62 protein-coding genes, 1 tRNA gene and 1 riboswitch (2 of these 64 cut by a window edge) are annotated in these 53,898 nt (G+C 66.4%); of the genes, 25 read left to right on the top strand and 38 right to left on the bottom strand.

Annotation, left to right across the window (positions count from 1 at the left end; translation table 11 throughout):
* Positions 1-443 carry the beginning of a DUF6456 domain-containing protein gene (locus OB2597_RS07080; protein WP_009804857.1) on the bottom strand. The gene continues 646 nt to the left of window position 1, outside the view, so 443 of the gene's 1,089 nt are visible here — the first part of the coding sequence; its start codon is at positions 441-443; its stop codon lies off the left edge, out of view.
* A gap of 240 nt (positions 444-683) precedes the next feature.
* Between OB2597_RS07080 and OB2597_RS07075 the strand changes: the two genes are divergently transcribed.
* On the top strand, positions 684-971 hold the full coding sequence (locus tag OB2597_RS07075; RefSeq protein ID WP_009804856.1) for a DUF6477 family protein: 288 nt from the start codon (positions 684-686) through the stop codon (positions 969-971).
* On the opposite strand, the gene OB2597_RS07070 is transcribed toward OB2597_RS07075, so the two are convergent.
* The gene (locus OB2597_RS07070) at positions 964-2,511 is read right to left on the bottom strand and encodes a trimethylamine methyltransferase family protein (RefSeq protein ID WP_009804855.1); all 1,548 of its coding nucleotides are present in this window, start codon (positions 2,509-2,511) and stop codon (positions 964-966) included. The genes OB2597_RS07075 and OB2597_RS07070 overlap by 8 nt on opposite strands.
* A gap of 470 nt (positions 2,512-2,981) precedes the next feature.
* Here OB2597_RS07070 and guaA point away from each other — a divergent pair, with 470 nt between their 5' ends.
* Both guaA and OB2597_RS07060 read left to right on the top strand, forming a co-directional pair.
* Complete coding sequence (guaA, locus tag OB2597_RS07065) at positions 2,982-4,553, top strand: glutamine-hydrolyzing GMP synthase (protein ID WP_009804854.1); 1,572 nt, start codon at positions 2,982-2,984, stop codon at positions 4,551-4,553.
* A gap of 135 nt (positions 4,554-4,688) precedes the next feature.
* Complete coding sequence (locus OB2597_RS07060) at positions 4,689-5,123, top strand: Fur family transcriptional regulator (RefSeq protein WP_009804853.1); 435 nt, start codon at positions 4,689-4,691, stop codon at positions 5,121-5,123.
* 24 nt (positions 5,124-5,147) lie between these two features.
* Here the strand turns inward: OB2597_RS07060 and OB2597_RS07055 are convergent, their stop codons facing one another.
* Positions 5,148-5,453 (bottom strand): ATP-dependent Clp protease adaptor ClpS, encoded by a 306-nt coding sequence (locus OB2597_RS07055; protein ID WP_009804852.1) that lies wholly within the window; start codon positions 5,451-5,453, stop codon positions 5,148-5,150.
* Positions 5,454-5,722: 269 nt separating this feature from the next.
* On the opposite strand from OB2597_RS07055, the gene eno reads away from it, so the two are divergent.
* Both eno and OB2597_RS07045 read left to right on the top strand, forming a co-directional pair.
* Positions 5,723-6,997 (top strand): phosphopyruvate hydratase, encoded by a 1,275-nt coding sequence (gene eno, locus OB2597_RS07050; RefSeq protein WP_009804850.1) that lies wholly within the window; start codon positions 5,723-5,725, stop codon positions 6,995-6,997.
* Entirely contained in the window at positions 6,994-7,350 is a 357-nt protein-coding gene (locus tag OB2597_RS07045; protein WP_009804849.1) for a DUF2568 domain-containing protein, read from the top strand. Before eno ends, OB2597_RS07045 begins: the two co-directional genes overlap by 4 nt.
* A gap of 60 nt (positions 7,351-7,410) precedes the next feature.
* Here OB2597_RS07045 and OB2597_RS07040 read toward each other — a convergent pair whose 3' ends face one another.
* Together OB2597_RS07040 and OB2597_RS07035 are read right to left on the bottom strand one after the other, a co-directional pair.
* Entirely contained in the window at positions 7,411-7,917 is a 507-nt protein-coding gene (locus OB2597_RS07040; protein ID WP_009804848.1) for a PRC-barrel domain-containing protein, read from the bottom strand.
* 100 nt (positions 7,918-8,017) lie between these two features.
* Positions 8,018-8,512, bottom strand: coding sequence for a PRC-barrel domain-containing protein (locus OB2597_RS07035; RefSeq protein ID WP_009804847.1), 495 nt, complete (start codon positions 8,510-8,512; stop codon positions 8,018-8,020).
* Here OB2597_RS07035 and OB2597_RS07030 point away from each other — a divergent pair.
* Positions 8,493-9,158 carry a GNAT family N-acetyltransferase gene (locus tag OB2597_RS07030; RefSeq protein WP_009804846.1) on the top strand — a complete coding sequence of 222 codons (666 nt, stop codon included), beginning with the start codon at positions 8,493-8,495 and terminating at the stop codon, positions 9,156-9,158. The two genes, OB2597_RS07035 and OB2597_RS07030, sit on opposite strands and share 20 nt — an antisense overlap.
* Positions 9,155-9,580: a cupin domain-containing protein gene (locus OB2597_RS07025; protein ID WP_009804845.1), complete on the top strand. Its 426-nt coding sequence runs from the start codon at positions 9,155-9,157 to the stop codon at positions 9,578-9,580. Before OB2597_RS07030 ends, OB2597_RS07025 begins: the two co-directional genes overlap by 4 nt.
* Before the next feature lie 250 nt (positions 9,581-9,830).
* On the opposite strand, the gene pgi is transcribed toward OB2597_RS07025, so the two are convergent.
* Genes pgi through zwf form a run of 3 tightly spaced genes read right to left on the bottom strand, consistent with a single transcriptional unit; the run spans position 9,831 to position 13,579 of the window.
* Complete coding sequence (pgi, locus tag OB2597_RS07020) at positions 9,831-11,432, bottom strand: glucose-6-phosphate isomerase (protein WP_009804844.1); 1,602 nt, start codon at positions 11,430-11,432, stop codon at positions 9,831-9,833.
* A gap of 21 nt (positions 11,433-11,453) precedes the next feature.
* Positions 11,454-12,125, bottom strand: coding sequence for a 6-phosphogluconolactonase (gene pgl, locus OB2597_RS07015; protein WP_009804843.1), 672 nt, complete (start codon positions 12,123-12,125; stop codon positions 11,454-11,456).
* Positions 12,122-13,579 (bottom strand): glucose-6-phosphate dehydrogenase, encoded by a 1,458-nt coding sequence (zwf, locus tag OB2597_RS07010; protein WP_009804842.1) that lies wholly within the window; start codon positions 13,577-13,579, stop codon positions 12,122-12,124. The genes pgl and zwf overlap by 4 nt, the downstream gene beginning before the upstream one ends.
* 156 nt (positions 13,580-13,735) lie before the next feature.
* Between zwf and OB2597_RS07005 the strand changes: the two genes are divergently transcribed.
* Positions 13,736-14,680, top strand: coding sequence for a radical SAM protein (locus tag OB2597_RS07005; RefSeq protein ID WP_009804841.1), 945 nt, complete (start codon positions 13,736-13,738; stop codon positions 14,678-14,680).
* Here the strand turns inward: OB2597_RS07005 and OB2597_RS07000 are convergent.
* On the bottom strand, positions 14,677-14,946 hold the full coding sequence (locus OB2597_RS07000; protein ID WP_009804840.1) for an usg protein: 270 nt from the start codon (positions 14,944-14,946) through the stop codon (positions 14,677-14,679). The two genes, OB2597_RS07005 and OB2597_RS07000, sit on opposite strands and share 4 nt — an antisense overlap.
* Before the next feature lie 193 nt (positions 14,947-15,139).
* Between OB2597_RS07000 and gyrA the strand changes: the two genes are divergently transcribed.
* The 3 genes from gyrA (at position 15,140) to OB2597_RS06985 (ending at position 19,947) form a co-directional block, all read left to right on the top strand.
* Positions 15,140-17,878 (top strand): DNA gyrase subunit A, encoded by a 2,739-nt coding sequence (gene gyrA / locus OB2597_RS06995; RefSeq protein WP_084658651.1) that lies wholly within the window; start codon positions 15,140-15,142, stop codon positions 17,876-17,878.
* Positions 17,878-18,741, top strand: a complete 864-nt coding sequence (locus OB2597_RS06990; RefSeq protein ID WP_009804838.1) for a LysR family transcriptional regulator — start codon at positions 17,878-17,880, stop codon at positions 18,739-18,741. Before gyrA ends, OB2597_RS06990 begins: the two co-directional genes overlap by 1 nt.
* Before the next feature lie 489 nt (positions 18,742-19,230).
* Complete coding sequence (locus OB2597_RS06985) at positions 19,231-19,947, top strand: porin (RefSeq protein WP_084658648.1); 717 nt, start codon at positions 19,231-19,233, stop codon at positions 19,945-19,947.
* On the opposite strand, the gene OB2597_RS06980 is transcribed toward OB2597_RS06985, so the two are convergent.
* From OB2597_RS06980 to OB2597_RS06970, 3 genes are read right to left on the bottom strand one after another with little or no spacing between them, the layout of a single operon-like run.
* Positions 19,948-21,432, bottom strand: coding sequence for a carboxypeptidase M32 (locus OB2597_RS06980; protein ID WP_009804836.1), 1,485 nt, complete (start codon positions 21,430-21,432; stop codon positions 19,948-19,950).
* Positions 21,429-22,568 carry a heme A synthase gene (gene ctaA, locus OB2597_RS06975; RefSeq protein WP_009804835.1) on the bottom strand — a complete coding sequence of 380 codons (1,140 nt, stop codon included), beginning with the start codon at positions 22,566-22,568 and terminating at the stop codon, positions 21,429-21,431. The genes OB2597_RS06980 and ctaA overlap by 4 nt, the downstream gene beginning before the upstream one ends.
* Before the next feature lie 55 nt (positions 22,569-22,623).
* Complete coding sequence (locus tag OB2597_RS06970) at positions 22,624-23,358, bottom strand: RNA methyltransferase (RefSeq protein ID WP_009804834.1); 735 nt, start codon at positions 23,356-23,358, stop codon at positions 22,624-22,626.
* Between the two features lie 109 nt (positions 23,359-23,467).
* Between OB2597_RS06970 and OB2597_RS06965 the strand changes: the two genes are divergently transcribed.
* Entirely contained in the window at positions 23,468-24,082 is a 615-nt protein-coding gene (locus OB2597_RS06965; RefSeq protein WP_009804833.1) for a thiamine phosphate synthase, read from the top strand.
* Here OB2597_RS06965 and OB2597_RS06960 read toward each other — a convergent pair.
* The 3 genes from OB2597_RS06960 to OB2597_RS06950 form a co-directional block, all read right to left on the bottom strand.
* On the bottom strand, positions 24,074-24,907 hold the full coding sequence (locus OB2597_RS06960; RefSeq protein ID WP_009804832.1) for a lysophospholipid acyltransferase family protein: 834 nt from the start codon (positions 24,905-24,907) through the stop codon (positions 24,074-24,076). The two genes, OB2597_RS06965 and OB2597_RS06960, sit on opposite strands and share 9 nt — an antisense overlap.
* Positions 24,904-25,698: a GNAT family N-acetyltransferase gene (locus tag OB2597_RS06955; RefSeq protein WP_009804831.1), complete on the bottom strand. Its 795-nt coding sequence runs from the start codon at positions 25,696-25,698 to the stop codon at positions 24,904-24,906. The genes OB2597_RS06960 and OB2597_RS06955 overlap by 4 nt, the downstream gene beginning before the upstream one ends.
* Before the next feature lie 119 nt (positions 25,699-25,817).
* Positions 25,818-25,997 carry a DUF3553 domain-containing protein gene (locus OB2597_RS06950; RefSeq protein WP_009804830.1) on the bottom strand — a complete coding sequence of 60 codons (180 nt, stop codon included), beginning with the start codon at positions 25,995-25,997 and terminating at the stop codon, positions 25,818-25,820.
* Between the two features lie 35 nt (positions 25,998-26,032).
* Here OB2597_RS06950 and OB2597_RS06945 point away from each other — a divergent pair, with 35 nt between their 5' ends.
* Positions 26,033-26,638 (top strand): histidine phosphotransferase family protein, encoded by a 606-nt coding sequence (locus tag OB2597_RS06945; protein WP_009804829.1) that lies wholly within the window; start codon positions 26,033-26,035, stop codon positions 26,636-26,638.
* 2 nt (positions 26,639-26,640) lie between these two features.
* On the opposite strand, the gene OB2597_RS06940 is transcribed toward OB2597_RS06945, so the two are convergent.
* From OB2597_RS06940 to OB2597_RS06905, 8 genes are all read right to left on the bottom strand, one after another.
* Complete coding sequence (locus OB2597_RS06940; protein WP_009804828.1) at positions 26,641-27,906, bottom strand: glutamate-5-semialdehyde dehydrogenase; 1,266 nt, start codon at positions 27,904-27,906, stop codon at positions 26,641-26,643.
* Positions 27,907-27,917: 11 nt separating this feature from the next.
* Complete coding sequence (gene proB / locus OB2597_RS06935; RefSeq protein ID WP_009804827.1) at positions 27,918-29,054, bottom strand: glutamate 5-kinase; 1,137 nt, start codon at positions 29,052-29,054, stop codon at positions 27,918-27,920.
* Positions 29,042-30,082, bottom strand: coding sequence for a GTPase ObgE (gene obgE, locus OB2597_RS06930; RefSeq protein ID WP_009804826.1), 1,041 nt, complete (start codon positions 30,080-30,082; stop codon positions 29,042-29,044). The genes proB and obgE overlap by 13 nt, the downstream gene beginning before the upstream one ends.
* 47 nt (positions 30,083-30,129) lie before the next feature.
* Positions 30,130-30,681 (bottom strand): GNAT family N-acetyltransferase, encoded by a 552-nt coding sequence (locus OB2597_RS06925; protein WP_009804825.1) that lies wholly within the window; start codon positions 30,679-30,681, stop codon positions 30,130-30,132.
* A gap of 90 nt (positions 30,682-30,771) precedes the next feature.
* Positions 30,772-31,041, bottom strand: coding sequence for a 50S ribosomal protein L27 (gene rpmA, locus OB2597_RS06920; protein ID WP_009804824.1), 270 nt, complete (start codon positions 31,039-31,041; stop codon positions 30,772-30,774).
* Between the two features lie 14 nt (positions 31,042-31,055).
* A complete protein-coding gene (locus tag OB2597_RS06915) occupies positions 31,056-31,766 on the bottom strand; it encodes a 50S ribosomal protein L21 (RefSeq protein WP_009804823.1) in 711 nt (236 codons plus the stop codon).
* A gap of 176 nt (positions 31,767-31,942) precedes the next feature.
* Complete coding sequence (locus OB2597_RS06910; RefSeq protein ID WP_009804822.1) at positions 31,943-32,782, bottom strand: DUF2059 domain-containing protein; 840 nt, start codon at positions 32,780-32,782, stop codon at positions 31,943-31,945.
* Between the two features lie 2 nt (positions 32,783-32,784).
* Positions 32,785-33,618: a DUF2059 domain-containing protein gene (locus OB2597_RS06905; protein WP_084658912.1), complete on the bottom strand. Its 834-nt coding sequence runs from the start codon at positions 33,616-33,618 to the stop codon at positions 32,785-32,787.
* A 144-nt stretch (positions 33,619-33,762) separates the two neighbouring features.
* On the opposite strand from OB2597_RS06905, the gene OB2597_RS06900 reads away from it, so the two are divergent.
* A tRNA-Ser gene (locus tag OB2597_RS06900) sits at positions 33,763-33,852 on the top strand.
* Between the two features lie 102 nt (positions 33,853-33,954).
* On the opposite strand, the gene OB2597_RS06895 is transcribed toward OB2597_RS06900, so the two are convergent.
* From OB2597_RS06895 to OB2597_RS06855, 13 genes are all read right to left on the bottom strand, one after another.
* Entirely contained in the window at positions 33,955-34,995 is a 1,041-nt protein-coding gene (locus OB2597_RS06895) for a tyrosine-type recombinase/integrase (RefSeq protein WP_009804820.1), read from the bottom strand.
* A gap of 92 nt (positions 34,996-35,087) precedes the next feature.
* A complete protein-coding gene (locus OB2597_RS06890; RefSeq protein ID WP_040609181.1) occupies positions 35,088-35,333 on the bottom strand; it encodes a hypothetical protein in 246 nt (81 codons plus the stop codon).
* Positions 35,334-35,485: 152 nt separating this feature from the next.
* Complete coding sequence (locus tag OB2597_RS21810) at positions 35,486-35,818, bottom strand: hypothetical protein (protein ID WP_148234690.1); 333 nt, start codon at positions 35,816-35,818, stop codon at positions 35,486-35,488.
* A 77-nt stretch (positions 35,819-35,895) separates the two neighbouring features.
* A complete protein-coding gene (locus tag OB2597_RS21805) occupies positions 35,896-36,249 on the bottom strand; it encodes a hypothetical protein (protein WP_148234689.1) in 354 nt (117 codons plus the stop codon).
* A 145-nt stretch (positions 36,250-36,394) separates the two neighbouring features.
* On the bottom strand, positions 36,395-37,243 hold the full coding sequence (locus OB2597_RS21800; RefSeq protein ID WP_148234688.1) for a hypothetical protein: 849 nt from the start codon (positions 37,241-37,243) through the stop codon (positions 36,395-36,397).
* 257 nt (positions 37,244-37,500) lie between these two features.
* Positions 37,501-37,860, bottom strand: coding sequence for a toxin-activating lysine-acyltransferase (locus OB2597_RS06885; RefSeq protein WP_148234687.1), 360 nt, complete (start codon positions 37,858-37,860; stop codon positions 37,501-37,503).
* Positions 37,861-38,524: 664 nt separating this feature from the next.
* On the bottom strand, positions 38,525-39,241 hold the full coding sequence (locus OB2597_RS22395; protein WP_009804816.1) for a tyrosine-type recombinase/integrase: 717 nt from the start codon (positions 39,239-39,241) through the stop codon (positions 38,525-38,527).
* Positions 39,242-39,253: 12 nt separating this feature from the next.
* Complete coding sequence (locus OB2597_RS22390) at positions 39,254-39,589, bottom strand: Arm DNA-binding domain-containing protein (RefSeq protein WP_202944576.1); 336 nt, start codon at positions 39,587-39,589, stop codon at positions 39,254-39,256.
* Positions 39,590-40,249: 660 nt separating this feature from the next.
* Positions 40,250-41,182: a fumarylacetoacetate hydrolase family protein gene (locus OB2597_RS06875; protein ID WP_009804813.1), complete on the bottom strand. Its 933-nt coding sequence runs from the start codon at positions 41,180-41,182 to the stop codon at positions 40,250-40,252.
* Positions 41,183-41,192: 10 nt separating this feature from the next.
* Positions 41,193-41,963, bottom strand: coding sequence for a cyclase family protein (locus OB2597_RS06870; protein ID WP_009804812.1), 771 nt, complete (start codon positions 41,961-41,963; stop codon positions 41,193-41,195).
* Positions 41,964-41,974: 11 nt separating this feature from the next.
* Entirely contained in the window at positions 41,975-43,279 is a 1,305-nt protein-coding gene (locus OB2597_RS06865) for a TRAP transporter large permease (RefSeq protein ID WP_009804811.1), read from the bottom strand.
* Positions 43,279-43,818: a TRAP transporter small permease subunit gene (locus OB2597_RS06860; RefSeq protein ID WP_009804810.1), complete on the bottom strand. Its 540-nt coding sequence runs from the start codon at positions 43,816-43,818 to the stop codon at positions 43,279-43,281. The genes OB2597_RS06865 and OB2597_RS06860 overlap by 1 nt, the downstream gene beginning before the upstream one ends.
* Before the next feature lie 3 nt (positions 43,819-43,821).
* Positions 43,822-44,892, bottom strand: coding sequence for a C4-dicarboxylate TRAP transporter substrate-binding protein (locus tag OB2597_RS06855; RefSeq protein WP_009804809.1), 1,071 nt, complete (start codon positions 44,890-44,892; stop codon positions 43,822-43,824).
* 87 nt (positions 44,893-44,979) lie between these two features.
* On the opposite strand from OB2597_RS06855, the gene OB2597_RS06850 reads away from it, so the two are divergent.
* From OB2597_RS06850 to OB2597_RS06800, 11 genes are all read left to right on the top strand, one after another.
* Positions 44,980-45,636 carry a TetR/AcrR family transcriptional regulator gene (locus OB2597_RS06850; protein ID WP_009804808.1) on the top strand — a complete coding sequence of 219 codons (657 nt, stop codon included), beginning with the start codon at positions 44,980-44,982 and terminating at the stop codon, positions 45,634-45,636.
* A 174-nt stretch (positions 45,637-45,810) separates the two neighbouring features.
* A riboswitch (TPP riboswitch) is annotated at positions 45,811-45,909 on the top strand.
* A 51-nt stretch (positions 45,910-45,960) separates the two neighbouring features.
* Positions 45,961-46,764: a bifunctional hydroxymethylpyrimidine kinase/phosphomethylpyrimidine kinase gene (gene thiD, locus OB2597_RS06845; protein ID WP_040609180.1), complete on the top strand. Its 804-nt coding sequence runs from the start codon at positions 45,961-45,963 to the stop codon at positions 46,762-46,764.
* Positions 46,761-47,738 carry an FAD-dependent oxidoreductase gene (locus tag OB2597_RS06840; RefSeq protein ID WP_009804806.1) on the top strand — a complete coding sequence of 326 codons (978 nt, stop codon included), beginning with the start codon at positions 46,761-46,763 and terminating at the stop codon, positions 47,736-47,738. Before thiD ends, OB2597_RS06840 begins: the two co-directional genes overlap by 4 nt.
* On the top strand, positions 47,722-47,919 hold the full coding sequence (thiS, locus tag OB2597_RS06835; protein ID WP_009804805.1) for a sulfur carrier protein ThiS: 198 nt from the start codon (positions 47,722-47,724) through the stop codon (positions 47,917-47,919). Before OB2597_RS06840 ends, thiS begins: the two co-directional genes overlap by 17 nt.
* A gap of 1 nt (position 47,920) precedes the next feature.
* Positions 47,921-48,691, top strand: a complete 771-nt coding sequence (locus tag OB2597_RS06830; RefSeq protein WP_009804804.1) for a thiazole synthase — start codon at positions 47,921-47,923, stop codon at positions 48,689-48,691.
* Positions 48,688-49,284 (top strand): thiamine phosphate synthase, encoded by a 597-nt coding sequence (locus tag OB2597_RS06825; protein WP_009804803.1) that lies wholly within the window; start codon positions 48,688-48,690, stop codon positions 49,282-49,284. Before OB2597_RS06830 ends, OB2597_RS06825 begins: the two co-directional genes overlap by 4 nt.
* Positions 49,281-50,261, top strand: coding sequence for a ThiF family adenylyltransferase (locus OB2597_RS06820; protein ID WP_009804802.1), 981 nt, complete (start codon positions 49,281-49,283; stop codon positions 50,259-50,261). The genes OB2597_RS06825 and OB2597_RS06820 overlap by 4 nt, the downstream gene beginning before the upstream one ends.
* Positions 50,261-51,196 carry an ABC transporter substrate-binding protein gene (locus OB2597_RS06815; RefSeq protein WP_009804801.1) on the top strand — a complete coding sequence of 312 codons (936 nt, stop codon included), beginning with the start codon at positions 50,261-50,263 and terminating at the stop codon, positions 51,194-51,196. Before OB2597_RS06820 ends, OB2597_RS06815 begins: the two co-directional genes overlap by 1 nt.
* Complete coding sequence (locus tag OB2597_RS06810; protein WP_009804800.1) at positions 51,193-51,864, top strand: TenA family protein; 672 nt, start codon at positions 51,193-51,195, stop codon at positions 51,862-51,864. The genes OB2597_RS06815 and OB2597_RS06810 overlap by 4 nt, the downstream gene beginning before the upstream one ends.
* Complete coding sequence (locus tag OB2597_RS06805) at positions 51,861-52,586, top strand: ABC transporter ATP-binding protein (RefSeq protein WP_009804799.1); 726 nt, start codon at positions 51,861-51,863, stop codon at positions 52,584-52,586. The genes OB2597_RS06810 and OB2597_RS06805 overlap by 4 nt, the downstream gene beginning before the upstream one ends.
* On the top strand, positions 52,583-53,314 hold the full coding sequence (locus tag OB2597_RS06800) for an ABC transporter permease (RefSeq protein ID WP_009804798.1): 732 nt from the start codon (positions 52,583-52,585) through the stop codon (positions 53,312-53,314). Before OB2597_RS06805 ends, OB2597_RS06800 begins: the two co-directional genes overlap by 4 nt.
* Before the next feature lie 97 nt (positions 53,315-53,411).
* Here the strand turns inward: OB2597_RS06800 and OB2597_RS06795 are convergent, their stop codons facing one another.
* Positions 53,412-53,645 carry a hypothetical protein gene (locus OB2597_RS06795; RefSeq protein WP_009804797.1) on the bottom strand — a complete coding sequence of 78 codons (234 nt, stop codon included), beginning with the start codon at positions 53,643-53,645 and terminating at the stop codon, positions 53,412-53,414.
* Positions 53,646-53,727: 82 nt separating this feature from the next.
* Positions 53,728-53,898: the 3' portion of an META domain-containing protein gene (locus tag OB2597_RS20890; RefSeq protein WP_050759215.1), read on the bottom strand. 741 nt of this gene lie beyond the right edge of the window; only the last 171 of its 912 coding nucleotides appear in the window; the start codon falls outside the window, past its right edge; it ends in the stop codon at positions 53,728-53,730.

Here is a 53,898-nt window from a genome sequence, read left to right as displayed (position 1 = left end):
ACCACGCCCAGCCTGTGCGCCTCGCCGGCCGGGGTGTTGCGCACAATCACAGCGCGATCCATCTCGGCCGAAACGGCCAGCACCGCACCCGGGTTGGACAATCCGCGCAGGGCGGGAATGGCCCGCTCTTCCAGCTCGGGTCGTGCCATGGCATCCTCTCCGGGCTTGAAGCCGGGCAGCCCGCTCCCGAGCCTTTCTGAGGGGGCGCACACAACCGGAACGGTCTGCGCGCCAAGCCATCGGATCGCCTCGTCTATCAACAGGTCGTCGCGGGCGCTCTCGACCTGCCTGATCTGGCGCAGGACGGTCGAGGCATGGCACCCCTCGGCCCTCGCCAGCGAACGTATGGTGGATTTTCCGTCCTTGTGCGCGACATAGCGACGGATCGGCTCCGGCACCCAGTCGGGCCAGGTCTCGATCCATTGTTGGACATGTTGGGTCATGGCAGCACTCCCTGTTTCCTTTGTTCACCCGTCTCTCCTCATGCGAGAAGATTTATCCCCAGACCGGTCCACAGTCTGAAGGGTTAATGGTTTCCGATCCATTAACAATTAACCTTTCGTGGCAATCATGTTGCCAAATCGTAAACGAATTCTGGGGGCAGAGATCTCTCGACTTCCAATTCCGCAACACAACCCACGGATGTGTCACGGGACCGTTGATGCAGAAGAAGGAGTTCGACGATGCAGGATGCAGCAACCCGGTTGGCCGCGCTGCGGCGCCCCAGGATCATGATCGAGGCCGCCCGCCGGGGCGCCGCCCGCTACGATAGGGACCGTCACCTCGTGCGCATACTGGGCCGCGTGCCGCGCCGGGGGGCGGCGATGGTGCAACTGCTGGAGCTCGAGGCCGGGATGGAGGCCGCACGCCGGTCCGATCCCGGCGTCTACCGCCCCGCGCCGCACCTGGCCGCGCTGATCGCCCTGCTGGGCGAGGCGCGACTGCCGCGCGAGGGCGCGGAGGTCACATGAAGGCGTCTTCCATCGACGCCTTGCGCCGCGCCACATAGTCCGCTAGCGCCTCGGCGATGCCCGGATCCAGCGGCGGCGCCTCGTGGCGCGCCAGGAGGGTCGCCACGCGCTCCGAGGCGAGGGTCTGGGTGTCGCGCGCGCCCTCTTCGTCCCAGGTCTCGAACGGCTTGTAATCGAGCAGTTCGGTCCTCCAGAAGGCGCTCTTGTAATTGGCCTGGGTATGGGCGCAGCCGAGGTAATGCCCGCCCGGCCCGACCTCGCGGATGGCATCCATCGCCTGGGCGTTCTCGTCCGCCGCCACGCCGGCCGCCATCTTGTGCAACGCACCCAGCTGATCGGCATCCATGACGAACTTCTCGAACGAGGAGACGAGCCCCCCTTCGAGCCAGCCGCAGGAATGCAGCATGAAGTTGACGCCTCCGAGCAGGGCGGCGTTCAGCGTGTTCGCGGTCTCGTAGGCGGCCTGCGCATCCGGCAGCTTCGAGCCGCAGAGCGACCCGCCCGAGCGGAACGGCAGGTTCATCCGGCGCGCCAGCTGGCCCGCGCCGTAGAGGATCTGCGAGGCTTCGGGCGTGCCGAAGGTGGGCGCGCCCGAATTCATGTCGATCGAGGTGACGAAGGCGCCGAAGATCACCGGGGCGCCGGGACGCACGAGCTGGGCATAGGCGATGCCGGCCATCACCTCGGTCAGGACCTGCGTGAGGGTGCCCACGACCGACACGGGCGCCATGGCGCCGCCGACGATGAAGGGCGAGACGATGCAGGCCTGGTTGTTCGCGGCATAGACCTCGAGCGCGCCCATCATCGTGTCGTCGAAGGTCAGCGGCGAGTTGATGTTGATGAGCGAGGTCATCACCGTGTTCTGCTGCACGAACTCCTCGCCAAAGAGGATGCCGCACATGTCGACGCTGTCCTGTGCGCGCGAGGGTTCGGTGACCGACCCCATGAAAGGCCGGTCGGTCAGCGTCATATGCGCCATCAGCATGTCGAAGTGGCGCTTGTTGACCGGCAGGTCGGTGGGTTCGCAGACCGTGCCCCCGGAATGCTGCAGCCAGCGCGACATGTGGCCGAGCTTCACGAAGGCACGGAAATCCTCCATCGTGGCATAGCGGCGGCCGCCGGCGGCGTCGCGGACGAAGGGCGGGCCGTAGACGGGTGCGAGGACGAGGCCCTTGCCGCCGATCTCGACGTTGCGGGCGGGATTGCGCGCGTGCTGGGTGAACCGGGCGGGCGCGGTGGCGCAGAGCTGCCGCGCGAGGCCGCGGGGGATGTGGACCCGTTCGCCCTGCACGTCCGCGCCGGCCTCGCGCCAGCGGTCGAGCGCGGCGGGATTGTTGACGAAGTTGACGCCGATCTCCTCGAGCACCGTCTCGGCGTTGGCCTCGATGATCTCGAGCGTCTCGTCGCTCAACAGGTCGAAATCGGGAATATTGCGCTGGATCGTCGGCGCGGTCTCGAAATTGCCCGCCGTCCGCTCGGCCCGGCGCGCGGCCCCGCCGCCGGACCGCCCCCGCCTGCTCCGCACCGCACCTTCGCCCATGTCTCGACCTCGTTCTCACCGCCCGGATCGGCCCGGGATTTTCCCTGTCTTAACGCCGGCGCCGGGACGGGTAGGCGCGGATTGCGTCGTGTCGGGTGAAAAAGCGACATCCCGTGTGCCGGGCTGACCGGTGGAGGGGGGCCGTCTGCCCCCCGCCGCCTGCGGCGGCCCCCCCGAGGATACTTTCCGGACCAAAGAAGTAAGGGCGCGTTAACCTTGCCGTGCCATGAAGGGCGGGCGGTACAGGCGGGGACGCCGATGACCGCGACCGAAGAAGCCCCCGCCTCGTCATCCGGGGCGGGGGTGAGGATCGTCTGCTTCTTTGGTCCGGACAATATCCTCGGGGGTCGCCGCGGATGCCCCGGCATGCGCGGCGGAAGGGGGCAGACAGCCCCCTTTCGGCAGGTGCGATCCGGCTGCGCGCCGCAATGGATCTTGCGCCCGCGGGACGCGCCGACTAGAGCATCCGCATGACCGAGACCGCCCACGACCGCCTTCTGATCATCGACTTCGGCAGCCAGGTGACGCAGCTGATCGCCCGCCGCCTGCGCGAGTTGAACGTCTATTGCGAAATCCATCCCTTCCAGAACGTGAGCGCCGCCTTCCTGGAAGAGTTCGCGCCCCGGGCGGTGATCTTCTCCGGCGGCCCGGATTCGGTGATGCGCGAAGGCTCGCCCCGCCCGCCGAAGGAAGTCTACGATCTCGGCGTTCCGATCCTGGGCATCTGCTACGGCCAGCAGGTGATGATGCACGACCTCGGCGGCCGCGTGGAGGCGGGCGAACACGCCACCGCCGAGTTCGGCCGCGCCTGGGTCACTCCGACCGACACCAAGGACGGGTTCCTCACCGGCTGGTTCCTCGACGGCACGGGGCGCGAGCAGGCCTGGATGAGCCATGGCGACCATGTCTCGGAACTCGCGCCCGGCTTTCAGGTCCTGGGCACCTCGCCCGGAGCGCCGTTCGCGATCACTGCCGATACCGACCGCCGCTTCTACGCCGTGCAGTTCCACCCCGAGGTGCATCACACGCCCAACGGGCGCACGCTCTACGAGAATTTCGTGCGCATGGCCGGGTTCACCGGCGACTGGACCATGGCCGCCTATCGCGAGGAGATGGTGCAGATCATCCGCGACCAGGTGGGCGACGCCAAGGTGATCTGCGCGCTTTCAGGCGGTGTGGACAGTTCCGTCGCCGCCGCCCTGCTCCACGAGGCGATCGGCGAGAACCTGACCTGCGTCTTCGTCGATCACGGCCTCCTGCGGCTCAACGAGGCCGAAGAGGTCGTGGGGATGTTCCGCGACCACATGAACCTCTCGGTCATCCATGCGCAGGAACAGGAGCTGTTCCTGGGTGCGCTCGAGGGGGTCTCGGACCCCGAGACCAAACGCAAGACCATCGGCCGGCTCTTCATCGACGTGTTCCAGAAATACGCCGACCAGATCGAGGGGGCGCGGTTCCTGGCGCAGGGGACGCTCTACCCGGATGTCATCGAATCGGTGAGCTTTTCCGGCGGCCCCTCGGTCACGATCAAGTCGCATCACAACGTGGGCGGGCTGCCCGAGAAGATGGGGCTGAAGCTGGTCGAGCCGCTGCGCGAGCTTTTCAAGGACGAGGTCCGCACGCTCGGGCGCGAACTGGGCCTGCCCGACAGTTTCATCGGCCGCCATCCCTTTCCCGGCCCCGGCCTCGCCATACGCTGCCCCGGCGAGATCACGCGCGACAAGCTGGAGATCCTGCGCAAGGCGGATGCGGTCTATATCGACCAGATCCGCAAGCACGGGCTCTATGACGAGATCTGGCAGGCCTTCGTCGCGATCCTGCCCGTCCGGACAGTCGGCGTGATGGGCGACGGGCGGACCTACGACTATGCCTGCGCCCTGCGTGCCGTGACGAGCGTGGACGGGATGACCGCGGACTACTATCCCTTCAGCCACGACTTCCTGGGCGAGACCGCGACCCGTATCATCAACGAGGTCAAGGGCATCAACCGGGTGACCTACGACGTCACCTCGAAGCCGCCGGGCACCATCGAATGGGAGTGACCGCGCCCCGCGCGGACACGATGGCCGGGCCGCAACGATGTCCGGGGGATCGGGCCGCCAAGGGTTGAGAGACCTGGGCCGGCTGGCATAGATCTGGCCGCGCCGTTCAAGCGAATTCACCGGGGGCCGCGACGCATGGCCAAGACCAACACGATCGTCCATCGCTGCGAGACCAGCGGCCTGCGGCTGACGAGCCAGCGGCGCATCATCGCCTCGGTTCTCGACATGTCCCGCGACCACCCCGATGTCGAGGAACTGCACGCCCGGGCCGCGGCGCGCGACCCCGGCATCTCGCTGGCGACGGTCTATCGCACGGTGAAGACGCTGGAAGAGGCCGGGATCCTGGAAAAGGTCGATTTCGGCGACGGGCGCGCGCGCTACGAGGACGCGGAGCGCGATCACCACGATCACCTCATCGACATGGAAACCGGCAAGGTGATCGAGTTCGTCGACCCCGAGATCGAGGCATTGCAGGAACGGATCGCGGCCAAGCTGGGATACAGGCTGCTGGGCCACCGGCTCGAACTCTACGGCACGCGCAAGCCCGAAGACGGCGGCCAGCAGGGATAGGACAGCAGGGCCCCAGCGGCCCGCCTAGTCCTCGCGCTCGGTGGTGAAGGTCAGCGGAAAGCCCGCGTGCCGGCCCAGTTCCGTCGCCTCCCTCGCCTTTTGCTCGGCGATCTCGCGGGTGAAGACCGCCACCACGCAGGCGCCGCGCCGGTGGGCCGTCATCATCACCGCCTCGGCCTCGCCCTCGGTCATGCGGAACACCCCCTGCAACACCTTCACCACGAAGCGGCGCGGGGTGAAGTCGTCGTTGAGCAGAATGACCTTGTAGAGCTTCGGACGCTCGCTCCGCGTCGCCGTCTCGACCGTGCCTTCGGGCGCCCTGTCCAGCATCGCGGGCCTCGCGCTCTCACCGTTCCTGGCCCGAGCATCGCCGGTCCGCTCCGCCCGGTCCAGTCTTTCCGCGCGCCCCCGCCCCCCGGCGCCGCGCCCCTGCTTCATCTTGCCGGAAGTACTCCGGGGTGAATTTCGCCGCAGGCGAAAGAGGGGCAGCGCCCCTCCCCCGATCTGTTTGCGCAAACGCCCTGCCCGGCCCTTTCCAACCCTCCTCCGGGCGCCTACAAGCCCGATGAACCTGTTTGCGACACGAGGGACACGACCCCATGAGCACGATCATCGACATCCATGCCCGCGAAATCCTGGACAGCCGGGGCAACCCCACCGTCGAGGTCGACGTGACCCTCGAAGACGGCTCCATGGGCCGGGCGGCGGTGCCCTCGGGCGCCTCGACGGGGGCCTACGAGGCCGTCGAGAAGCGCGACGGGGACAAGGCGCGGTATTCGGGCAAGGGCGTGCTCGAGGCGGTGGCGGCGGTGAACGGCGAGATCGCCGAGGACCTGCTGGGGCTGGATGCGACGGACCAGATCGGGCTCGACATGGCGATGATCGAACTGGACGGGACCGACAACAAGGGCCGGCTCGGCGCGAACGCCATCCTGGGCGTGTCGCTGGCGGCGGCCAAGGCGGCGGCCGAGTTCACCATGCAACCGCTCTTTCGCTATGTCGGCGGCACCTCGGCGCGGGTCTTGCCGGTGCCGATGATGAACATCATCAACGGCGGCGAACACGCCGACAATCCCATCGACATCCAGGAATTCATGATCATGCCGGTCAGCGCGGGCAACATCCGCGAGGCCGTGCGCATGGGCTCCGAGGTCTTTCACGTCCTGAAAAAGGAGCTTTCGGCTGCGGGCATGTCCACGGGGCTCGGGGACGAGGGCGGTTTCGCACCGGAACTCAAGGGCACCCGCGACGCGCTCGACTTCGTGCTCAAGGCCATCGAGAAGGCCGGGTACAGGCCGGGCGAGGATATCCACCTCGCGCTCGACTGTGCCGCGACCGAGTATTTCGAGGGCGACAGATACGAGATGAAGGGCGAAGGCAAGTCCCTGACCGCTCGGGAAAATGTCGACTATCTCGCCGCGCTCTGCGCCGACTATCCCATCATCTCGATCGAGGACGGGTGTTCCGAGGACGACTGGGACGGCTGGAAGATGCTGACCGAGACGCTGGGCGACAAGGTGCAGCTTGTGGGTGACGACCTCTTCGTGACCAACCCCGCGCGCCTGTCGGAGGGGATCGCCAAGGGCGTGGCGAATTCCATGCTCGTGAAGGTCAACCAGATCGGGTCGCTGACCGAGACGCTCCGGGCCGTGGATATGGCGCACAGGGCGCGCTATACCAACGTCATGTCGCACCGTTCGGGCGAGACCGAGGACAGCACCATCGCGGATCTCGCCGTCGCCACGAACTGCGGTCAGATCAAGACCGGCTCGCTGGCGCGGTCGGACCGGCTGGCCAAGTACAACCAGCTGATCCGGATCGAGGAGATGCTGGGCGAGGCTGCCGAGTACGCTGGAACGTCCATTCTGAAATGAGCGCGATCCCGCCCGGACCGGCCGGCGCGCTGCACGCGGTGCTCGCGCTCGGCGTCGAGATCGCGGCGCTGGTCGCCGCGGTGCGGGCGGGGCTCGCGCTGCAGGGGGGCGGTTGGGCCGGCTGGGCGACCGGCCTGGTGCTGATGGCGGCGGTGATCGGAGCGTGGGCGCTCTGGGGCGCGCCGACGTCCGCCACGCGGCTGACCGGCACGGCCCTGCTGGGGTTCAAGGGGGCGGTGTTCCTCTTCGCGGCCGGGGGCTTCCTGATCGCCGACGGCTGGGGCGTTGCAGTCATCTTTGCGGCGGTGGCGATCCTGCATGTGACGTTGGCGCTCGCGCTCGATGCCTTGTGAGCGCAGGGAAAAGGCCCCGGCGCGATGCCGGGGCCTCTCTGATGGGATGCGGGGCGGACCTCAGTTCCAGAAGCCTTCGTCGACCGCTTCCAGGCTTTCCAGTTCTTCCTCGGTCATGTCGGTGACGATCGCGTAGCTGCGGTCATCGACGGGAACGAGGCGCATGCGTTCGATATTCAGGATCACATGCTTGTCCGCGATGTCGAGAAATCCGCCCACTTCGGCCACGACGCCGGTGAGCCTGCCGTCGCGGTTCAGCACGATGTCCTCGATCTCGCCGACATCCGTCCATTGCGTGTCGACCCTGTCAAACCGGGTGTCGGCCGACCATTCGCCACCCATTCCTGCAGTGGAATAGATCTCGCCGCCGGTGATGTCGCGCGTCCGGATCGCGCCGGCGTAATCCATGGAGCCCGCGGCATCGCTTTCGTAGGTGCCGACGTTGGTATCGGTATGCATTTCCTCTGCCGTGGTCTCCTGCGTGTCGTCCCCGGTGACCTGGGTCTGGGCCATGAGGGGGGCGGCTGTCAGCATGAGGGCGGCAAAACCCGTGAGAATCGGTTTCATCTCGGTTTTCCTTTCATTCGTTGTCTGGGTGGCCAACGCCTGAACACGGCGCAACGTTCCGGTTTGTCTCGTTTTTTTTACCGGTGACCCCTCCTGCCCCTCAGTCGTCGCCGATCAGGGGGCCGACGGCTTCGGCCTCTTCCAGCTGCGCCTGGGACATCCGTGTCACGATCATGAAGTCATCGACCTGCGGCGTCTGGACTAGGCGGATGTCGGCCAGCGGGATCAGCACGCGGCGTTCGCCGATGCCGATGAAACCGCCCACGTCCACGGTGACACCGACCACCTTGGCGTCATTGTCGAGGACGAGATCCTCGACCTCGCCGATCTCGAGCCAGCTGGCCGCCACGTCACCGAAGGGCTCGCCGCTGTTCCAGAAGGTTTCGTTGTAGTTTTCATCGAGCGAGTAGACGGCGCTCTCTTCGACCGCCTCGGCGCGGATCAGCGGGCCGTCCGCGGGAAAGGCCGAGGGTTGCCTCGCGTCGTTGGCGGCGGCCTCCTGCCCCGGGGCCGGGTCCTGGGCGGCGGTCTCGTCCTGCGCAAGGGCGGCGGTGGAGCCGAGGCAAAGCGATAGGATGGCGAATGTTCTGATCATGGCGTCCTCGTTTCTGCGTGTCGGCAGGCCAACGCCGATGCGCTATGACATGTTCCGGCCGGTGTTGGGCGGTCCGGGCGGCGATGCCGCTTGCAATCGCGGCGGCGCGTGGCACTTTGCCTGCATGCCCCGGCTCGACGTGCAGATGATCGACACACCCGACGACCTGGAAGCGGTCCGCGACCTCTGCCGCGGCTACCGCGCGCTCCTGGCCGAGCGCACGCCGGACCGGCCGGAGCTGCTCCACACCTATTACCGCGAGGCGGAGTACGAGGCCCTGCTGGAGCGGCTGCCGCAGTTGCATGCCCGGCCCGACGGGTCGATATTCCTCGCCCGACTGGAGGGCTTGCCGGTCGGCTGCGGCATGGTGCACCGGATCGGCCCGCAGACCTGCGAGATCAAGCGCGTCTTCGCCACCGAGGCGGCGCGCGGGCACGGGGTCGGCAAGGCGATCTTCGGGGCGGCGATGAGACAGGCCCGGGCGGACGGATACCGCGACATGAAGCTGGACACGATCGCGCCGCTGACCGAGGCGATCGGGCTGTACGAACGGCTTGGGTTCGTTCCCTGTGCGCCCTTCTACGATCTGCCCGAGGTGTTCGAGGGCTACGTCCGCTTCTACGGCCGCGATCTGGCGGCGGCATGACGGCCGCCGAGATCATCGCCCTGCTCGGGCTCGCGCCGCATCCCGAAGGCGGGCATTTCCGCCAGACCTGGATCGAGGACCGGCCGGAGGGACGGCCGGCGGGCACCTGCATCTATTTCCTGCTCGCCGCCGGAGAGCGCAGCCACTGGCATCGCGTCGACGCCACCGAGATCTGGCATGTCTATGCCGGCGCGCCGCTTCTGCTCCACCTCTCCGAGAGCGAGGCCGGCCCGGCGCGGACCCTTCGCCTGGGCCCCGACCTCGCGGCCGGAGAGCGGCCACAGGGCATCGTGCCCCAGCACTGGTGGCAGGCGGCCGAGACCACTGGCGACTGGACGCTCGTCGGCTGCACCGTGTCCCCCGGGTTCCGGTTCGACGGCTTCGACCTGGCGCCGCCGGGATTCGACATCCCGCACGGCTGATTCACCGGCGGCGCGGCACGTGCCGGGCGCTGCTCGCCCTTCTCGGACCTGATCCGAGGATCTCACGGGGTGCCCGGCCCCGCCTCGGGGGTCCTGGGGTCTGACCCGAGAGTGACGAGGTACGGTGCGAAAGCGCCCCCTCGCCTTCCCACGGGCCGTCATCCTCGGACCTGATCCGAGGATTTTCCTGAGGTTCCAGGCCCCGCTCGGATTCCTCGCGCCGAGCCCGAGGAGGATCTCCCCCTCCGGCTCAGCGGTGCCGTTGGACGTAGTCCACCAGTGCGCGGGTCGAGGCGTCCTTGTCGGACGCGTCGGCCTCGCCGCTCAGGACCGGTTCCAGCGACTGGGCCAGCTCCTTGCCCAGTTCCACGCCCCACTGGTCGAACGAGTTGATCCCGAGGATCACGCCCTCGACAAAGACGCGGTGTTCGTAGAGCGCCACGATCTGACCCAGCACATGGGGCGTCAGCTGCGGCACCATCAGCGTGGTCGAGGGGCGGTTGCCCGGAAAGACCCGGTGGCGGGCCTGGCGTTCCAGTTCGTCGCCCTCGAGCCCCTTGGCGCGCATGATCTCGCGCGCCTCGTCCAGGCTGCGGCCGCGCATCAGCGCCTCGGACTGCGCGAGGCAGTTCGCCACCAGAAGCTGGTGGTGATGCGCGAGATCGGGTTCATGCCCCCTGGCGGCGACGATGAATTCGCAAGGCACCACGCGGGTGCCCTGGTGGATGAGCTGGTAGAAGGCGTGCTGCCCGTTGGTGCCCGGTTCGCCCCAGACGACGGGGCCGGAATGCACCGGCAGGTCGCCGCCGTCCATCGAGACGCGCTTGCCGTTGCTCTCCATCTCGAGCTGCTGGAGATAGGCCGGCAGGCGCAGCAGACGCTGGGCGTAGGGCAGGACGGCGCGGGTCGCGTGCCCCTGCCCCTGGTTGTGCCAGATTCCGACGAGGGCCAGCATGACGGGCATGTTGTCCCGGAAGGGCGCGCCGCAGAAATGCATGTCCATCTCGTGCCCGCCCGAAAGGAAATCGCGGAAGTCGTCGGGCCCGATGGCGATCATCAGCGACAGGCCGATCGGGCCCCAGACGGAATAGCGGCCGCCCACCCAGTCCGCGAAGCCGAAGACGCGGTCGGGGGCGATGCCGAATTCCGCCGTGTGGTCGGCGGCGGTCGAAAGGGCGGCGAACTGGGCCGCGGGGTCATCGACCTTTTCGGCCATCCAGCGGCGGGCCGTTTCGGCGTTGGTCATGGTTTCGATGGTGGTGAAGGTCTTGGAGGCGACGATCACCAGCGTCGTCGCCGGATCGAGCCCGGCCAGCGTGTCGTGGATATGCGCCCCGTCGACGTTCGAGACGAAATGCACGCGCGGGCCGTCGCAATACGGGGCGAGCGCCGCATGGGCCATGACCGGTCCGAGGTCGGAGCCGCCGATGCCGATATTCACCACATCGGTGAAGGCGCCCCCTGCCCCGGCAAAGCTGCCGTCGCGCACCGCTTCGGCAAAACCCTCCATCCGGGTGAGCGTCTCCATCACACCGGGCATGACGTCCGAACCGTCGACGTAGACGGAGGCGCCCGAGAGGTTGCGCAGGGCGGTGTGCAGAACGGCGCGGTCCTCGGTCTCGTTGATCCTGCCGCCTTCGAACATGGCATCGCGCCGCGCGGCCACATCGGACTTGCGGGCCAGGTCCAGCAGCGCCTCGCGGTCCTCTTCGCTCATCTGCGTCTTGGAGTAATCGAACAGAAAGTCACCAATTGTGACACTGAACTCCGATGCACGATTACCGGATTGCAGCAATTCCGTCATGCTGCGGTCCCTGGCGGCGGCGCCGCGTTCGGCGATGTCGGTCCACATTGGCAGTCTCCTCGGGCGGGGTCAGTCCGCGTAGTGAATGGTCGCGCCCTCCAGCAGGCAGGCGACCGGCGCCTCGGCAGGGGGGAGTTGCGAGGCCCTGAGGAGGGCCTCTTTCTTCTCCGTCCCCATGATCAGCAGGTGAATGTCGAGCGCGCCGCTCAGCACCGGGGCGGTCAGGGTGACGCGCGGCTCGGGCGCGCCGGGCGCGCGCATGGGCAGCAGAAGGGGCGCGTCGCCGCTCAGCCCCTCGGTCAGGCGATCCGCGCCGGGAAAGAGCGAGGCCGTGTGCATGTCGGCGCCCATGCCGATCAGCATGACGTCGATCGGCAGCAGCGGGGCCACGCCGGCGATCAGGGTCTCGAGCCGATCTTCGGGGGCCGGCGCCGCGTCATAGAGCGGGATCAGGGTGGCGGCGGCGGCGGGACCGGTCAGCAGGGACCGGCGCAGAAGCGCCGTGTTCGACCGGTCCGAACTTTCGGGCACCCATCGTTCGTCGGTCAGCATCACGTCGACGCGGTCCCACGGCAGGTGGACCTGCGACAGCGCCTGGAAGACCGGCCCGGGCGAGGTGCCGCCGGGCACGGCAAAGGTCGCGCGGTCCTTCTGGCGAAGCGACTGGTTGAGCGCGTCGGCCAGCACCTCGGCCAGGTCGAGCGCCAGCAGGTCGCGGTCGGGATACTCCACCAGGTTCATGCCCGGATCTCCCGCCAGCGGCGCCCGTCGCGATGCACAAGGGCCAGGGCGTCCTCGGGGCCGGACGAACCGGGTTCGTAGGTGACGGGCCTGTCGCCGCGGCTTTCCCACCCCTCGATGATGGGATCGGTCCAGGCCCAGGCGGCCTCGACCTCGTCGCCGCGCATGAAAAGCGTCTGGTTGCCGCGGATGACGTCCATGATCAGCCGTTCATAGGCATCCGGCACGTCCTCGCCATCGGGGCCGAGCGCCTCAGCGAAGGTCATGTCCAGCGGCACGTCGACCAGCCGCATTCCCCCCGGGCCCGGTTCCTTGATCGTGACGTCGAGATCCATGCCCTCGTTCGGCTGAAGCCGGATCGTCAGGATGTTGCGGTGCCGCCCGGCCTCGGGACCGAAGATGGAATGCGGGGTTTCCTTGAAGATCACCGCGATCTCGCTGGCGCGCGCCTTCAGCTTCTTGCCTGTGCGGAGGTAGAAGGGCGTCCCCGCCCACCTCCAATTCGAGATGGTGGTGCGCATCGCGATGAAGCTTTCGCTGGTGGCGCGCGGGTTCTCGACATCGTCGAGGTAATCCGGCCCGCCCTTGCGTTCCGGTCCGTACTGTCCGCGCACGATATTGCCCGTCTCGACCGGGTCGAGCGCGCGGATCACCTTGAGCTTTTCGTCGCGCACGGCGTCGGGGTCGAACTTGGCGGGCGGTTCCATCGCGATCAGGCAGAGAAGCTGCATCAGGTGGTTCTGTACCATGTCGCGCATCGCGCCCGAGCGGTCGTAATACTCGCCCCGGCCCCCGACGCCCACGGTTTCGGCCACGGTGATCTGGATGTGGTCGACGTATTGCGAGTTCCACAGCGGCTCGAACAGCATATTGCCGAAGCGGACGGCCATCAGGTTCTGGACCGTCTCCTTTCCGAGATAGTGGTCGATCCGGTAGATCTGGCTTTCGTCGAAGTGGCGGGCCAGCGTTTCGTTCAGCGCCCGGGCGGTCTCGAGATCGCGCCCGAAGGGTTTCTCGACCACGATGCGGCTGTCGCTGTCGGCCATGCCATGGGCGTGCAGACGCTCGGCGAGATCGCCGAAGAGGCTGGGCGCCACGGAAAAGTAGAAGGCGCGGACCCGGCCGGGGATCATCATATCCGAGAGGGTCTGCCACCCCTCCTCTCCCCTCGCATCGACATGGACATAGTCGATGCGCTCGAGAAAGGCGTCGAGCGTGCCCCCCTCGCACTGCGTCGTCGTGTTGAACTCCTCGATGGCCTCGCTGACCATCTGGCGGAACTCTCCGGCGGTGTGGTCGGAGCGGGCGGCGCCGATGATGCGCGATTCCTCTCCCATCTGGCCCGAGCAGAAGCGGCGGAACAGCGCCGGCAGGATCTTGCGGCGCGCGAGATCGCCGGTGCCGCCGAATATAACGAGATCAAAGGGTTCGACTGGAATAACGCGGGATACCATGCGGGGTGTCCTTTTCTTCCGGCGCGCGAGTTTGGGCGCTAACATAGCGACAGCAGGGCAATTCACAATGGCGCCAATGCCATTCACGGCGTTTGCCCCCGCAGTGTCCACCCGATAGACCTGCACGAGACCGAGAATTCCACGCACGGACCAGACATGAAAGATCAGACCGACGCCAATTTCGGCAAGTTCGCCGACCCCGCCGTGACCGCGGATGGCCAGAGGCGCGCCTCGGTCGCGCTGAGCGGTCTGCGCACGCTCTGGGTCAACACCGGCACGCTCTGCAACATCGCCTGCGCGCATTGCTACATCGAAAGCTCGCCCGTCAACGACGCGCTCGTCTACATCTCGGCCGAGGAGGTGAGCGAGGCCATCGTCGATGTTCAGGCCAGGGGACATCCGCTGGAAGAGGTCGGGTTCACCGGGGGCGAGCCGTTTCTGAACCCGGCCTTCCCGGCGATGGTCGAGGACACGCTGCGGCGGGGCCTGAAGGTCCTGATCCTGACCAATGCGATGAAACCGATGATGCGGCCACGCTGCCGGGCCGCTCTCGAACGGGTGCAGGCGGCCTACCCCGGCCGGCTGACGATGCGCATCTCGATCGACCACCATGGCCGCGGTCTGCACGATGCCGAACGGGGGGCGGGCGCCTTCGAGGAGACGCTGACCGGGATGCGCTGGCTGCGGGATGCGGGAATCGCCATGGCCGTGGCCGGACGCGGGTTTTCCGAAGAGGGCGAGGCCGAGATGCGTGCGGGCTACGCGGCGCTCTTTGCCCGGGAAGGATTCGCAATCGACGCGCAGGATCCGGCGCAATGCGTCCTCTTTCCCGAGATGGACCTGCGCGCCGAGGTGCCCGAGATCACCACGGCCTGCTGGGGCATTCTGAACAAGCGCCCCGCGGATGTCATGTGCGCCTCGTCGCGGATGCTGGTCAAGCGCAAGGGCGAGGCGCCCTCATACGCGGCCTGCACGCTTCTGCCCCACGACCCGCGCTTCGACATGGGTTCCGGGGCGCCCGAGCGCGGGCAGTCGGTGGCGCTGAATCACCCGCACTGCGCCAAGTTCTGCGTGCTCGGCGGGGCGTCCTGCGCGGCCTAGTGCAGGGTGAATTCGCCCTGGCAGTTGCGCCATTCGCCGGGCGAAACCTCGCGACGGTGCGTGAAGCGGACCGAATGCAGGGGGCCCTCGATCTCGTCCTGCCAGAATTCGATGAACTTGAAGAGCCGCGGATGGTCGGGCGCCAGGTCGTAATCCTGCCAGACGAAGGTGTTGAGAATGTTCAGGTGGTCGGGCATCCGGTAGAGAAATTCGGCCGTCGTGAGGCCGTAGCCCTTGAGCATCATTTCCGTCTCGGTCATCTGCATTTTCATACCTCTTGTTGTTGCTTGTCTGAAAATGATGCGCCAGTTCGAATAAAAATCAACGAAAACAGTTTGCTAGCAGCCACCCGAGCTGAGTGCCAAAGGCAGCTGTCAGGGGCCATTGCACCCCAGAGAAGGTGGGTGCTATAAACCACCCCAACAATATATAGATGACGCGAACAGACAGGCCCCGATCGTGACGGACACGCCAGAACCTCCTGAGAATACAGAGGAAAATCCCCGCACGCCTTTCGAAGGCCCGACGGTGTCGATCACCGACGAGATGCGGAACTCCTATCTCGACTACGCGATGTCGGTCATCGTGGCGCGGGCGATTCCCGATCTGCGCGACGGCCTGAAACCCGTGCACCGGCGCATTCTCTTCGCCATGCACGAGGTCGGCAACACGCACGACAAGCCCTATCGCAAGTCGGCCCGCCCTGTGGGCGACGTCATGGGCAAGTACCATCCGCACGGCGACAGCGCGATCTACGACGCGCTGGCCCGAATGGCGCAGGATTTCTCGATGTCGCTGCCGCTTCTGGACGGCCAGGGGAACTTCGGCTCGATGGACGGCGACAAGCCCGCCGCCATGCGTTACACCGAGGTGCGCATGGACAAGCCGGCGCAGTACATGCTGGCGGATATCGACAAGGACACGGTCGATTTCCAGGACAATTACGACGGCAAGGACCGCGAACCTTCGGTCCTGCCGGTGCGCTTCCCGAACATGCTGGTGAACGGCGCCGGCGGCATCGCCGTCGGCATGGCGACGAACATCCCCCCCCACAACCTGGGCGAGGTGGTGGATGCGACGCTGGCACTGATCGACAACCCCGACCTTTCGGTCGAGGAGCTGATCGACTACGTGCCCGGCCCCGACTTCCCCACGGGCGGCGTGCTGCTGGGCCGGTCGGGGGCCCGCAAGGCCTATACCGAAGGCCGCGGCAGCTGCATCATCCGCGCCAAGACTCATGTGGAGGAACTGCGCCGGGACCGCTATGCCATCGTCATCGACGAGATTCCCTATCAGGTGAACAAGTCGGCGATGATCGAGAAGATCGCCGAGCAGGTGCGCGAGAAGAAGATCGAGGGGATCTCGCACGTGCAGGACGAAAGCGACCGGCACGGGGTGCGCGTCGTGGTCGAACTCAAGCGGGACGCGACGCCGGATGTGGTGCTGAACCAGCTGTTCCGCTTCACGCCGATGCAGACCTATTTCGGCTGCAACATGCTGGCCCTGAACGGTGGCCGGCCCGAGACGCTTACGCTGTACGGTTTCCTGTCGAACTTCATCAGCTTCCGCGAGGAAGTGGTCGCCAGACGCACCGCCTATCTGCTGCGCAAGGCGCGCGAGCGGTCGCACATCCTCTGCGGTCTGGCGGTCGCCGTGTCCAATGTCGACGAGGTGGTCGCGACCATCCGCGCCTCGGCGGATGCGGCGGAAGCGCGCCAAAAGCTGATGGCGCGCCGCTGGCCGGCCGAGGAGATCGCGCCCTATATCCGCCTGATCGACGACCCGACGCACCGGATGAACGACGACGGCACCTACAACCTGTCGGAAACCCAGGCGCGTGCCATCCTCGAACTGCGGTTGCAGCGCCTGACGCAGCTCGGCGTGAAAGAGGTCACGGACGAGCTCGAGGAACTGGCGGGCAAGATCAAGGAATACCTCGAGATCCTCGGCTCGCGCGAACGGATCATGCAGATCATCTCGGACGAGCTGCGCGAGGTGAAGGAGCTTTTCGCCGTGCCGCGCCGGACCGAGATCGTCGACTGGTCGGGCGACATGGAGGACGAGGACCTGATCGAGCGCGCCGAGATGGTCGTGACGATCACGCAGTCCGGCTACATCAAGCGCACCCCGCTCGAGGATTACCGCGCGCAGAAACGCGGCGGCAAGGGCCTGTCCGGCATGGCCACCAAGGATGACGACGTGGTCACGTCGCTCTTCGTGGCGAACACGCATACGCAGCTTCTGTTCTTTACCACCGACGGGATGGTCTACAAGCTCAAGACATGGCGGTTGCCGCTTGGCGGCCGGACGTCCAAGGGCAAGGCGATCGTCAATATCCTGCCGATCCCGACCGGCGTCTCGATCGCGGCGATCATGCCGGTGGACCGGGACGAGAAGGACTGGGGCGACCTCCAGATCGTCTTTGCCACCTCGGCGGGCACGGTGCGCCGGAACGCGCTGTCGGATTTCACGAATGTGAAGAGCAACGGAAAGATCGCGATGAAGTTCGAGGGCGAGAACGAGGGAATGCGCCTGATCAACGCACGCATTTGCGGGGCCGAGGACGACGTGATGCTGTTCACCCAGTCCGGGCGCGCCATACGGTTCCGTGCGGATGACGTGCGGGTCTTCAACTCGCGCAGTTCCGTCGGTGTGCGGGGCGTGCGGCTGAACGAGAAGGACGAGGTCGCCTCGATGTTCGTGCTGCCGACGTTCCCGGCTGAATCGGACGAACGCGCCTCGTATCTCAAGATGCGCCGCGCGATGGCGGGCGACGTGGAACAGACCACGGACGAGGAAGAGGGCAACGCCGACATGCCCCTGCCGCAAGACCGCTATGCCGAGATGTCGGCGGCCGAGACGCTGATCCTGACGATAACGGCGGGCGGCGCGGGCCATATCAGCTCCTCGCACGACTATCCCCTGCGCGGGCGCGGCGGCATGGGCGTGACCGCCTGGGAAAAGACCATGCGCACCGGCGAGATCATCGCGGCCTTCCCGGTCGAGATGGACGACCAGGTGATGCTGGCCACCTCGAAGGGGCAGTCGATCCGCGTGCCGGTCGACGGCATTTCCTTCCGCTCGCGCAGCGCGGGCGGCGTGCGGGTGTTCAACACCGGCAAGGGCGAGACCGTCGTCTCGGTGGCGCGGATCGCGGAACAGGGCGACGAGGACGACGCCGAGACGGACGACGCCTGATGTTGCAGGGAACGGGCACGCGGATCGATAACTGGGATGACCTGCGATACCTGCTGGCCGTTCACAAGACCGGAAGCATGAGCGCGGCGGCCCGGTTGCTGACCACCAACCCGGCCACCGTGTCGCGGCGCCTGGCGCGACTGGCGGAGACGCTGGGGTATGAACTGTTTCACAAGACGCCGGAGGGCTGGGTCGCCAGCGACGCCATCGCCCTGCTGCTGGAAAGCGTCAAGAGTTTCGAAGGCGAGATCGACAGCTTCCTGAATTCCGCCGCCTCGCAGAGCGGGGAACTCAGGGGGACGATCGCGATCGGGGTTCCCGGCTCTCTCGCCAACGGCGTGCTCGGCCCGCGGATCGGCGAACTCGTGGCGCAGCACCCGGGGGTTCAGCTCAGCCTGCACGCGCAGACCTATCGCGAGACGCTGGGCGAGAACGATCTGATCATCTCGCCGCTGCGCCCGCAGCAGGGGCGGTTGATCGTGCGGCCGATCGGCAAGGTCCGGGCCAATGTCTACACCATGCCGGAGACCCCGCGCGACGGCGCCTGGATCGGGCTCTTGCGGGATTTCGACACCCACGAGCCGATGCAGCAGGCCCTGTCGTTGATGGGCGGGCGGCCGCCCTCGGTCCGGCTCGAGACGATGCACGACGTGGCGGGCGCGATTCGCCTGACGCGCCTGCCGGGTCTCACCCTGCGGATCGACGCCTCGCACAGTCCGGAGATGACGCTCTACGATCCGTCGAACCCCGATATCGAGACGCCCTTGTACCTGTGCTACCACGAAACCCGGCGGCACGATCCCCTGTTGCAGGCGGTGATCGACTGGGTTTCGGACGCGTTCGCCAAGGTTGACGCGATCTGACAGCAGGCGTGACGCCCATCGGCGACACCTTCAGGATGAATTCGCCGGATTTGTTTCAACCCATGGAAAACGGGTCCGGGGCGGTTGCCGATGCAACCAGTGCGTGCAATACCTCATCTCGTATCGTTGCTGGTATGGTTGCGATGACGGCGACTGAACGGGTCATTACGGGGTTCCCTACCCAACTCCCTCCGTTCCAGCGCCGGGTGTCGCAACGGTCCCGATCGACCCTCGGTCGGGGCGTCAGGTTCCGAGGCATTTGTGTGCGATGGTCCGCACATGGTGCACGGGGCCGAAAGGGTGAAACGGTCTGACGATCTACCCCGTCATTCCCTCAGCACACTGGGCCGGCCAAGTGCCGGCCCACTTTTTTATCACGAGGAACTTCTTCGGACGGGCCGGCGTTCAAGAGGGGCTGCACGACCGAATGCGCCGGCCCTCGTTCGCAGGCCCGGGCGCAACCGACACCTTGGCTGAGAAGGCAGACAGATGATCCGATTGATGAAACACGGCCTCCGGCCTTTCGGTGCCGCGATATGCGGCGCGCTGGCCCTTGCCGCTCCCGCGGCCGAAGCGCAGCGGGCGCTGCAGGGCGAACTGAGCTTCGAGCTGGGCCGGAACCAGGAAAAGAGCCGCAATTACAAGCATATCGCGACCTCTCTCGGCACGACGTTCGACAATGGCGTGGGGCTGCAACTCGATCTCTCGGTCGGAAAATTCGAATCCGTCATCTCGACGCAACCGGCGGCGGCGGTGCATGTCTATTTCGCGCCCGGCGGGGGCTGGGCGCTCGGCGCGTATCTCTCGGGCGAGGATCAGCGCCCGGGTAACTACGTCCATCTCGGTCTGGAGGCGGGCTATGACGCCGGGCCTTTCGACCTCGAAGCCTATGCCGCCTACCGCGACGACCGGGCCGCTTCCAGTGACGGATCGCGCTATGGCATCGCGGCCGCCTATGCGCCGGACAGCTGGAACGGGGCCGGCCTCTTCGGGGGCGGCCATGTCGACGAGGGGCTGCCCGGCGGCGACAGGTCCATCGCCTATCTCGGCACCGACTACCGGTTCGGAAACAACACCAGGTTGTCCCTGATGGCGGGCCGGACGGACCTCTCGGAGACGGTGATGAAGCTGAGCTACTCGATCACCTTCGGCGACGGACCCCGGTTTTCCCGCCGCGACAACATGAGCACCTTCGGCCCCTATTGATTACAGATCGTAGAGCGCGCCGAACTTCGCCTCGATGTAATCGAGAAGCGGGCCGGCGGTCGGCGCTTCGCCGCAGGCGCGCTCGATGACCTCGGCCGGGCGGTAGAGACCGCCGTGACGCTGCACCCTGTCGCGCAGCCAGCTGGTCGCCGGCGCGGTTTCGCCGCGGGCGAGATGGTCGTCGAGGTCCGGAATGTCGCGCCGCAGCGCCTTGTGCAGGCAGCCAGCGTAGACATTGCCCAGCGAATAGGTCGGGAAATAGCCAAAAAGCCCGACCGACCAGTGCACGTCCTGCAGGCACCCCAGCGAGGGGCGCGGCACGTCATAGCCGAAATCGGCCCTGAAACGCTCGTTCCACGCGCCTTCGAGGTCCGCCGCGGCCAGGTCGCCCGAAATCAGCGCACGTTCCAGGTCGAACCGCAGCATGATGTGCAGGTTGTACTGCAACTCGTCCGATTCCGTGCGGATGAAGTCCCGCTGTACCCGGTTGACGACGGCGTAGAAGGTGTCGGCGTCGTCGATGCCGATGTCGCCGAAACTGTCGCGCATCCGGTCGAACATCCAGCCCGCGAAGGCGCGGGACCGGCCGAGCTGGTTCTCGTATATCCGGCTCTGGCTTTCGTGCACACCCATCGAGACGCCATGCCCGAGCGGCGTCAGCGCATATGCGGGGTCGATGCCCTGCTCATAGCAGGCGTGGCCGACCTCGTGAATGGTCGAGAAGAAGCAGTTGAAAGGGTCCAGCGGATTGACCCGCGTGGTGATCCGCACGTCCGCGCCCGAGCCGGACGAGAAGGGGTGGACCGACTTGTCGAGGCGGCCGCGCGTCAGGTCGTAGCCGAAGGTCTGGGCCAGCGTGCGGGTGAAGGCGAGCTGCCGGTCCTCGTCGAAGGCGCCGGTCAGGCCCGCAGGCTCGGGCCTGTCCAGAACGCGTTCCCTTAGAGTGGTGAGGCGCGGGCGCATCTCGCCGAAAATCGCGTCGAGACGGGTGGCGGTCATCTCCGGCTCGTAATCGTCGAGCAGCGCGTCGTAGACATCGCCGCCATCGGCAAGGGCCTGCCCCTCTTCCTGCCGCAGCGCGACGATCCGGGCCAGGACGGGGGCGAAGGCGGGGAAGTCGTCGGCGGCGCGGGCAGCGGCCCAGCGACCCTGCGCCACGCTCGTCACCCGGGCGATCTCGGCCGCGAGTGTCGCGGGAACTTTGCGCGTACGGTCGAAGTCGCGGCGGATGTGGCGCAGCATGGCGGCCTGCGCATCGGTCATCTCGGCGCCCTCCGCGGCGGCCAGCCAGTCGCCGATGCGGCTGTCGGTGCGCCGGGCGTGCAGCACATGCGAAATGGCGGCACTCTCCTCGCCGCGCTGTTCGGCCGCGCCGGGGGGCATCATGGTCTCCTGGTCCCATTCCAGACGGCCGGCGATGGCCGCCAGCGCCTCGGTCTCGCGCTGGTGATCGAGAAGGGCTGACAGGGATTCGCTGGCGGTCATCGGGAACCTCGGACGGATTGCGGAACGGGATAGCCCGCGTGGAACCGGGCACGCAGGATCAGGACGAATGTCGCCACGGCCAAAAGCTGGTGCGTGAGCGCGACATGCAGCTGGGCGGCCGTGATCACGGTGTAGACCCCCAGCACCACCTGGCCGCAAAGCGCGACGAAGGCCACGAGGAAGGCGCCCGATGTCACGCGGTTCGCGGCCCGGCGCGACCGGATCAGCACCATGATCGAGAAGAGCAGCAACAGGTAGCCGGTGATCCGGTGCATGAACTGCACGAGGCCCGGATTCTCGAGGACGTTCCGCCAGGCGGGTTCGAGCATGAGCGGGTCGGGCGGCAGCCATTGCCCGCCCATCGTGGGCCAGTCGGTATAGCTCCGGCCCGCGTCGATGCCCGCCACCAACGCGCCGAGCAAGATCTGCAGGAAGGCGAAATGCATCCATCCGGTCCCGAGCGAGAAGAGCTTGGCGTCGCGGATCCGCCGGGACTGCATCAGGTCGCGCTCGGGCCGTCCGAGGAGCAGGACGTACCAGGCGATGAAGCCGAGGATGACGAAGGCCAGGCCGAGATGCGTCGCCAGCCGGTAGGAGGCGACGTCGAGCATAGTCCCTTCGAGGCCGGACGACACCATCCACCAGCCGATCGCCCCCTGGATACCACCGAGCAGGCCGATCCAGACCAGGCGCCCGGTCCAGCCGGTGGGGATGGCGCCGACGGCCAGGAAGGTCACGAACCCGGCGGCCCAGACCAGGCCGATCACCCGTCCCAGTTGGCGGTGGCCCCATTCCCACCAGTAGATCACCTTAAAATCGTCCAGCTCCATCCAGGCGTTCTGAAGCTGGAATTCGGGGATCTGCCGATACTTGTCGAATTCCGCCTGCCACTCGGCCGCGTTCATCGGGGGCAGCGCCCCGGTAAGAGGTCGCCATTCGGTGATCGAGAGCCCGCTGTCGGTCAGCCGCGTCAGCCCGCCGACGGCGATCATGACCACGACAAGCGCGAAGAGCAGCATCAGCCAGTAGCGGATCGCCCGGCGGCCGCCGCGCCGGGCGCTGTCGATGCCGCCGGTCGCGATCTCGGGCCGGGTGTCGGACTGAACCTCTTCGAAGAGCTTGCGTTTCTCGGCCATGGCTGCCTCGTTTCCTGTCGCGGGGACGTTAGTCCCCCCACCCTGCCCCGTCCAGTCAGTCGCGGCGGTTCTTCCAGCGGACCATCTGACGCAGGACGCCGTGCAGCGTCTGCACATCCGCCTGTGTCAGCGGCATGCGCGACCAGAGGTTGCGCAGGTTCAGCTTCATGGTGTCGGCCTTGTGCGCGGGAAAGAAGAACCCGGCCTCGTCCAGCCGCTCCTCGTAATGTCCGGAAAGCTTCTCGACCTCGATCCCGGTCGCCCATTGCGTGCCCGCCATGTCGGTGCGTTCGGGCGCCGTCTCGACCGTGTGCCGCCGCCATTCATAGGCGCAAAGCAGCACGCACTGCGCGAGGTTGAGCGACGGGAAATCCGGATTGACGGGCACATTGATGATGGTGTTCGCCCGGACGACGTCATCGTTCTCCAGCCCGGCGCGCTCGGGGCCGAAGAGCACGGCGACCTTCTCTCCGCGCCCGATCATCCCGGCCGCCATCTCCATCGCGCGTTCGGGCGTGACCACCGGCTTGGTCAGGCCACGCGGGCGGGCGGTGGTGGCGAAGACATGGGTTCGATCCTGCAGCGCCCCCGCGGTGCTGTCGAAGATCCCCGCCTCGTCCAGCAGGCGCCCGGCGCCGCTGGCCATGGCGACGGCCTTCTGGTTCGGCCAGCCGTCGCGCGGGCTGGTGATTCGCATCCGGTCGAGCCCGAAATTCCACATGGCACGGGCGGCGGCACCGATGTTCTCTCCCATCTGGGGACGGACGAGGACGAAGACGGGCTGGGACATGGGACCTCCGGTGGAACTGCCGCCTGTTAGCGCTGCCGCGCCCCGGGAACAAGCCTTTGCGCGGCCTCGCTTTCACAGGTATACCGCCGCAACTTGACGGAGATTCCCCATGGCCGATACCGAGCAGCCGCAGCTCTATCTCATTTCGCCCCCCGATTTCGACCTGAGCGGTTTTGCCGAGACCCTGGGCCGCGTCCTGGACGGGGCCGAGGTGGCCTGCGTGCGCCTGGCGCTCGCCTCGCACGACGAGGGCGAGATCGCCCGCGCCGCGGATACGCTGCGGGACGTCTGCCATCAACGGGACGTGGCCATCGTCATCGACAATCACATCCTGCTGGCGGAACGGCACGGGCTGGACGGGGTCCATCTGACCGACGGCGCCCGCTCGGTCCGGAAGGCGCGCAAGCAGCTGGGGCCGGACGCCATCGTCGGAAGCTATTGCGGAACCTCGCGGCACGACGGGATGACCGCCGGCGAATCCGGTGCGGATTACGTCAGCTTCGGTCCTGTCGGCGCCTCGTCTCTGGCGGCGGGCGAGACGGCGGAGATCGAAATCTTCGACTGGTGGTCGCAGATGATCGAACTTCCGGTGGTGGCCGAAGGCGGGATGACGCCGGAACTGATCGCGCAGCTGCGGCCCGTCACCGACTTTTTCGGAATCGGAACCGAGATCTGGGCCGAGGACGATCCGGCCGCAGGGCTGGCTGCGCTGCTCTCACCCTGAGATTTGCCGCTCGGCCGGCATGCCGTCCCGTACGATCCTCTCGCAGGCGCGGGCCAGGGCCTTGCGGTCGGGATAGTCCGCGACCTTGACGGGCGGATGGTAGATCACCTCGACCGCCCCCTGGGGACTGGCGCCCAGGACCTGCACGAGGTGCCAGCCAAAGCTCATGTCGCCCCACCAGCCGTAGAAGGTCGGCGCCTTGTCGGGCGGGGCGCGGTAGATCACGGTGACCGGCTGGATCTTCAGGTTACGGTGTAAGTCCGCCTCGAAGAACGCCGCGAACAGCGTGGTCTTGAACGGCAGGACGCGCATCGCGTCGGTCGAGGTTCCCTCGGGAAAGAACAGCAGCTTGTGGCCCAGGGCCAGCCGTTCGCTCAGGTATTGCTGCTGCCGTTTCGCCTCGCCCCGCACCCGGTTGATGAAGATCGTGCCGGTGGCCCGCGCCAGCCAGCCGATGCCGAACCAGCCGCGCACCTCGGCCTTGGAGACGAAGAAGACGCGCTTGGCCGCATGCAGGGCGAATATGTCGGTCCAGGAGGCATGGTTCGACACGATGGCGCCGTGATCGGTCATCGGCCGCCCGGTCACTCGCAGGCGCAGGCCGGAAATGGCAAAGAACATGCGGCAGACGAACTGCGTGAGGTAGGGCGTCACCGGACGGCGCATCCCGTAGATCCACCGCTCCGGCTGCCGCAGGATCAGCAGGATGCCCAGGCTGCCGAAGCAGACGATGCCGAACGGGATCGCGCGCAGCCAGAACCGCACCAGCGTCGCCCAGCCATGAGGCGCCTGGTCGATACCGACCGCGTCCGGGTTCCAGGTCATCGGCCGCGTCCGTACAGCCGCGCCTGTGTCTCGCTCAGCCGCGTGGTGTCGAGGATCAGGCAGACGTCGGTGGTGTTGAAGGCGTGGTCGACATAGGCGCCCTCGCCCACGAAGCCGCCGAGCCGCAGATAGCCCTTGATCAGCGCCGGAACCGCCCGCATCGCGGCGGCGCGGTCCAGATCATGCTCGGGCACGAGGTCCATGCTCTGGAAGTCCTCGGGCCGGGTGCGGACCCGCAGGTCGGCCGGCGCGAGGTGGCGGTGGTGCAGAAGGGACAGGGGCTGGGCCAGCGCCCCGACGTCGGTGCCGTGAAAGGAGGCGGTGCCGAACAGCACCTCGACCTCGCGCTCGGTCACGTAGTCCGACAGCGCCGACCACATGTGGAACATGCCGGTTCCGCCGCGATAGTCGCGGTGCAGGCAGGAGCGGCCGAGTTCGAGCAGGCGGCGCCCCGATCGGCGCAGCACCGAGAGATCGTATTCGTCCTCGGAATAGAACTGGCCGGCCTGCGCCGCGCCCTCCTCGGTCAGCAGCCGGTAGACCCCCACGACCTGCTCGCGTACCGCATCCCCGCGGGAGAGGTCGAGCAGGAGCAGGTGGTCGAAATACGGATCGAAACGGTCACGTTCGAGTTGCGCATCGTGATCGACCATGGCGCCGTCGCTGCCCAGTTCCTCGACGAAGACGCGATAGCGCAGGTGCTGCGCGGCCGCGACCTCGGTCTCGTCCCGCGCGAGGCGGACGGCAAAGTCGGGTTCGGCTGCGGGCCTGGGCTGAGTGTGTCCGGTCATGTGGGGCTGAGGTTTAGGCAGCGTGCCGGGAAAGCGCAATCCCCGGCGGCCGCCCCACTTTTCACCTTCTGTTAACCAATATGAAAGGATTGTCGGAGCAGGATGATCTGGCTGAACTGTCAGGCGTAGTATGGGACCAAAGCCACACGCGATCCGTCGATCACCACCTTTCCCGCCTCGGGGAAGTTGACGGTGATCCGTCCGTCGATGTTGGATTGCACCTGGCCCACGCCCCAGTCCGGCCGGTCGGGATGAGTGACGCGCATGCCCGGCTCCAGCAGGGCGTTGAGGTCTGACATTCCGGCTCCTTCAGGGTTGGCGCGAGGAAAGGTTCATGACGCAGGATAATCAAAGGCTCGCCGCTCTGATAGGGTCGCGGATCTGCCATGACCTGATCTCGCCCGTGGGGGCGATCCAGAACGGCGTGGAACTGCTCGCGATGGAGCGGCAGGCCGGTCCGGAACTGGCGCTGATCGAGGACAGCGTGAACAACGCCTCGGCCCGCATCCGGTTTCTGCGAATCGCCTTCGGGCTGGCGGGGGCCGGTCAGCCGATGTCGCCGCAGGAGATCTGCGGCACCCTGTCGGACATCGGCCGGGCCGGCCGGATCCGCCATGACTGGATTCCGGTCGAGACCTGCACGCGCCGCGAGACGCAGGAGGTCTTCCTCGCCATGATGTGCCTGGAAAGCGCGATGCCCCGCGGCGGAACGATCTCGGTGGCGACCGGCGGCCAGGGCTGGACGGTCTCCGGGCCGGCGGATCCCGACCGGCCCGATCCGGCGCTGTGGCGGATGCTCGCCTCCAATGCGGTCGGCGTCGCGGATGTGGTTCCCGCGCAGGTCCAGTTCGCCTTTCTCAGCGGCCAGCTGGCCGACCGGGGCGTCGCCGCCCTGGTCGTGACGGCGGGCGAAGGCATCACCATCCGCCTGCCCGCCTGAACCTATGAACGGACCGTGCCCTTCCCCGCGACCAGATACTTGAAGCTGGTCAGCTGCTCGGCGCCCACGGGGCCGCGCGCGTGCATCTTTCCGGTGGCGATGCCGATCTCCGCGCCCATGCCGAATTCGCCGCCATCGGCGAACTGGGTCGAGGCATTGTGCATCAGGATCGCGCTGTCGAGCCGTTCGAAGAAGTAATCGGCGGCCTTCTGGTCCTCGGTGATGATGGCGTCGGTGTGGTTCGAGCCGTAGGTGCGGATGTGGTCGATCGCCTCGTCCACGCCATCGACCAATTTCGCGGCGCAGATCATGTCGAGGAATTCCCTGCCGTAGTCGTCCGGGTCGGCCGGGACCACGCCGTCGTGCCTGGCCAGTTCCCTGTCGCCGCGCACCTCCACCCCGGCGGCGGCGAGCGCGTCGGTCAGGATGGGCCCGTGCTGCGTGTAGAAGCGCCAGTCGATCAGCAGGCATTCCATCGCCCCGCAGATGCCGGTGCGGCGGGTCTTGGCGTTCAGCACGATCTCGACCGCCATGGCCGGGTCTGCGGTGGCGCCGACATAGATGTGGCAGATGCCCTCGAGATGGGCGAAGACCGGCACCCGCGCCTCGCGCTGGACGAGGCCGACAAGGCCCTTGCCGCCGCGGGGGACGATGACGTCGATATGGTCGGTCATGGTCAGCATCTCGCTGACCGCCGCACGATCGCGCGTCGGCACCAGCTGGATCGCGCTCTCGGGCAGGTTCGCCTGTTTCAGCCCGGTCACGAGGCACTGATGGATCGCGGCGGAGCTGTGGAAGCTCTCGGACCCGCCGCGCAGGATCACGGCATTGCCGGACTTGAGGCAAAGCGCGCCGGCATCGGCGGTCACGTTCGGGCGGCTTTCGTAGATCACGCCGACCACGCCGAGCGGCGTGCGGACGCGGCGGATGTTCAGCCCCGAGGCCATGTCCCACTCGGTGATGACATCGCCCACGGGATCGCGCTGCTCGGCCACCGTGCGCAGGCCGTCCATGATGCCGCGGATGCGCTCCTCGTCCAGCCTGAGGCGGTCGAGCATGGCCGGAGAGAGGCCCTTGCTTACGGCATAAGCCATGTCTTCCTCATTGGCCGCGATGATGGCGTCCCGGGTCTTCCAGACCTCGTGTGCGGCGCCGATAAGGGCAGCGTGCTTGCGCTGAGGAGACGCGAAGGCCAGCTCTGCCGCGGCTGCGCACGCATCCTCGCCAAGCTGCTTCATGACCTGAGGAATGTCGTCCAAGTCCTTCATAATGCGTCCTTTCACTCAACCAATGCCAGGAAGGCAAGATCATCCCTGTGCACCAATGCCGCCCGGCCGGGATAGCCGAGCAGCGCCTCGATCTCGTCCGAGCGGTGCCCGGCGATGCGCCGCGCCTCGTCGGCAGTGTAGCGGGTCAGGCCCTGCGCCAGAACCTCTTCGTTCGGGCCCGTCAGTTCGACCGGATCGCCACGGCCGAACCGCCCCTCGACCCGGGCGACACCGGCGGGCAGGAGCGATCGCCCCTGCCGCATCGCGCGTACCGCGCCGTCATCCAACACCAGCCGCCCTCTGGGCTTCATCGAGCCGATCCATCCCTTCCGGGCGGTCTGCGGGTCGCCCTTGGCCTGGAACCAGGTGGCGTTTGCCCCCTCCTCGAGTGCCCGCACGGGGTTCATGCGAAAGCCGTGCGTGATCGCCATGGCGCAGCCCGCGGCGGTGGCGGTCTTGGCGGCCATGACCTTGGTCTTCATGCCGCCCTTGGACAGGCCCGACCCCGCATCCCCGGCCATCGCCTCGATCTCGGGCGTGATCTGGACCACCCGGTCCAGCCGCCGCGCGGTCGGGTCGATGTTGGGATTGGCCGTATAGAGCCCGTCCACATCCGACAGCAGCACCAGCCGGTCCGCGCCGACGGTGACCGCGACCTGCGCGGCGAGACGGTCGTTGTCGCCATAGCGGATCTCGTCCGTGGCGACGGTGTCGTTCTCGTTGACGATCGGGACAACACCGTAAGTCAGGAGTGTCTGCAGCGTCGCACGCGAGTTCAGGTAGCGCCGCCGGTCAGCGCTGTCCTCGAGCGTCACGAGCACCTGCCCGACCTTGATCCCGTGGCGGCCGAGCGCGCCGGAATAGGCAGCTGCCAGGCCGATCTGACCGGTCGCCGCCGCGGCCTGCGCCTGTTCCAGCGACAGGTCGCCGAGCCCGAGGCCCAGCACCCCCCGCCCGAGCGCGATGGAGCCGGACGAGACCAGCACCACGTCGACACCCCGCGCGCGCAGCATCGCCACGTCCTCGGCCAGCCCGCCAAGCCAGTCGGCGCGCAGCAGACCCGTCTCGCGCTCGACCAGAAGCGCCGAGCCGATCTTGATGACCACCCGGCGCGCGCCGGAGAGGCCGGTGTCGGTCAGGGCTGCCAAGGCCGGTCCTCCCCCGCGTCCTCGGCGCCCTGGCGAAGCCGGTCCTCGCTGATCTCGGCGCGCAGCGCGCGCAGAACCTCGGTCACGCCCTCGCCGGACGAGCCGGACATCATCATGACCGGACCGCCGACCGCCTCTTCGAGGAACTCCTTCTGCATCTCGCGCAGGTCCTCGTCGAGACTGTCGACCTTGTTCAGGACGGTAACGCGCGGCTTGTCGGCCAGCGCGCCGCCATAGGCCTCGAGTTCGTCGATGATCGTCCGATAGTCCTCGGCCACATCGTTCGACGTGCCGTCGATCAGGTGCAGCAGGACGGCGCAGCGTTCGACATGGCCAAGGAACAGGTCGCCCAGCCCCCTGCCCTCGGACGCGCCCTCGATCAGGCCGGGAATATCGGCCACGACGAATTCCGCCCCGTCCACGCCCACGACGCCGAGGTTCGGGTGCAGCGTGGTAAAGGGGTAGTCGGCGATCTTGGGCCGCGCATTCGAGGTCGCGGCCAGGAAGGTGGACTTGCCGGCATTGGGCAGGCCGAGCAGCCCGGCATCGGCGATCAGCTTGAGCCGCAGCCAGATCGTCCGCTCGACGCCCTCGAGCCCCGGATTGGCGCGGCGCGGGGCCTGGTTGGTCGAGGTCTTGAAATGCGCATTGCCGAAGCCGCCGTTCCCGCCCCTGGCCAGAACGACCCTCTGGCCAAGCTCGGTCATGTCGGCAATCAGCGTCTCGCCGTCTTCCTCGAGGATCTCGGTGCCGACGGGCACGCGCAGGACGATGTCGTCGCCATCCGCCCCCGTCTTGAGCCGCCCGGTGCCGCCCTTGCCGTTCTGCGCGAAGAAATGCTGCTGATAGCGAAAGTCTATCAGAGTGTTCAGCCCCTCGACGGCCTCGACGATCACGTCGCCGCCGCGGCCGCCGTTGCCGCCATCCGGGCCGCCGAACTCGATGTATTTCTCGCGCCGGAACGACACGCAGCCGTTTCCGCCCGACCCGGACCGGATGTAGACCTTTGCGAGATCGAGGAACTTCATCTTTCTCTCCTGCCGCAAAGGTCGCTTAGCTCAGCGTGACCCGCGGCTCAATTCAGTTTTCGGATATAGGTCCAGGTGGGGACCTTGGCGTTGCGGGCGACCGAAAAGCTTTCGGCATCGCCCACGTACTGGAAACCGGCATTCGTGAGGACGCGGGCCGAGGCCGGATTGTCCTGAAAGACGCTGCCGAACAGGGTGTCGTCGTTCAGCGGGTTGGCATCGACCAGGGCCTGGACGGCGGCCGAGGCGAGACCGGTGTTCCACCAGGCCGGCGCCACCCAGTAGCCGATTTCCGACTGCGACCCGCCGCGCGGTCCCGGATCCATCCGTTCGAGGCTGATCAGGCCCTTGAGTTCCGCCCCGCCAAAGGGCGAGGCATCCATGACCCAGACCAGTTCCCCGCCCAGGCCGCTCATCGCGCGGGCAACGAAGGCATCGGTGGAGCCGGGCGGGAGCGGATGCGGAATCGAAGTCGTCATGCGGGCCACACGGTCGTCGGAACCGTAGAGCTCGATGAGGCCGGAATCCGACCGGCGCACGGGGCGCAGGACAAGGCCGTCGCCCTTGATCTCCGGAACGAGGTTCATTGTGCCTTCCATGACGTCACCCTCCCTTCGGGCTCCCTAACGTCAAAGGGGACCGGCGCTTCCGCCGATCCCCTTCTGATGTGTCATCAGCCTAAGGTCGGCTTACTCGGCGGCCTCCGCCGCTGGCAGCACCGAAATGAAGGTGCGGCCCTTGAGGCCCTTGTGGAACGTCACCTGACCTACGACGGTCGCAAAGATGGTGTGATCCTTGCCCAGGCCCACGCCTTCGCCCGGCCACCACTTGGTGCCCCGCTGACGGCAGATGATGTTGCCCGGGATGACGGCTTCGCCACCGTATTTCTTGATGCCGAGACGGCGACCGGCGGAGTCGCGACCGTTGCGGGATGAACCGCCAGCTTTTTTATGTGCCATGTGTCAGACTCCTCTTACTTCGTCTTTTCCTTGGCCTGTTCGACCCAGCCTTCACGCTCGATCCGGCCTTTGAAAGACAGTTTCTCGTCCATTTCGGCGATGTCCGCTTCGGTCCATGCCGCGATCTGCGCGAAGGTGGTCACACCGGCCTCGTGCAGCTTCTTCTCGAGCGCGGGGCCGACGCCGGACAATTCCTTGAGGTCGTCCGCGCCATCGGTCTTGGCGGCCTTCTTCGGCGCGGCCTTCTTGGGCTCGGCCTTGGGGGCTGCCTCGGCCGTGGCTTCGGGGGCCGCATTGTGCACCTCGGCCGCCAGTTCGGCCTCTTCGGTCTTGTTGGTCATGGTGACCTTGGGACCGGGGGCGCCGAGCGCGCTTGCGCCGACAGCCGCCTTGACGCCGGACTTGCCCGCGCCCGAGGCCAGGATGTCGGTCACCCGCAGCAGGGTGAGCTGCTGGCGGTGGCCCTTCTTGCGCTGCGAGGAGTGCTTCCGGCGGCGCTTGACATAATGGATGAGCTTGTCGCCCTTGATCTGATCCACGACCTCGGCCTGCACGCCGGCATCGTCGACCAGAGGCGCACCGACGACCAGATCGTCGCCACCCACCATCAGAATCTCGTTGAACTGGACTTTCTCGCCGGCATCGGCTGCCAGCTTTTCCACGCGGAGCATGTCGCCGGACTTGACGCGATACTGCTTACCGCCGGTCTTGAGGACCGCAAACATCTGTGTCTTCCTTCTCTACCGCGTCCTCTGGCCCCCGCATGGGCGTTTCCGGGTTGACCCGCCGTCGAACTGCGCGCCCTGCTAGGGCGAATTGTCTATGGCCCGCGCGGGCGGAACGCCTGCCGGGATGCGGGCTGATACGTAGGATTCCCATGCAAGTCAAGGGGTCGCGGCCCCTAGATGTCCTTGGCCGTAAGCTGCCGCGCCACCGCCAGCCCGAGGGCGTGATACTGCTGAACGTACATCTCTCCGAACCCGGCGAAGAGCGCCCGGTTCAGCCGCTGTCCGGCCTCGGTCCGGGAGAAGTCGATATAGGCCCGTATCTCGTCGTCGGCGAGCGGGCGATAGGCCGTGGCGAGATAGGCGCGCAGCCATTCCTCGGTATCTGCGCGGTTGCCTTCGGCATCGCTCCACACCCGGTCGAGGATCTCCTGTTCGCTCATCGCGAAGAGCTCGGCCTGCGAGAGGCCGGACAGGAAGGCCACGTTGGTGTTCATGGAGCCGGAGGTATTGAGGGCGACAAGGTCGTTCACCGCGATGAACTCGTCGATCAGCGCGATCCTGTCCTCCGGCACAGCGCCCTCGCGCACCAGATCGCGCGCGGCCTCTTCGGTGTCGCTGTCCAGAAAGGCCCGGCGCGCCGTCATTTCGAGCGCCACGATCCGCTGGCCCAGCCGGGATTCGAAGAAGGACAGCATCGGCTGCGGATCGGCATCCTCCATGTCCGAGAAGAACGCCGCGCGCATCACATCGCTCATCGCCTCGGGGTCGTAGATGCGGGCCACCGTGCGGGTCCAGCTGCCGTCCGCCCGGTCGGCCAGGTAATCCATGGCGATGTCACGGGACATCGCCCGCCCCTCGTCGCGCATGATTTCCAGCGCCTCGCCCAGTCCGAGCGCCGACCACAGGCGCTCGCGGTCTTCCTGCGTCGCGACCGGCGGTGCGTCGGTCCGGGCCGCCGCCGGCAGCGCGGGCATCGCGGCGAGGCAGAGCGCAAGCAGGAGACCGCGCAGCATGGCTAGAGCTCCTGCCCGGGATTGAGCTCGCCCAGACGGCTCGCCACCTCTTCGAACCGGTCCGCCATGATCTCGTACTGCACGGCGTTCATCAGTTCGTAGACCTCCTGCATCAGGGGGTGTTCCAGCGCCTCGGTATAGGCTTCGAGGTCCGCGTTGGAAAAGTCGCGATAGGTCGCGGCCGAAGCGGCGAGCCCCGAAATGCGCATCGCCTCGATCGTCTCCTCGGCCTGTTCCGCCTGGGCCGCGCGCAGCCCCTCTTCGTCCAGGCGGAGCCGGATGACGCCAGCCTGCTGCGCCGCCATGAGAAAGCGGATTTCCAGTTCGTGCGCCGCGCGCAGGCTCTGCTCGTCAGACCCGATGGCATCGAGCATGCGGCCCAGGATCTCGACGCGCTCCGGATCCTCGTCGCGCAGGTCCGCCAGCAGCCGCCCCCCCTCGTCTCGCTTGTCGTCGCGGTCGCGCATGTGGCTGGCGTTCTCGGCCTCGACCAGTCGCCGGCCCAGGTCCGAGGCGTAGAAGTCGGCCGCATGGGCCAGCGCCGCATCGTCGAGCGTCTGGGACAGGATGTCCAGAGCATCGGCCTGCATGTCCTGCACGTCGAAGACATCCTTCGCCATCAGCGTCCATTGCGCGCCGAAGTCCGCGGCCTCGAGGCCCAGCATCCGCGGCGCATCCTCGGCCGAAAGCTTGATGCTCTCCAGCGCGACGTCAAAGCCGGTCACCGTCAGGAACGCCCTGAGCTTGTCACGATCGGCCGCGACCGCCTGCGCGGCCAACAGGGTCAGGACCACCAGGGTCAGGGTCATGCTGCGAAGGGTGAGGGCAAGTCGCATCACGGTCGGCACCTCGGATTGTTCGGTTTGTCGGGAATTGCTGCTTTACGCTGCAGAAGTTAGGACAAATCCGGGCGGACGCAATGCAAAAGGCCCCTTGCGCGGCATCACAATCGCCGTTAGGTAGCGCCTCCAGACCCCCGCGGAGAGGTGCCGGAGTGGTCGAACGGGGCGGTCTCGAAAACCGTTGACCCTTCACGGGGTCCCAGGGTTCGAATCCCTGTCTCTCCGCCACAACATCAGCCTATCGACCTGATGTTGTTGGCAATTTTGTCACTTCCCTGCCAACTTTCCCACACTTGTTCCCACGTTCGGCAGGTCTTTGAATGGCCTCGGTCAGTCCTCTAACACATCGTCGCCAGACACGCCCGTGATCAATGCGCGCTGGCGTTCCCGGCTGATTTGGCCGTAACTGCGCAGGGTGGTCAGCACATCGGAGTGACCGAGGTTCTGCGCTGTGGCGACGATTTCCGCGACCGAATTGCAGTTCTTCGCCGCGTGGCGGGCGAGCATGTGACGGAAGGCGTGTGGGCCGAAACTATCCAGCTTGGCGACTTGGAACGCGGTGTTGACGATCTTTCGGACGGGTTCCGTGCTTTTCCACGGGCGACGGTCGAAGCCTTCGGCGACAAAGCCAGTGCTGGCGTGCGTCGCGATGGCTGTGGCGGGGAACAGCGGGTCATGCGGGCCATAGAACGCTTCGTCTTCCAGGTAGGTGATCCAAGCGCGCAAGGCGGCTTCGGCCTCGGGGAAGCCTTTTGCAAAGAACGTATCGATGCGCTTGCCGAATTTCGTCGCCACTTCGCGCGGATTCTGCGTCACGGATTTCTCGTCCAGATCGACATGCCGGAGGCGCAGGCTGATTAATGCGCCCACACGGATGCCGGTCAGGCAGAGCATGGCAAAGACAGCCTTGTCGCGCATCTCGCGCGGGGTGGTCGAGGGCATTAAGTCTAGCGCGTGTTTAGCCTGCTTAATGCTAAGAGCCGGACGGCGAGACGATGCACGGGCTTCGGCTTCGTCGCGGCGCGACAGGTTGAAGTAGTCGGCATCTGGCGCTCTGATCCGGCTGCGGAAGCCGTCTTGCTGGGAAAGCCAGATCGTGAACTCGCGCATGGTGGCCATGATCGCGCTGGTGGTGGATTTGCTGAGGGGTTTGCCGGTCGCGCCCTTGGCCCGTTCTAAGTAGGTGCGAAAGCCCATCGCCCATTCGATGTGGAACTTTTCGGAATCCTTGCGCCCATTCCAGACGTCGAACCGTTCCAGCGCGGCCAACTCCCGGTCGAGTGTCTTGTCCGACAGTTGGCGCGCATATTTGCGGTAGTCCAAGAAACGGCGCTTCAAGCGTTCGTTCTTCTCAAGAGGCTGCTTGGCCATTCTGGCTTCCTTTCAGACTTTCAGAGGGGCAAATCGGATGCCGAATGGAAGTGGCGCGAAGTGGAAAAACACGGGGAGCACTGTCCACTACCTTAGTTATAACTGCGCCAGGCACCGCCCACGCGACGCGCCAGCCCGTCGCCCGCGTCCATTGCGACCGCCCCGACCTCCTCATAGAGATGCCGGGTGGCCTCTGACCAGACAATCCGCTCAGCCCGGACCTGCGCGAGCGCACCATCGGCCAGCACCACGGTCGGCGCGGCATCCTTAATGATCTCGTCAATCCGCCGGAACCGTCCCTCCATGTCGAGGAATCGATGCCCCGGCGTTACGGTCAACTCGCGATCCTCGCCCCCCAGACGCCAGGTCAGTCTCGTTGTGGAACAGCCGCACCACCCGCTTCGGAACCAAGGCACCACCGAGATCGGTCGAGGGGTCAAAGGCAAGGACGAGGTCTCCCGGGACTGAGGAGTCGATGGATTCGTGGCCGTCAATGGTCAGGACAGCCGTCCCGGATAAAACAATAGGAATGTCGATCAAGTTGCTCAATGATCTCATCGAGATGGTTCAAATCGTGGCTATCCAAGTTCAGCCGTACATCACGCCTCGCGTCGAGATATTCCTGCTGGGCGGGGGTTGCGAACACTACGTCACCGGAGTTTGAGACAGTATAGTAACGGCCCGAACTGCGATCATAAGTCCAAGTGCCAAAATTGTCGATCGAACCACCGATCTGGCCATTGGCCATAGTGTCGACCACGACCTCAAGAATTTCATTTTGAATGCTTGCTGGCAGATCTGCTCCAAGCACAGTTTGTATCACTCTTCGAGCTTCCGCAATTGCACCGCCAAGGCCGTTCAGAAGCTGGTACCCTTCTTACCCAATCACTGCTATGGTTGCTACTGCCGAGGATAGAATGAACTTCTCATATGAACCGGATCGCCGACGATCACCGACCCCACCGTTGCACCGCTACCGCCATACGGCAAATTCCAGTAGTAAAACGCGCCAGCCCAACCGCCGATTGTCTGCCCACCGATATTCAAAGCTGAGCCAATGTCGTTATTCAGCATGACGGCCATTGTGGGAATTTGTCCGCTGTCGGCGATGTCTGAGAGCACATTAAGAGCGATCGCGTTTGATGGGTTTGAGAGATTTGCGGACACGCCATCAAGAAGCAAACCATACTGTGAGTACGTGAGAATGAACCTCCCAGGCAAGTCGTTTTGTGCCGAAACGTGAATACCGTTCATCCTGTTAATTATGGAGGCCTGCTCAAACTAGAAACGTTGCGCAGAATCAGCGGGAAGATAGGTCGCAATTCGGTCGTATGCTTGATAATAGCTTTGACCGGAGCTGATGATGTTCTCGATGTAGTTTATGTCGGAAAGAGTAATGTCAGTCATTAGACTTTATCTCGTAAGGCTTAAACTTCCACGACAACACCAGAGCCACTGTATTGTCAACTATCGACCGCCAAGCTTCATTTTCATAACTGGTAGCTGGCGAAGATGGGAATTCAAGGTAAAGCTCGAGGCGGGATTTGCGATGAAGGATGTAACCAAAGCAGCCGGGATTTGGTGCAGCCATTTCGCCGAGCCAAGGACTGCAGTCCATGTCAACAGCAATATCTCCATCGTCACCATATATCGAGTAATAGGCCCTACCAGTTGGCCGCTCGACATGATTTCGTGGCAGCCTCGGAGAAGGGCCTTCTCGATATCCAACAGCGCTGGCTCTACTTTTAGATCTTGTGCGCTCAAACCGCTTAGCCAATGGCCATTCATTAATATTATCTACATTTGGTAACGTCCAAGAAAATTTTACAACTATTTGTTCATTTCTAAAACCTTTGGGTTTAATTATGAAGTCAGGGTTTCGTCCCTTCGCCTCGAAAGGCGCATCCTCTTCCCGTTGAGCTACGCCACTGGAAAAATACTCCTTTGGTAGCGGTAATCCGCTTGGAAGCATGTAAGCAAAATCGCCCGGCCCACCGGGTAGTCCGTATTCAGAAATGGCTGGGGTGCTGCTGACCCACGTTTCTTCCTCTGAGGGAGAGAATGGAGTGCTAAGGTATCTTTCGTAAGTTAACCTGAGAGGCAAAAGTTCAGACTGGGACATGGCGCGCGCGATGTACCCTGCGGGAAGAAGAATCCACCTCCCCGAGTAACTGAGTAATACTCTGTCTGATGCCAGTGTGGAGGACACAGCTTCGGTTGACCAAGCCAGGTCCGTTAAGTCAGGCATCACGCCATCCGCAACACTTGGGGTGGAACCTGACAATAGAATTCCGGCAACCAGGAGTGACTGCGATACCTCACGCCAGAAACCTCGACGAATGACGCAATTTCTCCGCTTCGCGAGATCGAAGAGGCGTGTGATGCCAGCGCAGACGTGCTTGCTTTGAGCAATGCCCAATGATAGGCTATCCGCTCTCAAGGAAACGCAGTAAATGCTAAAAGTATCGAAACAAGACTGCCTTGGGAGACTATAGCGCAACCCGATCATGGCTTTGCCTTCAATACAGAATACTCAGCCAATACTACCGGATATGGTTGCCCGGCCGCCTCTGGCATTCGCTTTTCAAAAACGCGAACCGCCACCGGTTGCAGCGTCGTCGCTCCCGGTCGCCGCATGTCCGGCACCTGCGCATACTTGATGTGGAACCGCCTCGCCAGTATCGCGGGCATAACCAGTGACTCGATCTCGGACACATTCGTCTCGCGACCCGCGGGGTCCTCCGTCATCAACCAGACGATCTCGCCCAAAATCTCGGCCACTGTTTTGTCCGCTACCGGATCGACCGGTTTTGAAGCAGATTCTAGGCCGCCTGTTCCCTTCGGTGCGTCGCCTTCATTTGCCATCGTTCACCTTATTTGAGGAATACGGCAATCTAGAACTGCCGTATTGATGAATTGTCCGCGTCGAAAAACAACATGCCGATTCTGCTCGAGCGAGCACTGAGCAATATTCTTCCTTTGAGCTTCTGAGCCAACACGCTGACGAAGCCGTGCAGGACCACGCTCCGCTTCGTATGGGTGGTACAGCAACGTGGATCCTTGCCAAAAATGTATCGACGTTCAATAACTTGTTTGGGGAAGGTTCGACATCAGTCTACGTCCTCCGTCACTTAGCCGCTATATTTCTTTGTTACAAAAAAAATTTGGATTTTCTTCTATCGCGTTCCCAATTGCAATCCCGCATGTACCGATGCCTTAGTCAGCGTTGGGGCTCAGTCATCCAGCAAGTCGTGGCCAGACCCGCCTGTGGCCAGTGCACGCTACACCACAAGCGCGCACTGAGCAGCGGACAGATTGCATAAGGCTGTTCAGAGGCCGGACGAGTAGGCCCAAAACTGCCGCCAGACACACAGTCAGGAATGCTGTAGATGGATGTCACCCTGTCTTCCCGGAGGACGGAGCTACAACATTTGCTGATTTCGTGCGGTGGGTGGCGATGGTCGCCCAAGCCTCCATCAGCTTGCGTCGTTTGTCGAAAAGGTCTGAGCGGGCATAAGTGGCTTCGGCCTTATCCTTGATGGCGTGCGCCAGCGCCGCTTCGATGACTTCGCGGGGGAAGCCGGTGGTTTCCCCCGCCCAATCGCGGAAAGTTGAGCGGAATCCATGGACGGTGATGTCGTTGCGCTCCATGCGGCGCAAGACCGCGGTCACGCTCATGTCGGATCGGCTTTCCAGGTTTGGTCTCGCTTCCGAAGATCAGCGCATCGTCGGGCGCAGTTTCGGCGCGCTTTCCTAGCAGGGCCAAGGCGGCATCGGTCAACGGCACGCGGTGTTCCTTCGCCGCCTTCATTCGCCCCGCTGGGATGGTCCAGACCTCTGCGTGTAGATCGACTTCGCCCCACGTCATACCTCGGGTCTCGCCAGACCGCGCTGCCGTCAGGATCGTGAAGGCCAGCGCTCGCGCGGCAACACCTTCCCGCTCGGCGAGGGCAGTCATGAAGTCCGCAATCTGCGCGTGAGGCAACGCCGGGTGATGCACGACCGCGCGCACCTTTTTTGGCTTCGGCAGGAGATGGTCCAGATGTCCGCGCCAGCGGGCCGGATTGTCGCCGGTTCGATTGCCCAGCGCGGATGCGTAGTCGATCACGGCTTCGACGCGCTGGCGAACCCGATTGGCGGTTTCCGGCTTTTCTGCCCAGATCGGGGTGAGCGTGGAAATCACGTCCGCCGTCTCGATCTTGGCGACCTGAACCGCACCGATCTTCGGAAAGACGTAGGACTCCAAGGTGGCTGTCCATTACGCCGCGTGCTTGGCGTTCTTCCAACCGGGACGCTTGCTTGCGATGAGTTCGAGGGCGGCTTCGCGGAATGTCTTGGGCTTTGCCTGTTGTTTCTTTGTGATCGGGTCTTCGCCTTCGGCAATGAGGCGTCGCGCCTCCATTGCACGGTCGCGGGCCATTGCGAGGCTGACATCAGGATAAGGGCCAAGCCTGAGATCACGCCGCCGTCCTTGCACCTGATAGCGCAGCACCCAGGACCGTGCGCCAGAGGGCTTTACGTAGAGGAAAAGACCGCGTCCGTCGCTGTGACGTCCTGGTCCTGCCGTTTCCGCCTTGCGCGCGCTGAGAGGCATATCGTTCCCACATTTATTCCCACACTTTGACATGGCTTAGGGCGGACGTGCGCGAACTACAATGGACAGGGGCGAATTTAGTTCTTTTTCCTGTGCTAGTTATTTGGATTTCCACGAACTCTCGCGGCCGCCAGAGGGCACGGGTTCTACGGACTGCCTCTCCGCCACTAACTACCTGAAATGGCCTCTTTCCGCTTCCACACGCGAGAAGGCAGAAATTCTTCGGGCAAGGCAGACATCGGCGTATCATGCCGAATTTTCGGCGCCCCGCATGCACCGACTATGCCGGGTCGGCGTCCATACCCGCCCGGCACGCACGTGATCAACACGGCTTAGAACGACGAAAGCCTCGCCATTTCGGGCGGGACTCTCGTAGGCCATGACAAGGGCCCTGTATCATAGACCGACATTGCCGTCGGCGTAGGCGACCGCTTGCTGCTCCTGAGTGAGGTAGCGGAAGTAGTAGCGCTCGGTCGCGAACTTGTGCCGCAGGTCGTACATTCGGCGGGCTGATCGGCACGCTGCTGTCGGGGCTGACCTACCAGCTTGGTGGCCTGCCCCTTGTCCCGGGCGCGGCGGCGGTGATGGTGGCCCTCTCCGCGCTCACCTCGGGCCGACCGAGGGCGCCGGAGGCAGCGGCGGCCTGAGCCGCCGCCCCCTTCAGTCCTGTCGGCGCACGCGGTTGCGCAGGATGCCGATTCCCTCGACCTCGAGTTCGACCACGTCCCCGTCGTTGAGGAAGACCGAGTGCTCCAGCCCGCAGCCGTCGTTGACGGTGCCCGCGCCGATCACCTCGCCGGGATGGAGCGCCTCGTCCCGGCTGATGAAGGCGATCATGTCGTCGAAGCCGTGCAGCATCGCGGACATGTCGGTGTCCACGTAGACGCTGCCGTTGATCCGCGCCTGCGTGCGCAGCTTGCGCGGGTTCGGCACCTCGTCCGCCGTTACAATCACCGGACCAAGGACATTGCCGCCGTCGAAGCTCTTGCCCTTGGCGGGCCCGAGCATGCCCTGCATCTCGACAAGCTGGGTGTCGCGGGCCGAGAAATCGTTGAAGATCGTGTAGCCGAAGACGTGATCGAAGGCGTCCTTCTTCGCGATGTCCTTGCCGCCCCGCCCGACGACGCAGGCGACCTCCAGTTCGAAGTCCATGGCCTGCGAATACCGCGGCCAGAGCACGTCCTCGTCATGGCCGCGCACGCTGAAGCGGTTGGTGATGTAGAAGATCGGCTGCTGGCGATAAACCTCGGGCACCTCGCCGAGCTGCGGGTCCGGGTCGGGCTTGCCCTGCATCTGCGCGGCCAGCTTCTGCATCCCCACCGGGGCCTGCACGATATGGCGCGGAAAGGTCGAGGCATCACGAAACTGCGGCGGCACCGGGATCGGCGACAGCAGGCGCAGGCCCTCCATGCTCCGTACCGGGCCCGCCGCCTCGGTTTCGCGCGCAAGGTCCAGGCCGGGCGCGCCCGCCTCGATCAGTGACAGCATGTCGGCCAGCTCGGGGCGGCCGGTCGCCGTCAGGTCCACCATGCCCTCGTTCGTGACCGCGCCCAGCCGGGGCCCCTGCCCGACGTCGAAGGTTGCCAGTTTCATCGCTCTCTCCTCAATCCCTGATAATCGCGATGGGCCGGCACCAGCCTGCGCTCGCGCCCTTGATCTTTACCGGGAAGCACTGCACCTCAAAGCCCGTCGCGGGCAGCTGTTCGAGGTTGGCGAGCTTCTCGATGTGGCAATAACCGCGCACCATGCCGGCGCGGTGTCCTTCCCAGATCAGCCCGGCGTCACCGGTCTCGGCCACCTTCCTGGCGGTGTGGATGAAGGGGGCGTCCCAACTCCAGGCATCGGTGCCGCAGACCCGCATACCGCGCTCGGTCATCCAGCAGGTGGCCTCGTGACCGATCCCGCAGCCGGTCGCGACGTAGTGCGGCTGGCCATAGGCCGCGCCAGCCGCGGTGTTGACCAGCACGATGTCGCCGGGCTGCAGGTCGTGGCCGATGCGCGCGAACTCCGCCTCGACTTCGGCCGCCGTGACCACGTGCCCGTCGGGCACCTCGCGGAAATCCAGCTTCACCCCGCGCCCGATGCACCATTCCAGCGGCACCTCGTCGATTGTGATCGCGCGTTTCCCGCCATCCATTGTGGAATGGAAGTGATAGGGCGCGTCCAGGTGCGTGCCGTTATGCGTCGACAGGCTGACCTTTTCGACCGCCCAGCCTTCGCCGCCGGGCAGGTCCTCGCTTTTCACGCCAGGAAAGAAGTCGAGGATCTGCTGCGCGGTGACGTCGTGGCCGAAGTACTCGATCTCCGGGTGCAGGCCCGGCGGGTCGGCGTATTTCGTGTTCTCCAGCGGACGGGCGAGGTCGATCAGTTTCATGGCAGTCTCCGTCAGCGGCCGATCAGGCCGGTTGCGATGTCGGGGATCAGGATCACGGCGGTCAGAACGCCCGCCATGATGAGGGCAAAGGGCGCGGCGCCGCGGAACACTTCGCCGAGAGTCACGCCCTCATGTCGCAGCGTGGCCTGCACGACGAAGACCGACAGCCCCAGCGGCGGGGTCAGCAAGCCGATTTCGACCGCGAGCACGGTGACGAGCCCGAAATGCACCACGTCGATCCCCAGCTCCTGCGTGATCGGAAAGGCCAGCGGCACAGTCACCAGCATGATCGAGGAGCTGTCGAGGATCGTCCCCATCGCCGCCACGATCAGCGCGAAGAGGAACAGGAACCCGAGCGGCCCGATCCCGCTGGCCACGACCCATTCCGTCACCGACGCCGGCACACCCGAGAAGGCCAGCATCCGGCTGTATATCGACGCACCCACGATCAGGAAGCAGACGGCAGCGGTGATGTGCCCGGTCTGCACAGCGATGCGCCAGGCCCCCGAGGTGCCGATGCGGCGCATGGCAAAGGACAGGATCAGCGCGGCGGCGGCGCCGACGGCCCCGGCCTCGGTCGGTGTGAAGAAGCCGGTATAGATTCCGCCCAGCACCACCCCGGCCAGTCCCAGCACCGGCAGCATCAGGGCCGAAGGGGTCGTGTCATCGGCGCCGCCCAGGGTCTTCGGTCCGTCGAACAGTTGGGGACGAAAACGCCCCAGCACCGTCAGGTAGACCCCGAAGGCAAGCGCCAGCAGCAGCCCCGGCCCCACACCGCCAAGGAACAGGTCTCCCACCGAGCTGTCGGTGAGAATGGCGAAGAGGATCAGCAGGAGCGACGGCGGGATCAGCATCCCCAGCACGCTGGAGCCCGCGACGGTGCCGACCGCGATCGAACGTTTCGTGCCGGCCGCCACCATCTGCGGCACCGCGACCTTCGAGAAGACCGCCGCCGAGGCGATCGAAATGCCGGTGATCGCGGCGAAGACCGCGTTCGACAGCACGGTGGCCACCCCCAGCCCGCCGCGCCAGCCGCGCGTGCTGCGCGCGATGATCGCGAAGGTGTCGCGGCCAAGGCCCGATTCACTGACCGCCAGCCCCATCAGCACGAATAGAGGCACCACGCCGAAGGTGTATTCCGCGATCGAGTCGGTGCCCGCGAGGGCCACGAAGTTGAAGGCGAGCGCCGCCTTGCCCGTCAGCGCCCAGACCCCGAGGAACGACACGCCGGCCAGGGCGATCGCCACGTGCAGGCCTGCATATATCGCCACGCCGATCCCGGCCAGCGAAAGGTATCCGATCATCAGGCTGTCCATCAGGCGGCCACCTTCCGCGCCGCGTGGACCGCCGAGATCAGGAAGGACACCGCCAGCAAAACCGATCCAAGGGCGACGATGGTCAGGAAGGGCCAGACGGGCATCTGGAAATGACCCGCGATCCCCTCCATCTCGCCCCGTTCGAAGGCGCGGGTGGCCTTGGGCCAGACGGCCCATGCCAGCATCAGCGACACGGCCACGCCCGCCAGCTGCGCCACGAGGTCAAGCGCCGCCCCCGCCCGGGGCGCGCGCTTTGTGAGCAGGCCGAGCAGCCCGTCCGAACGGATCAGTTCGCCGTTCCGGTGTGTATGCGCCACCTGAAGGAAAACGATCCCGACGATCGAATACTTCACCATCTCCGGCACCCCGGCGATCGGCGCGAGGAAGGCGTTGCGCCCGATCACGTCCGACAGGATCAGCACCATCAGGAGCAAGATCCATGCCGTCGCCGCCACGTTGGCTGCCGACATAATCCCGTTGGCGATGCGCTGCGCGAGGGCGCGCGGGGCGCCCTCCTCGTCCGGTCCGGCCTGCGTCACGGCTTACTCCACGGTCCAGTCGCGGGGCAGATCGACGCCGGCATCCTTGAGGCGCTGCATGTAGGTGTTCACCACCTCGGACCCGGCAAGGCCCTGCCCATCGAGGTTGCGCGCCCAGTCACCGGCGATATCCGGCAGCGCCTGCGCCCACTTCTGACGCTCTTCGGCCGGCAGCGTCGCGATCGTGGCGCCGCCCTCTTCCATGGTCTTGAAGGCCGCCTGCACGCGCTGCTCAAGCCCGGCGCGATAGGCCTCTGCGAAGGCGTCGACACCAGTATCGATCGCCGCCTGCACCTCGTCCGGAAGCTCGTCGTACCAGCTTTTCTTGGCGACGATGGCGCCGGCGTATTGCGCGCCGAAGCCGGTGCGGGTCACGTGCGGCGCGACCTCGTGCAGCTTTGCGGCGGCGGCGGCGGTCGGGAAGACGATGACGCCCTCGGCCACGCCGGTCTGGATGTCGTTGTAGTAGGTCGTCAGGTTGCCCGAGACTCCGACGGCACCGGTACCCTTCAGCCAGTTCACCGCGGGTCCGGGCGCATTGATCTTGCGGCCCTTGAGATCGTCCAGGCTGTCCACCTCGAAGGTGGTCATCAGCAGGTAGTCCTCGAGCCCAAAGCCGCCGCCGAGGTACTCCATGTCATGCTCTTCCCAGAGCTTGCGCATGTCCGCGATGTCCTCGTGCATGCCGTCCACGGTGTCGAAGACGATGTCCACGTCGGGCGACCCGAAGGGCGTGGCATAGGTCACGTTCTGCAGGCTCAGCAGCGACGGCTCGAACAGCGAGCTGACGATACCGATCTGGGCCAGCCCGTCCTCGATCGCCTCGAGCTCACCGCCGACCTTGGCCAGCGTGCCACCGTAGGCTTCCATCCAGTCGATGGAGTGTTCGGTCCCCTCCAGCTCGGCGTTGACGGTCGGGATGAAGGTCTCCGACAGGGTCTTCACCCAGAGGAAGACGGGCGGGTGCCCCGCGACCACAGTGGCGTCGAAGCTCTCGGCCTGTGCGGCCGGGGTCAGGATCGCGGCAGCGGCACAGGCCGCAAGGCCGCGGCGAATCGGTGTGACAAGTTCCATGATGTTCCTCCTCTGGAGCCGCCTCCCCGCGGCCTTGGCAAACTATCTGTACGAGCGTATAAATTGTCAAGAGATGAGGGAGGTCACATGGAAGAGGCCACCACCGACGGCCGTGTCCTGCGGGGAGAGGCCACGCGCGAGCGGGTTCTGGACGCCGCCGAACGGCTATTCGCGGCGGAAGGATTCGACGCGGTCTCGATCCGCCGGATCGCCGCCGAGGCGGGGGTCACGCTTGGGGTGGTCGGGTTCCACGGCGGCTCCAAGCAGAAGCTGTTCCGAACCGTGCTTGAGCGCCGGGTGGAGGCCCTGAATGCCGCGCGCCGGGCAAGGCTGGCCGAGCTGAGGGCGCAGGATGTCCCGCTTGAGATGCGCGACCTGGTGGATGGCTACCTGACGCCTTACCTCGACCAGGCCTCGCGCGGGGATCCGCAATGGCGCGCCTATGCCCGGCTGATCGCCCGCATCGTCAGCGACGACCGCTGGTATCCCGAGGTCGGGGGCCTCTATGACCCCGTGGCGCAGGAATATCTGGACGCCATGCATGAACTCCGCCCCGAGGTCCCGCGCAGGGAACTTGTGACGGCGCTCACGCTCACCGTCGCCTCTATGCTGTCGCTGGTGGCGAGCCGTGCCCGGATCGCCGGGCTGTCGGGCCGCGAGGCCGGCGGTCCGATGGACTATCGCGAGACGCTGATCACCTTCTGCCTCGGCGGGATCGAGGCCGTCGCGGCGCGCGGGCGCTGACCCTCAGCGCAGGACGCAAAGCTGTCTTGCTGCGGCGGGAAGGACGGGTGATCAACATGAAGAAGGCCCGGAGGATTCGCAACGAGTCGGGCCTTCAACTGCGCTTCCAGTGCCAGAACCATGCCGGTCCCGCCGGCCTATTGCCGCCTCGCCCTCCGGCTGGTAGCGTCTCAGCAGAATCCGTTGGGGTGCCCGTCCGGGCTGAGAGGCGCAAGCCAACCCATCGAACCTGATCCGGGCAATACCGGCGGAGGGAACGGAGCACGATCTGGCGCGCCGATTGCGGCGGTCATTTCTTCCTCCCTCCTGCTGGCGGAGGAAGAGATGAAGCCAATTCCAACCGCATTGACCATCGCGGGGTCCGACAGCGGCGGCGGCGCGGGCATTCAGGCCGATCTCAAGACATTTTCCGCGGTCGGCGTCTACGGAACCAGCGCGATCACCGCGATCACCGCGCAGAACACCCGCGGCGTCTTTGCGGTCGAGGCGATTTCACCCGAGGTGGTCGCGGCACAGATCGCCGCCGTGCTGAACGACATTCCACCACGCGCGATCAAGATCGGCATGCTGGCCTCGTCCGAGATCGTCGGTGCGGTCGCCTCGGCGATCGAAGGATACGACGGCCCGGTCGTTCTCGATCCGGTGATGGTGGCCAAGTCCGGCGACGCCCTGCTGGCCGAAGAGGCCGAGGCGGCGCTGATCGAACGGCTGCTGCCGCGCGCCGACGTGCTGACGCCGAACCTGCCCGAAGCCGCGCGCCTGCTGCGCCGCGAGCAGGCGCGCGAGCCTCGGGAGGTCGTCAGCCAGGGCCGGGAATTGCTGGCGCGCGGTGCGCGGGCCGTCCTGATGAAGGGCGGCCATGCCGAGGGGCCGACCTGCATCGATCGCCTGATGACGGCGAAAGGCGCGCTGGCCATGGAACAACCCCGGATTGCCACCCGCAACACCCACGGGACGGGGTGCAGCCTGTCCTCGGCGATCGCGGCCGAACTGGCGAAGGGGGCCGGCGTGGAGGCGGCGGTCCGGCGGGCGCAGAGTTGGCTGCACGGCGCGATCGGCGCAGCGGACGGGCTCGGCCTCGGCGGCGGACACGGGCCGGTGCATCATTTTCACGAGGTCTGGCCATGACGCGGGCACAAGTCCTCGGCGCCGGGGTCGCCGGGCTCTGCGTGGCGACGGAGCTGGTCGCGCGGGGCTGCGAGGTGACGGTTCACGACCCGGCGCCGCGCCCCGGACCGCATGGCTGCTCATGGTGGGCGGGCGGAATGCTGGCGCCGCTCTGCGAAGGCGAGACGGCCGAAGAGCCGGTGGTGCGGCTGGGCCGGGAGGCCGCCGACTGGTGGGAGCGTCAGGGGGTGAGGGTCGACAGGCGCGGGACCCTCGTCGTGGCACTGGGACGCGACCGGAGCGAGTTGGACCGCTTCGCCCGACGCGTCCCGGAGCACGAGCGGCTTGATCCGGGCGGCCTCGCCACGCTGGAACCCGACCTCGCCGGCCGGTTCGACCGGGCGCTGCACGTGCCGGGCGAGGCGCATCTCGATCCCCGTGCCGCGCTGATCTGCCTGCGCGACAGGCTCGACCGGTCCGGCGTGACCTTTGCGACCGAACCCGGCGGCTCGGCGGATTTCACGTTCGACTGTCGCGGGCTGTCGGCGCGGGACGTGTTGACGAACCTGCGTGGCGTGAAGGGCGAGATGGCGGTGCTGCGCAGTACCGACATTCACCTGTCGCGGCCGGTCCGTCTGCTTCACCCGCGTGTTCCGCTCTATGTCGTTCCGCGCCCGGACGGGCTGTTCATGCTGGGGGCCACCCAGATCGAGAGCGATGACCGTCGCCGCAGCGTCCGCTCGGTTCTCGAACTCCTGTCGGCCGCCTACGCGCTGCACCCCGTCTTCGGCGAGGCCGAGCTCGTCGAGATCGGCGTCGATGCCCGCCCCGCCTTTCCCGACAACCTGCCGCGCATCCTGCGGCGGGGCCACACCATCCATGTCAACGGCCTCTTCCGCCACGGCTTCCTTCTTGCGCCGGCTCTCGCGCGCATGGCGGCCGAAGCGGCGCTGGAGGACACGCAACCGGAGTTGATGCATGAAGATCATGGTTAACGGTGCCGCGACCGAGGTCCGGGCCGGCACGCTTGCCCAGGCGCTGGACGAACTGGGCTATGGCGAGGCGAAGGTCGCTACTGCCGTCAACGAAAGCTTCGTGTCGACGGCGGCGCGCGGGCAGACCGCGCTCGAACCCGGCGACCGGGTCGAGATCGTCGCGCCGAGACAGGGGGGCTGAGATGCGGCTGTACGGAACCGACATCGCCTCGCGCCTGATGCTGGGCACGGCGCAGTACCCCTCGCCCGCCGTGCTGGCCGAGGCGTTCCGCCGCTCCGGCGCCGGCATCGCCACCGTCTCCGTGCGCCGCGAGGCAGGAGGCGAGCGTGCCGGCGCCGCGTTCTGGGACCTCGTGCGCGGCCTGGGCGTGCGCGTGCTGCCCAACACCGCCGGGTGCCATTCCGTGCGCGAGGCGGTGACGACCGCGCAGATGGCGCGGGAACTCTTCGACACGCCCTGGATCAAGCTCGAGGTCATCGGCCATGCCGACACGCTTCAGCCCGACCCGTTCGGCCTGGTCGAGACGGCGCGCATCCTCGCCGACGACGGCTTTCAGGTCTTCCCCTATACGACCGAGGACGTGGTGCTGGCCGGCCGGCTGCTGGACGCGGGCTGCGAGGTGCTGATGCCCTGGGGCGCGCCGATCGGCACCGGGCTGGGTCTGACGAACCTCTACGGCCTGCGCACGCTGCGCGCGCAGTTCCCCGGGGTACCGATGGTCGTGGATGCGGGGCTCGGGCTGCCCAGCCAGGCGGCGATGGCGATGGAGTTGGGCTACGACGCGGTGCTGCTGAACACGGCCGTCGCAAAGGCGGGCGATCCGGCGGCGATGGCGGAAGGGTTCGCCCGCGCCGTTGAGGCCGGGCGGCTGGCCTTCGCGGCCGACCCGATGGAACCGCGCGACATGGCCGCCCCCTCGACCCCCGTGCTCGGACAGGCGTTCCTGGAATGACGCTCGACCGTTTCTATCCGATCTTCGACAATGTCGCCTGGCTCGAGCGCACCCTGCCCCTCGGCGTCAAGCTGGTGCAGTTGCGCATCAAGACGCTCTCCGCCTCCGACCTGCGTCCGGCGGTGGCGCGGGCCCGGGCGCTCTGCCGGTCGCATGGGGCGGTGCTGGTGGTCAACGATCACTGGCAGACCGCCATCGACGAAGACTGCGACTGGATCCACCTCGGGCAGGAGGATCTGGACGAGGCCGACCTGCCGGCCATCCGCCGCGCCGGCCTGAAGATCGGCATCAGCACCCATGACCATGCCGAGCTGGACCGCGCGCTGTCCTTGACGCCTGACTATGTCGCGCTCGGTCCTGTCTACCCCACGATCCTCAAGAAGATGAAATGGGAGCGGCAGGGGCTCGAGCGCGTGACCGAATGGAAGCGGCTGATCGGCGCGCTGCCGCTCGTCGCAATCGGCGGGATGAACGTCGACCGTGCGGCGGGGGCCTTCGCGGCGGGGGCCGATATCGTCTCGGCCGTGACGGACATCACGCTGCACGACGATCCCGAAGCCCGCGTGAGGCAGTGGATCGAGGCCACGCGATGAGCCGCTACGCCCGCCAGATCGCCGTGCCCGAATTCGGCAAAGCCGGGCAGGCCCGGCTGCAGGCGGCGCATGTGCTGGTCGTCGGCGCGGGCGGGCTGGCGGCGCCGGCGCTGCAGTACCTGGGCGGCGCGGGCGTCGGGCGCATCCGGCTGGTCGATCCGGACCGGGTCGAGGCAAGCAACCTTCACCGCCAGACCCTGTTCCGCGAGACCGATATCGGCCGCCCCAAGGCCGAAGCCGCCGCGGGCGCCGTCGTCGCACTGAATCCCGAGGTCCGGGTGGACCCGGTCGTCGACGCGCTTGTCCCGGGGAATGCACCAGCGCTTTGCGACGGCGTGGACCTGGTCCTCGACTGTGCCGACAGTTTCGCCGCGAGCTATATCCTGTCGGATGACTGCCACGCGGCCCATCGGCCCCTGGTCAGCGCCTCCGTCATCGGGCTCGGGGGCTACGTCGGCGCCTTCTGCGGGGGCGCGCCCAGTCTTAGGGCCGTCTTTCCCGACCTGCCCCGGCGGCTGGGCTCCTGCGCCCTGGACGGCGTGCTGGGCCCGGTGGTCGGCATCATCGGCGCGCTTCAGGCGCAGATGGCGGCGGCGCTGCTTGCGGATCTCGCGCCATCTCCGCTGGGCCGGCTCGTCACCTTCGAGGCGGGGGATTTCCGCTTTGGCGGCTTCCGCTTCGACGGGGCGCCCGAGCCCGAGAGGCAACCCCGCTTTCTCGCTGCCTCCGAGATCGCGCAGGACGACTTCGTCGTCGACCTGAGGGCCGAGGACGAGGCGCCGCTGGCGCGCCCCTGGGCCCGCCGACTTCCCGTCACGGCCTTCGGGCCGGGCGGACCCACCCCCTCCCCCGGCCAACGCGCGGTGCTCTGCTGCCGCTCGGGCCAGCGCTCCTGGGCCGCGGCCGAGCGACTGGCCGGCGTCTGGGACGGAGACATTTTCCTTGTCGCCCTCGGCGACCCAACCGGAGATACCTGATGAAAGCCCGCCTGACCGCCCTCGCCCTGCTCGCCGCCACTCCCGCCACCGCGCAGGATGCCATGACCGTGGTGCTCGATTGGTTCGTGAACCCCGATCACGGGCCCATCGTCATCGCCCAGGAACAGGGCTACTTCGACGAGGCCGGGCTCGAGGTCGAGGTGGTCGCCCCCGCCGATCCCTCGGACCCGCCCAAGATGGCGGCCACCGGGCGCGCCGAGCTTGCCATCTCCTACCAGCCGCAACTGCATCTCCAGGTGGCCGAGGGCATGCCGCTGATCCGTGTGGGGACGCTGGTCGCCACACCGCTCAACTGCCTGCTGGTGCTCGAGGACGGCCCGGTGTCGGAGATCGCGGATCTCGCGGGGCGCAAGGTGGGATTCTCGGTCGCCGGGGTCGAAGAGGCGCTGCTGTCGGCGATGCTCGGCCAGGCCGGACTGAGCACGGCGGATGTCGAGCTGGTCAACGTGAACTGGTCGCTCTCGCCCGCGCTCATGGCCGGGCAGGTCGACGCGGTGATCGGGGCCTTCCGCAACTTCGAACTGAACCAGATGGAGATCGAGAACGTGGCGGGCCGGTGCTTCTATCCCGAGGAGGAGGGCGTGCCAACCTATGACGAACTGATCTACGTCGCGAATCCGCAGACCATGGATGCGGACATGATCCGCCGCTTTCTTGCGGCGACCGAACGCGCCACGCAGTTCATCGTGAACCATCCGCAGGAAAGCTGGGAGATCTTTTCCGGCACCGCCGCCGAATTGCAGGACGAGTTGAACGAACGCGCCTGGGCCGACACGATTCCCCGGTTCGCGCTGCGCCCCGAGGCTCTCGACCAGGGACGGTATCTGCGGTTCGAGGCCTTCCTCGAAGAGGCGGGGCTGATCGACGGCGCGCGGCCCGTATCCGAGCTGGCCATCGACCTGGGCGCACAATGAGCTACGGCAGAACCTTCCCGCTGTGGCGGGACGCGGCGGGCGACAGCTGGCACGCCTATACCCGGCACGCCTTCGTCGAGGGGCTGAGGGACGGCACGCTGCCGCGGGCGGCATACCTGGGCTACCTGGTGCAGGATTACCTGTTCCTCGTCCATTTTTCCCGCGCCTGGGCTCTCGCCGTGACCAAGGCCGAGACGCTGGAGGAAATGCGCGCCTGTGCCGCCACCGTGCACGCGCTGCTGGACGAAGAGATGCGCCTGCACGTCGAGACCTGCGCCGCCGAGGGCATCCCCGAGGCCACGCTCTTCTCGACCCGCGAGGCGCCGCAGAACATCGCCTACACCCGCTACGTGCTGGACGCGGGCCACGCGGGCGATTTCCTCGACCTGATGGCCGCGCTGGCGCCCTGCGTCCTGGGCTATGGAGAGATCGGGACGCGGCTGGCGGCCGAAGCGGGCGAGACGCCCTATGCGGACTGGATCGGCACCTATTCCGGCGCCGGCTACCAGCAAACCTGCCACGAGGTGGGCAGGCTGATCGACACGGCCATGGCGCGCCGCATCGGGCCGGATCCCGCGCAAAGCCCGCGCTGGCCCGGGCTTTGCGCCCGTTTCGAGACGGCGACACGGCTCGAGGTCGACTTCTGGGGCATGGGCCTCTCCGGATGAGCGCCGCGCCGGCGCTACGGCTGTCGGGGCGGGCAACGGCGGGCGGCGCGCCGGTCTTCGGCCCGTTGTCCCTCGAGGTGCGTGCCGGGGAATGGACCTGCCTGCTCGGTCCCTCGGGCGTGGGCAAGTCCACCATTCTGCGGCTGCTGAGCGGTCTCGGCGGCGACGTCGCGTTCGACGGGGTCGCGGCGGCGGACGATGGCGCACCGCTGGCGGGCCGGGTCGCGCTGATGGCGCAGAGCGACCTGCTGATGCCCTGGCTGGACGCGGTCGCCAACGTGACCCTCGGCGCGCGGTTGCGGGGCGAGGCGGGCCGGCGGGACCGGGCCACCGGGTTGCTCGGGCGTGTCGGGCTGGCCGCCCATGCCCACAAGCGGCCGCATGCCCTTTCGGGCGGGCAACGGCAGCGGGTGGCGCTTGCGCGGACACTGATGGAGGATCGCCCGGTGGTGCTGTTGGACGAGCCCTTCTCGGCGCTCGACGCGCGGTCGCGGGCCCTGATGCAGGACCTGGCGGCCGGACTGCTGGGCGGGCGCACCGTCCTGCACGTCACCCATGACGCCGCCGAGGCCGCGCGGCTGGGGCAGAACGTGCTGCTGATGACGCGCGCCGGCATCACGAGCGAAACCCCGCCGGCCGGACCCGTTCCCCGCCCCTTCGACGCGCCGGAGACGCTCGCCTTTCAGGGGCACCTGCAGCGGCAACTGATGGAGGTGGAATGACACGAACGCTCCGCATCCTCGGGACCGTGCTTCTGGCTCTGCTGGTGTGGCAGGCGGTGGTGACCGTCTTCGCCTTGCCCCGCTTCATCCTGCCCGGTCCGCATCTCGTGTTCGGGACGCTCTGGACCAGCCGCGCGCTCATCGCCGAACACGCATGGGTCACCGTCACCGAGGTTCTGCTGGGGCTGGGACTGGGCGCCGCCCTGGGCTTTGCCTCGGCGATCGTGATGGCGGCCTCTCCGGTCGCGCGGTCGCTCCTGCGTCCGATGCTGGTCTTCAGCCAGGCAGTCCCGGTCTTCGCTCTCGCTCCGATCCTGACGCTCTGGCTGGGCTACGGGCTCTGGTCCAAGGTCGCCATGGCGCTGCTGATCATCTATTTTCCCGTCACCTCGGCCTTCTTCGACGCGCTGATGCGCACCCCGACCGGCTGGCTCGAACTTGCACGCGTGATTGGCGCACGCCCGGCCCGCATCCTGTGGCACATCCGGGTTCCGGCCGCCCTGCCCGGCTTTGCCTCGGGCCTGCGGCTCGCCGCCGTCTACGCCCCCATCGGCGCGATCATCGGCGAATGGGTGGGGGCCTCGCGCGGGCTGGGGTACCTCATGCTGCTGGCGAACGGCCGCGCCAAGATCGACCTCATGTTCGCCGCTCTGATCGTGCTGGCGGTCCTGACGCTCCTGCTTCATGCCGCCATCGACGCAGCCTGCCGCCGGATGTGGGAAAGCTGACGCCCCCCGAACCGGCGGTCCGGCTGCCCCCCGCGGGCGAGAGGGACGCCCTCCGAACCGGCGGTCCGGAAGGTCCGTGCCGGAGAGGCCGGGCGCCCTACCCGAAAGCGGCGGCGCCTTCCGACCAGACTCGCAGCACCGCGCCGGTCAGACAGGTGACCCCGAAGACCAGCATGACCAGCGAAGCGATGCTCTCCACCCGCCGGACGGCCTGTGCCTCCGGACCGGCGGGGGAAACGTCCAGAAGCCGCTCGACGGTCCGCATCCGCCATGTCACGAAGGCCCCGATCGCGAGAAAGAGGGCCGCCATGACGTAGTTGATCGCGATCATGCTCGGGTTCCGGGTGAGCGCCCCGTACACGCATACGGCAGCCAGGGCGGCCCAGGACGCGCCGGCGAGGTAACCGACAGGCCTATTCACCGCGCAGCATCGCCGTCGGGATGGTGATGCGGTCGGAGCCGGATGTGACGAGAACCGCGTCCTCCTGCACTTCGGTCGCGATGGCGTCGCCTGCATCGGCCCCGGCGGCCGCTACGGAGGTGCCCCGGAATTCGAGAAGCAGGCGCCGGTTGTCGTCGAGATA

The organism is Pseudooceanicola batsensis HTCC2597 (assembly GCF_000152725.1).
Lineage (GTDB): Bacteria > Pseudomonadota > Alphaproteobacteria > Rhodobacterales > Rhodobacteraceae > Pseudooceanicola > Pseudooceanicola batsensis.
This window is presented reverse-complemented; position numbering and strand designations above follow the sequence as displayed.

Excerpts from the sequence above, each read along its gene's own strand:
- OB2597_RS07075 (WP_009804856.1), top strand. The coding sequence starts at position 684 with ATGCAGGATGCAGCAACCCGGTTGGCCGCGCTGCGGCGCCCCAGGATC.
- OB2597_RS07070 (WP_009804855.1), bottom strand. The coding sequence starts at position 2,511 with ATGGGCGAAGGTGCGGTGCGGAGCAGGCGGGGGCGGTCCGGCGGCGGG.
- guaA (WP_009804854.1), top strand. The coding sequence starts at position 2,982 with ATGACCGAGACCGCCCACGACCGCCTTCTGATCATCGACTTCGGCAGC.
- OB2597_RS07060 (WP_009804853.1), top strand. The coding sequence starts at position 4,689 with ATGGCCAAGACCAACACGATCGTCCATCGCTGCGAGACCAGCGGCCTG.
- OB2597_RS07055 (WP_009804852.1), bottom strand. The coding sequence starts at position 5,453 with ATGCTGGACAGGGCGCCCGAAGGCACGGTCGAGACGGCGACGCGGAGC.
- eno (WP_009804850.1), top strand. The coding sequence starts at position 5,723 with ATGAGCACGATCATCGACATCCATGCCCGCGAAATCCTGGACAGCCGG.
- OB2597_RS07045 (WP_009804849.1), top strand. The coding sequence starts at position 6,994 with ATGAGCGCGATCCCGCCCGGACCGGCCGGCGCGCTGCACGCGGTGCTC.
- OB2597_RS07040 (WP_009804848.1), bottom strand. The coding sequence starts at position 7,917 with ATGAAACCGATTCTCACGGGTTTTGCCGCCCTCATGCTGACAGCCGCC.
- OB2597_RS07030 (WP_009804846.1), top strand. The coding sequence starts at position 8,493 with ATGGCGAATGTTCTGATCATGGCGTCCTCGTTTCTGCGTGTCGGCAGG.
- OB2597_RS07035 (WP_009804847.1), bottom strand. The coding sequence starts at position 8,512 with ATGATCAGAACATTCGCCATCCTATCGCTTTGCCTCGGCTCCACCGCC.
- OB2597_RS07025 (WP_009804845.1), top strand. The coding sequence starts at position 9,155 with ATGACGGCCGCCGAGATCATCGCCCTGCTCGGGCTCGCGCCGCATCCC.
- pgi (WP_009804844.1), bottom strand. The coding sequence starts at position 11,432 with ATGTGGACCGACATCGCCGAACGCGGCGCCGCCGCCAGGGACCGCAGC.
- pgl (WP_009804843.1), bottom strand. The coding sequence starts at position 12,125 with ATGAACCTGGTGGAGTATCCCGACCGCGACCTGCTGGCGCTCGACCTG.
- zwf (WP_009804842.1), bottom strand. The coding sequence starts at position 13,579 with ATGGTATCCCGCGTTATTCCAGTCGAACCCTTTGATCTCGTTATATTC.
- OB2597_RS07005 (WP_009804841.1), top strand. The coding sequence starts at position 13,736 with ATGAAAGATCAGACCGACGCCAATTTCGGCAAGTTCGCCGACCCCGCC.
- OB2597_RS07000 (WP_009804840.1), bottom strand. The coding sequence starts at position 14,946 with ATGCAGATGACCGAGACGGAAATGATGCTCAAGGGCTACGGCCTCACG.
- OB2597_RS06990 (WP_009804838.1), top strand. The coding sequence starts at position 17,878 with ATGTTGCAGGGAACGGGCACGCGGATCGATAACTGGGATGACCTGCGA.
- OB2597_RS06985 (WP_084658648.1), top strand. The coding sequence starts at position 19,231 with ATGATCCGATTGATGAAACACGGCCTCCGGCCTTTCGGTGCCGCGATA.
- OB2597_RS06980 (WP_009804836.1), bottom strand. The coding sequence starts at position 21,432 with ATGACCGCCAGCGAATCCCTGTCAGCCCTTCTCGATCACCAGCGCGAG.
- ctaA (WP_009804835.1), bottom strand. The coding sequence starts at position 22,568 with ATGGCCGAGAAACGCAAGCTCTTCGAAGAGGTTCAGTCCGACACCCGG.
- OB2597_RS06970 (WP_009804834.1), bottom strand. The coding sequence starts at position 23,358 with ATGTCCCAGCCCGTCTTCGTCCTCGTCCGTCCCCAGATGGGAGAGAAC.
- OB2597_RS06965 (WP_009804833.1), top strand. The coding sequence starts at position 23,468 with ATGGCCGATACCGAGCAGCCGCAGCTCTATCTCATTTCGCCCCCCGAT.
- OB2597_RS06960 (WP_009804832.1), bottom strand. The coding sequence starts at position 24,907 with ATGACCTGGAACCCGGACGCGGTCGGTATCGACCAGGCGCCTCATGGC.
- OB2597_RS06955 (WP_009804831.1), bottom strand. The coding sequence starts at position 25,698 with ATGACCGGACACACTCAGCCCAGGCCCGCAGCCGAACCCGACTTTGCC.
- OB2597_RS06950 (WP_009804830.1), bottom strand. The coding sequence starts at position 25,997 with ATGTCAGACCTCAACGCCCTGCTGGAGCCGGGCATGCGCGTCACTCAT.
- OB2597_RS06945 (WP_009804829.1), top strand. The coding sequence starts at position 26,033 with ATGACGCAGGATAATCAAAGGCTCGCCGCTCTGATAGGGTCGCGGATC.
- OB2597_RS06940 (WP_009804828.1), bottom strand. The coding sequence starts at position 27,906 with ATGAAGGACTTGGACGACATTCCTCAGGTCATGAAGCAGCTTGGCGAG.
- obgE (WP_009804826.1), bottom strand. The coding sequence starts at position 30,082 with ATGAAGTTCCTCGATCTCGCAAAGGTCTACATCCGGTCCGGGTCGGGC.
- OB2597_RS06925 (WP_009804825.1), bottom strand. The coding sequence starts at position 30,681 with ATGGAAGGCACAATGAACCTCGTTCCGGAGATCAAGGGCGACGGCCTT.
- rpmA (WP_009804824.1), bottom strand. The coding sequence starts at position 31,041 with ATGGCACATAAAAAAGCTGGCGGTTCATCCCGCAACGGTCGCGACTCC.
- OB2597_RS06915 (WP_009804823.1), bottom strand. The coding sequence starts at position 31,766 with ATGTTTGCGGTCCTCAAGACCGGCGGTAAGCAGTATCGCGTCAAGTCC.
- OB2597_RS06910 (WP_009804822.1), bottom strand. The coding sequence starts at position 32,782 with ATGCTGCGCGGTCTCCTGCTTGCGCTCTGCCTCGCCGCGATGCCCGCG.
- OB2597_RS06905 (WP_084658912.1), bottom strand. The coding sequence starts at position 33,618 with ATGCGACTTGCCCTCACCCTTCGCAGCATGACCCTGACCCTGGTGGTC.
- OB2597_RS06895 (WP_009804820.1), bottom strand. The coding sequence starts at position 34,995 with ATGGCCAAGCAGCCTCTTGAGAAGAACGAACGCTTGAAGCGCCGTTTC.
- OB2597_RS21805 (WP_148234689.1), bottom strand. The coding sequence starts at position 36,249 with ATGAACGGTATTCACGTTTCGGCACAAAACGACTTGCCTGGGAGGTTC.
- OB2597_RS21800 (WP_148234688.1), bottom strand. The coding sequence starts at position 37,243 with ATGCCTGACTTAACGGACCTGGCTTGGTCAACCGAAGCTGTGTCCTCC.
- OB2597_RS06885 (WP_148234687.1), bottom strand. The coding sequence starts at position 37,860 with ATGGCAAATGAAGGCGACGCACCGAAGGGAACAGGCGGCCTAGAATCT.
- OB2597_RS22390 (WP_202944576.1), bottom strand. The coding sequence starts at position 39,589 with ATGCCTCTCAGCGCGCGCAAGGCGGAAACGGCAGGACCAGGACGTCAC.
- OB2597_RS06875 (WP_009804813.1), bottom strand. The coding sequence starts at position 41,182 with ATGAAACTGGCAACCTTCGACGTCGGGCAGGGGCCCCGGCTGGGCGCG.
- OB2597_RS06870 (WP_009804812.1), bottom strand. The coding sequence starts at position 41,963 with ATGAAACTGATCGACCTCGCCCGTCCGCTGGAGAACACGAAATACGCC.
- OB2597_RS06865 (WP_009804811.1), bottom strand. The coding sequence starts at position 43,279 with ATGGACAGCCTGATGATCGGATACCTTTCGCTGGCCGGGATCGGCGTG.
- OB2597_RS06855 (WP_009804809.1), bottom strand. The coding sequence starts at position 44,892 with ATGGAACTTGTCACACCGATTCGCCGCGGCCTTGCGGCCTGTGCCGCT.
- OB2597_RS06850 (WP_009804808.1), top strand. The coding sequence starts at position 44,980 with ATGGAAGAGGCCACCACCGACGGCCGTGTCCTGCGGGGAGAGGCCACG.
- thiD (WP_040609180.1), top strand. The coding sequence starts at position 45,961 with ATGAAGCCAATTCCAACCGCATTGACCATCGCGGGGTCCGACAGCGGC.
- OB2597_RS06840 (WP_009804806.1), top strand. The coding sequence starts at position 46,761 with ATGACGCGGGCACAAGTCCTCGGCGCCGGGGTCGCCGGGCTCTGCGTG.
- thiS (WP_009804805.1), top strand. The coding sequence starts at position 47,722 with ATGAAGATCATGGTTAACGGTGCCGCGACCGAGGTCCGGGCCGGCACG.
- OB2597_RS06830 (WP_009804804.1), top strand. The coding sequence starts at position 47,921 with ATGCGGCTGTACGGAACCGACATCGCCTCGCGCCTGATGCTGGGCACG.
- OB2597_RS06825 (WP_009804803.1), top strand. The coding sequence starts at position 48,688 with ATGACGCTCGACCGTTTCTATCCGATCTTCGACAATGTCGCCTGGCTC.
- OB2597_RS06820 (WP_009804802.1), top strand. The coding sequence starts at position 49,281 with ATGAGCCGCTACGCCCGCCAGATCGCCGTGCCCGAATTCGGCAAAGCC.
- OB2597_RS06815 (WP_009804801.1), top strand. The coding sequence starts at position 50,261 with ATGAAAGCCCGCCTGACCGCCCTCGCCCTGCTCGCCGCCACTCCCGCC.
- OB2597_RS06810 (WP_009804800.1), top strand. The coding sequence starts at position 51,193 with ATGAGCTACGGCAGAACCTTCCCGCTGTGGCGGGACGCGGCGGGCGAC.
- OB2597_RS06805 (WP_009804799.1), top strand. The coding sequence starts at position 51,861 with ATGAGCGCCGCGCCGGCGCTACGGCTGTCGGGGCGGGCAACGGCGGGC.
- OB2597_RS06800 (WP_009804798.1), top strand. The coding sequence starts at position 52,583 with ATGACACGAACGCTCCGCATCCTCGGGACCGTGCTTCTGGCTCTGCTG.
- OB2597_RS06795 (WP_009804797.1), bottom strand. The coding sequence starts at position 53,645 with ATGATCGCGATCAACTACGTCATGGCGGCCCTCTTTCTCGCGATCGGG.